The organism is Bacillus sp. RIT 809, assembly GCF_016892495.1.
Classification (GTDB): domain Bacteria; phylum Bacillota; class Bacilli; order Bacillales; family Bacillaceae_G; genus Bacillus_A; species Bacillus_A cereus_U.
This window is the reverse complement of sequence record NZ_JAFEMR010000001.1, coordinates 173,015-230,685: the sequence shown is the minus strand read 5'-3', so window position 1 is coordinate 230,685 and position 57,671 is coordinate 173,015. Positions and strand designations below refer to the sequence as shown.

The following is a 57,671-nucleotide window of genomic DNA, read 5'->3' as shown; positions in this document are numbered from 1 at the left end:
GCCGCGTTGTAATATATATTAAGGAATAATATATTTCTATTTTAGTAATAAAATAATAAAAATACAGAAATTCTTTTAAAAAAATATTAAATTTTATCGTTTTATTTTGTATAATGAGTGAGAATGATAAGGTGAAATATTAAGATATTTTTATACATAGTAAGGAGAGAACCGAAAAGAATGGCACATAAAATTTTAGTTGTAGATGATGCGATGTTCATGCGAACAATGATTAAAAACTTGTTAAAAAGTAATTCTGAATTTGAAGTTATCGGTGAAGCAGAGAATGGGGTAGAAGCGATTCAAAAGTATAAAGAGCTTCAACCTGATATTGTAACACTAGATATTACGATGCCTGAAATGGACGGACTTGAAGCATTAAAAGAAATTATGAAAATTGATTCGAGTGCAAAGGTTGTCATTTGTTCCGCAATGGGACAACAAGGTATGGTGTTAGATGCGATTAAGGGCGGGGCAAAAGACTTTATTGTAAAGCCATTCCAAGCGGATCGTGTTATTGAAGCTTTAACAAAAGTAGCAAACAGCTAATATAAGGGGTGCCACAAGAAATCAAAACAATGATAGTAGATAGATATGTGGCCCCCTTTTTTCTTGTTTTAAAACACTAAATTGTTATACATAAATGAAATGTTTGTTAGACAGGTAGGGGATTAAAGTGCAAACAGATCTATTAAATATATTTTTTGAAGAAGCAGAAGAACATTTACAGTCGCTAAATGAAAATGTGCTAAATTTAGAACGGAATCCTGCCGATATGGGTGTTGTAGGAGAAATATTCCGCTCAGCTCATACATTTAAAGGTATGTCTGCGAGTATGGAATTTACAGAAATGGCGGATTTAACGCATAAGATGGAAAGTGTTTTAGACGAAATCCGTCATGGAAATATGATGGTGAATGCTAATATTATTGATGTTATTTTTGAATGTATTGATAATTTAGAAAAGATGGTTGCAGATGTGCAGCAAGGCGGAATGGGTAATATAGATGTTGTATCAACGAAATTTAAATTAGAAGCATTATTGAACGGAAATGTAGAAGCTTCTATGGAAAATGCAGAGCAAAGTAGTATAAATAATGATGATACAGTTTCGCATGAAGTATATATAACTGTTGAACAACAAGCTATTTTAAAAGCAGTACGTGCCATTATGTGTATTGAAGCATTACAAAATTTAGGTAATATACAAAAAACGGTTCCAAGCATTGAAGAAATTGAAGCGGATGCTTTTGGATTTGAGTTTACAGTATATATGAATACCGATCATAGTGTTGAAGAATTGAAACGAGTAGTGCTTCATGTTTCTGAAATTGAGAAAGTAGAAGTGAAGCAAGGTAGTCATAAAGTACAAGAAGGCGTACAGGTGGAAGAAACGATTCAACAGGTTGAAACCAGACAGCTGGAGTCATCGTTAGAACTGCCAATTCAACCGGTGAGCAATACGTCAACTAAACGTACTACAAAAACGAAAAATGCTAAAGTGGAGAATCGTTCTATTCGTGTTCAGTTAGAAAAAATCGAAACATTAATGAATATGTTTGAAGAAAGTGTAATTGAGCGTGGACGAATTGATGAATTAGCAGAAACGATTCAAAATAAGGAGTTAATCGAGCATTTAAATCGATTAGGGGATATTTCAAAAGATATTCAAAATGTACTATTAAATATGCGTATGGTACCAATTGAAACAGTTTTCAATCGTTTCCCGCGTATGGTACGCATGTTAGCGAAAGATTTAGGGAAAAAAATCGATTTACAAATTACAGGTGAAGATACTGAAGTTGATAAAATAGTTATTGATGAAATTGGTGATCCACTCGTTCATTTAATTCGTAATGCGATTGATCATGGGATTGAGACTGTTGAAAAACGCCGTGATGCCGGCAAAAATGAAACAGGTACTATTAAATTAGAAGCGTTCCATAGCGGAAATCATGTCGTAATTCAAATTACTGATGATGGAAACGGTATTTATAAAGAGAAAGTATTAGAAAAAGCGATTAAAAATGGTGTTATAACAGAAACAGAGGCAAATAAATTAACGGATCGTGAAGTGTATGATCTTATTTTCCAACCAGGATTTAGTACAGCTGAAGTTGTGTCTGACCTTTCTGGACGTGGTGTTGGATTAGATGTTGTTAAACATACGATTCATAGTTTAGGTGGGCATTTAATTATTGATTCTGAGGAAGGAAAAGGAAGTACATTCAGAATTGAACTTCCGTTAACATTGTCTATTATTCAATCAATGCTTGTTCAAACAAACGATACGCGTTATGCGTTGCCTCTCGGTAATATAGTCGAAGCGATTCGAATTCAAAAGGAAGATATTCAATCGTTACAAGGAAAAGATGTTTTAAATTATCGCAATCAAATTATTGAAGTAAAACATTTAAACACTGTATTTGGTGAAAAAACAGTAGATGATGCGTTTGCATCATATGATAGTCAAATGGTTCCTGTATTAATTGTTCGTAATTCACATCGTAGCTATGGACTTATTGTCAACACAATTATCGGTCAAAGAGAAATAGTCTTAAAGTCATTAGGCGACTTCTTTGCAGAGAGCTCTAATTATTTCTCTGGTGCGACAATTCTCGGTGATGGACGAGTGGTCCTCATTTTAAACCCAGAAGGTTTATAATAGGAATGAAGGAAGCTCCCCACTTGTATACAATTGGGGAGCTTTTTGGTTAGAACTATTCATTGAGTGTGTAACAATAGTCGTTTGCAAATATTGTGGGAATAATACGTTTGATAAATATAACGAGTGTAATAGAAAGTTTATCCCGCTATTTGTGGGCAGTAAAACTCCCACCTCAAAATGCGGCTGGAACAAAGAAGTTAGGTGGGAGATTAACTGTCCGTAAACGCCCGATTGGTGCGGGCTGATTAAAGTTTCACTTTATATCGTTGAAAGAAAAACAGAAATGAGGAGGCAGGGAAAATGCCTGAGCAACACACAAAAGGGGATACGAGCACGATTGTGCTAGAAAAAGAAAATGAGCGTTTAACGCCTCAAGAATGCGATATTCTTGGCGAGATTGCAAATATATCATTTGGTTCAGCTTCGACTGTATTATCAACAATCTTAAATAGGCAAGTAAGTATTACTGCTCCTCATATTGAATTGGTGGATTTATATGATACAAGTAATGTTGAAATTCCGCATGTTGTATTAAATATCCATTTCACAAAAGGATTAGATATGGAAAATCTACTTGTCTTAAAGCAAGACGTCGCTTTATCTATTGCGGATTTAATGATGATGGGAACAGGGGTAGTTGAAGAAGGGAAAGAGCTTAGTGAATTAGAGCTAAGTGCAGTACAAGAAGCAATGAATCAAATGATGGGATTCGCAGCAACGTCTATGTCGGAATTCTTCCAGGATACAGTGGATATGTCCCCACCTACAATCAAAATTGTGAAACTTAAGGAAGAGATGGAGAAAATCTCTAGTATTAATGGAAGTAATGTAATTGTTAAAGTATCGTTTGAATTAAAAATAGATAATCTTATAGACTCTAAACTTGTACAAATTGTTTCAGTTGAACATGCGAAACAAATGATAAATAAATTATTACAATTATCTGGTGGTGTGGAAGAAGGAATAGAAGAGCAGACGGAAGTGGTGGAAACTGAGGTTGTAGAAGAACATGTTGAGAAAGAGCAGTTAACACAAGAAGAGAAAGATGTGCTTGGTGAAATTGCGAATATTTCAATTGGTTCGGCTTCAACCGTACTATCGACGCTTTTAAATCAGCCTGTTTCTATTAGTACACCAAATGTAGAGGCAATTAATGTTCGTCATTATGACGGAGTGCCAGTCCCATTTGTTATATTAAATGTCGATTTTGTTGAAGGATTAAAGAATGAGAACGTATTCGTATTTACGAAAGATGTTGCTTTAACAATGGTAGATTTAATGATGATGGGAACGGGTGAGATCGATCCGGATAAAGAACTAAGTGAATTAGAGTTAAGCGGTATTAAAGAAATCATGAACCAAATGATGGGGCATGCTGCAACAGCAATGTCAGAAATATTTAAAGAAAAAATGGATATGACACCACCAGATGTTAAATTTGTTTCGTTAAAAGAAGAAATGGAATATTTGGGAGAAGCGATGGAAGTGGACGAGCTCGTTCAAATTACGTTTAACATTGAAATTGGTGACCTTCTTCAGTCAAAGATGTATCAAATACTACCAATATCAGAAGCAAAAGAAATGGTTAGACGACTTCTTTATCCGATGATGGAAGAGCAAGAAGTAATAGTTGAAGAAGTTATTGAAGAGGAAGAAATTCCGGCACCAGTCATACAGCCGATTGAATATCAAGAAGTTAAACAGGTAGAGCCAGTGTATATGGATGCATCTATTCTACAAAATGTAGAAATGAATGTTAAATTTGTATTTGGAAGTACAGTGAGGACAATTCAAGATATTTTAAGTTTACAAGAAAATGAAGCGGTCGTACTGGATGAAGATATTGATGAACCAATTCAAATTTATGTGAACGATGTATTGGTTGCTTATGGAGAGCTTGTAAATGTAGATGGATTTTTCGGAGTAAAAGTGACGAAATCGCTATAGGAGTTTGAACAAATAGATGGAAAACGTAAAGTTTTTTCTAGTGAGTTTGCTATTTTTACATATATGTACTTTCTTCCCGTTGCAGGGGCAAGCGGAAGAAATAAGTGTACAAGAGCAAAATGTAAGTGAAGTGAATGAGCAAGAAGAGCAAAAAGAGCAAAATATAAAAGATCGGGAACAGTCGGAACGAACGGAAATACCCCCGGTTGAAGATGAAAAAAAAGTAGTAGAGAATGAGCAGGAGAAAGAACAACGAGAAGAAAGAAAGATAGAAACAGACCGAGGAATTATTACAGTTAATAAGCAGGAATTACAGGTTGGCGAAGAATTGCGAATTGCTGTAGAGCCAAATGAAAAAAACATTCAAAGTGTAAAAGGTGTATTGCAATTACAAAAAAATGGTGTGCAGTATAGACAGGAGAGAGTATTATCTTTCGAGTATGAAGAAGAAACGAAACGATGGGTCGCTAATTACAAAGTCGGAATGTATGATTTGCAAGGTAATTGGAACCTTCAGTTCGTTGAAAGCTATAAAGAAGATGAGAAGGAAGAAGTAATAGAGAATGAATTAAATGTTCCGCTCATTCGAATAAATAACGAAACACCGACTATAGATAAAGAATTGCCGAAGTTAGAGAAGGTTACTATTGATGAGGCGAAAGAGAACTTCATTGAACGGAAAAAGGGAGAATCCGTTCATATACGAGTAAAGACGGTAGATATAGAATCCGTTGTTAAAGAAGTGCGAGTTATATTAAAAGGAAAAGAAGAAGGTAACGATATTACTTTTTTATTAGACTATAATAAACACGACCTGGATTGGCAGAAAATAATTGAAATAACAGAAGCGTTACCTAGTGGTCCGCACCAACTTATTGTGGAAGTAACAGATGCAGCAGGTAACAAACTTGTGACAGAGAGTGAATATATCATTTCTATTATCGAACAAAAAGTGGAAGATAATGAAAAGATAGAAGAACATGAGAATCAAAATAAACTAGAAGATAAGAAAGAAGCTGAGAAGCAGGAAGATTCGAAAATAGCGACTCCGCTTCCGGAAGAAAAACTTCCAGTTGTTCAAATCCCAAAACAAGAAGAGACAGTAAACTATTTTATAAAAGAGCCGTTGAAAGAGAAAGAGGAAATCAATTACGTTATAAAAGAGTCAGCGACAGACAATAAGGAAGTAAATAATGTGAAGGCTCATAAAGAGAAAAAAAGCAAAAATGACAATCAAGTCGTTTCTAAAAAGAAAGAGAAAAAAGAAGAACAAGAGAAAAAAGAAGAAAAAAGTGAACAGGGAGTACAAGCCTCTAATGTGTTTGCTATTATGTCAGGATTATTTGTACTGTTTTTAGTTTTAAAGAGTAATAAAGAGTGGGGCTAATAATTTGATAGTAGTGGAGGCGCTTAAATGGAAATTAAACGTACTACAATTGAAAATAAGACGCTACACCCATTAAAACAGCCTGCAGCTATTTCAGAACATGAAATTCAGAAAGAACGAAAACAAAGTAACCTTGTGTTTACGGGGCAGTCCCAAATCATTTCGAAAAATAATGAAATAGGGATTATACTTGCGAGTTTAGGTGATGGAAAGATTGTAAAAGAAATGCTTTCTAAGGAAATGGATACAGTGTTGCAGTTGTTTTCAAAGCTACATATGTTGTCCGAGGAAGGAAAGCAATCGGAAAAAACCTATGAACAAATTGTTAGAAGTTTGCAGGGGCTTATTAAACAAGCGCATATAAAGGGAGTTCCGTTATTAGACGGAACGTATGATTTTGCTGAAGTGCAGCTTTCGTTTGGAAGAAAAGTGCATATTCCGTTACTTGATGTAAGTGCGCTCATTTCTAGAGTGGAACAAGATACATCAGAAGGAAATACGAATTTAATGAGCACAGTTATTACAGCTTACATGACAAAATTGTCTAACGAAACAATTTTAATTAGCGGTACGGATCGCATTTCTAAAGAACGTGATGCAAGTGTGTGGAGAGCACTTGCAGAAATGAATATGACGCAATTATCGCATGCGTTGAAACATACGATTCAAGAGCATAAATGGTCTGTTACAGCTCTATTTCTCTTTATATGGGTTATAGGTATTATATTGATTCGTATTATATAATAAAAAAAGGTCGTCATTTCAATTATGACGACCTTTTTCTATATTTTTTCGTAGAAGAATGTATCAAAACGCTGAAGGTTGTAGCGTTCGGGTGTTAAAATTTGTTCTGTGCTACCAACGAATAGTACGCCGCCTTTTCGTAAAGAACGACTAAATTTTTCATAGAGCTTTATTCTGGCTTCTTCTGTAAAGTAAATCATTACATTTCGACAAATGATTAAGTCGTAGTTCGTATCAAATGTCTGCATTAATAAATCATGTTGTTTGAATGTAACTTGCTGTTTAATATTTTGATGCAATATATATGTATCATCTTCTTTTGTGAAATGACGTTGTTTTAAATCATTAGGTAATTCTTTCAAAGAGCGCTCTGTATATTGACCACGCTTCGCAGTTTCTAAAACATGAAAATCAAGATCCGTTGCTTGAATGTCATACCGAAACGGAGCTAGATGCTTCGATAAGATTAAAGAAAGCGTATATGGTTCTTCACCGGCAGCACAAGCAGCACTCCAAATTTTTAATTTGCCGTTATTTTGTTCAAGTAGCTTTGGTAGAGCTTTTGTCTCTAGTGTTTGCCAGCGTTCTTTATTTCTGAAAAACTCTGAAACGTTAATCGTAATGTAGTCAATAAAACTTAAAAATAATGTTTGATCGGTGCGTAAACTGTTTAAAAATTTTATATAATTGTCAAAACCTTTTCTTGAAATGAAAGCATCGATTCTTCTGCGCATTCTATCTTGCTTATAGGAAGCGATATCCATATTAAATAGCTGTTTAAAACTCGTAATAAAATGATCATAATCTTGTTCAGTTTTCATATTTACAATAGGCACAATAACGATATTGTGCCTCCCCCTTTACATCATACGAATTTTTTGTTCAAAGCTTTTTTTCATCTGCTTTTCATGTAAGCCTGGTAAATCATAAATAACTGCGTCAACTCCTGCTTCTTTTGCAATGTCAATAGGAATGACAGACGTATGTTTATCCCCATTATAAAAACAGAGAACTAAATCAGTATCTTCGACAATTTGCTTTACAAAAAACATATAATCTGATCGATAAATGGAGTCGGAAGGATGATCAAAAGCAATATATTCAGCCCCGTGTTTTTTTAAATAATCAACGACTTCTTGAAATTCGTCTGTTAATACATGTAACGGTTGTAGCGTATAAAGGCATAAATTTTGAGCGAGTCTGTCGTTTTCAATGAAAAAACGAAGAACTTCATTTTCAATAGCTTTATAGCATAATATGTAAATTTTATGTTTGTGAGCATAGTCAATTAAAAATTTTTTTATTTCTTCTTGATCTAATGCTGTTAATTGATTTGAACCACAAAGAAAAATATTCATAGATTTGTGCCACCTCATGCTAAATTGTAACATATCTTCTATAAAAAATAACTGCAAAATATGAGTGTTCAGAGTATAATTATAAATAACTGGATTTTACGATTAAGTTTTGAAAGAAATAAAAAAATAAATAGGTGATATATATGCTGCGTTCTATCTCGCACAATCCGATTTTATCGCATATACCGCCTGCTACTCAAATGCCGAAAGAAGCAAATGTCAGGACAGGACTTGCATTTTCGGATAATTTGCATGCAGATCCGAAAAAAGATAAATTGTTAGAACAAATGGAAGCGTTAGTTGATAACATTGGGGAAATTAAAGAGAAAATTGAATTAGAGTTAACGCTTGATAATGTTATGGAATACAAAAATACTGTGAAATCATTTTTGAATTTTTACGTTGATAACTTACTGCAATATAAAGACGTTATGTCTCGTCATCCGCGTTATGGATATTCGCAGAAAATGACAATTGTAAAACAAGCTGAAGTGGGATTAAATGAAATGGAAGATGTTATGAATTTAATTAATACGAAAACAGGGCATTTAGAAATGTTAAATCAAATTGGAGAAATTCATGGTTTAATTGTAAATTTAGTCTTGTAAAAGGGAAGGAAGCTATATGTACATACAATTATATGAAAAGCTTGTTATCATTCAAAAAGCATATGAAAATATTCAAACGCTTGGAGAACAAATATATGAGAATTTAAAACATAAAAATGTAAATGCAGTTCAAAAGCTGCAAGTGGAACAATTGCAGTACATAGAAGGTGTAAAAGGATTATCTCGCTCTTTTGAGGAGATGGTTGTTCAGTTTTGTGAAGAAAAGAAAGTCGAACCATTGCGTATGCGTTCGCTATTTTCGTATTTTTCACCGGAAGAAATTGAAAAAATAGAAGAATTGCAAAAAAGTTTAAATGAATTAGAAGAAAATGTAAAAATGATTCTTTTGAAAAATCAATATTACTTAAACGTACTATTAAAAACTACAGAGAGTATTGTAGACTCCGTTTCTGAATACAATTTGGAGAAAAACAATAATTCGCAAATCTTTATGAATGAACTATTGTAAAGGAGAAGTGAAGCATTATGAGGTTATCTGATTATAATACACCGCTATCTGGTATGCTAGCGGCCCAAATGGGATTACAAACGACGAAACAAAACTTATCTAACATTCATACACCTGGCTATGTGCGTCAAGCCGTGAATTTAGGGTCTGTAGGAGCAAGTAATGGTCATACGCCAGGACAGAGAATTGGTTCGGGTGTACAAACATTAGGTGTTGACCGAATTACTGATGAAGTGAAAACGAAGCAATTTAATGATCAGTTGTCACAGTTCTCTTACTATGCATATATGAATTCTACTTTATCACGAGTAGAGTCTATGGTAGGAACTACAGGAAAGAATTCATTATCTAGTTTAATGGATGGTTTTTTTAATGCTTTTCGTGAAGTTGCGAAAAATCCAGAACAATCAAACTACTACGATACATTAGTTGCTGAAACTGGAAAGTTCACAAGTCAAATAAATCGTCTTGCGAAAAACTTAGATACAGCGGAAGTACAGACGAAAGAAGATATTGAAGCGCATGTCAATGAATTTAATCGTCTTGGTGCTAGTTTAGCAGAAGCGAATAAAAAAATTGGACAGGCAGGAACACAAGTACCTAATCAACTATTAGATGAACGTGATCGCATTATTACAGAGATGTCTAAATATGCCAATATAGAAGTGTCTTATGAATCTATGAATCCTAATATCACGAGTGTTAGAATGAATGGCGTTTTAACAGTAAATGGACAAGACACATATCCACTTCAATTAAATAAGGGGAGCGAACCGATGACTGTTGCGATTTATGGATCGGATATTCCTTTAACAGGTGGAGCCATTCAATCAGCAATAGATACGAAAGGAAAGATTGCTAGTTATAAGAAAAATATTGAAGACTTAATGAGTTCTGTGAAAAATCAAGTGAATACAGTGATGGGAAAAGATTTCTTCGTTGGAGATCATGCGAAAGATATTCAGTTAAATCCTGAATTCGCAAAAGATGTTTCAAAAATGAAAATTTCTGCTGAAACAGCAAATAAACTGGCAGGAATTACAGATGGAGATTATAAAGAAGGTCTTTCTTATAAACAAGCGTTAGACCAATTCATAGTTGGTGTAGCTTCTGATAAAAGTGCAGTGAATGCTTATCAAAATATTCATAAAGACTTATTAGAAGGTATTCAGCAAGAAAAGATGAGTATAGAAGGCGTCAATATGGAAGAGGAAATGGTTAATTTAATGGCCTTCCAGAAATACTTCGTGGCAAACTCTAAGGCCATTACAACGATGAATGAAGTATTTGACAGTCTGTTTTCGATTATTAGATAACGCGAAGTAGAAACGAAGCCCCTTTTTTTATGTGTAGAGAGAGGGTCCTGCGTTAGATAGAGGCGGTCAGTGCCTATTAGTGGACCAAGCGATGTGAGACCAGAGATATCAAGTGGTTGTAGGATAAGTTAGGTTAGAGAACAGCCATGTCAAATAGAAACGAAGCCCCTTTTTTATGTGTAGAGAGAGGGTCCTGCATTAGATAGAGGCGGTCAGTGCCTATTAGTGGACTGAGCGATGTGAGACCAGAGATATGAAGTGGTTGTGGGATAGGTTAGGTTAGAGAACAGCCATGTCAAATAAAAACGAAACGTCTCTTTCTTTTATGTGTAGAGAGAGGATCCGGCATAGTGTGGAAGCGGATAGAGCCTTTTAGTGGACCAAGCCGTGTAAGACCAGAGATATGAAATGATTGGATGGTAGGGAAGAAAATAGCCGTACAGTTGTGGTTGCTTCCCCGCGCCAAGTCAAATATAGATAAAGGAGAAGATGAGGGATGAGAGTATCTACATTTCAAAATGCAAACTGGGCGAAGAATCAGATGATGGATTTGAATGTGCAACAGCAATACCACCGAAATCAAGTAACTTCTGGGAAGAAAAACCTTCTTATGAGTGAAGATCCACTTGCGGCAAGCAAATCATTTGCGATTCAGCATTCTTTAGCAAATATTGAACAAATGCAAAAAGATTTAGCGGATTCGAAAAATGTATTAACACAAACTGAAAATACTTTACAAGGTGTTTTTAAATCTTTAACAAGAGCGGATCAATTAACAGTGCAAGCGTTAAATGGAACAAATAGCGAAAAAGAATTGAAGGCAATCGGTGCAGAGATTGATCAAATTTTAAAACAAGTTGTATATTTAGCGAATACGAAAGAGCAAGGCCGTTATATTTTCGGTGGTGATAGTGCTGAGCAAGTTCCATTCACAGAAGATGGTACGTATCAAGGTGGAAAAAATGATGTGAACTGGCAACTAAATGATGGCTATGAATTAAAAGCATTTCGTAACGGAGAAGAATTATTATCACCGGTTATAAAAACGTTAAAACAGATGAGTGAAGCGCTGAATAACGGTGATCAAAAAGCTTTGCAACCACTATTAGGAGAAAATAAGAAAAACTTAGATAGCATCATTAACCGTACAACTGAAGTTGGTTCAACTATGAATACAATGGAGACGTTTAAAACGATTTTAAGCGAGCAAAATTTAGCACTTCAAGAAAACCGTAAAGAAATTGAAGATGTCGATTTGGCGGTAGCAATTTCTGACCTAGCATATATCAATGCAACGTATGAAGCGACGCTTAAAGCGGTTAGTACGATGAGTAAAACGAGTATTTTAGACTACATGTAAACAATAAGGAGTGAGACAACATGGCAGGAACATTAACAGGTATTGGCGGTAGACAACAGATCTGGAACCTCGGAAATAATATGATCGATACATCTAACTTTGTAGAATTAGAAATGCAAGCGTTAGATATGAGAAAAACACCGTATGCTAATGAAAAGAACCAACTTTCACAAGATAAACTATTATACACAAGTTTAAAATCAGAATTTAGTTCTTTCACACAAACATTTAAAAACTTAGCGGCTTTTAAAGGGAATGAGAAAAAAGTTACAACAACACAAGACGGTTATATTAATGTAAAAGCTGATGGTGGAGCGATTGCAGGAACTTTTAATATGACGATTACACAGCTCGCACAGCGTCATCAAATAGCTTCTAATTCTATTGATAATATAAATGAGAAGCTTCCAAGAAATGAAACAATAAAACTAGGCGATAAAGAACTAAAAGTAACAACTGATATGACATATAAAGATTTAATTAATAAAATTAATGATGGGGATTATGGGGTATCAGCATATACACTTGGTAATAAAATTTTTATGTCCTCTACGAAAGAAGGAGAGGCAAACGCTATTAAATTAGCAAGTACACCACCTAACGTACTTACTGAACTATTTTATTCAGAGGTGGAAATTAAAGGGACAGGCACAAATCAAGACAGTGAAACTAAGACGGAAATGAAATTAAATACTATTAATGAAGCGAAAAATGCTATATATAGTATTAACGGTATCGAGGACAAAAGTCCTACGAATACAATTGAAGCTCTTCCTGGCGTGAAAATTGAATTGTTAAAAGTAACGGAGCCAAAAGTAGAAGAAAAACCAGATGCAGGTACAACAACAGATTCAAAAGTAAAAGGTATTGATCTGAAGTTTACAGTAAGTGATTCAAATGTAACAGACGCATCAAATATTATTAAAAAAATGGTAGCTGATTATAATAAAGCTGTTTCTACAATAGATATTTTTGCTGGAAAAGGTGGAGCCTTCCAAGGTCAAGCTATTATGCAAAGTGTACGTCAAGCGATGAATAACATCGTAACATTTTCTCAAGACGGTAATTATTTGTTTTCATTTGGAATTCAATTAAAGCAAGACGGGACGATGGAAGTTAATGATGAAAAATTAACACAAGCGTTAAAAGACAAGCCGGATGCAGCGAAGCAATTTTTCTTTGGTTCTAACGGTTTAGGGAAGATGATGGAAGAACCACTTGATAAACTATTTGGTGATAAAGGTGTAGTCGGAGAACGTGTAAAAAACATCGATTCACGTGTAAGTGATTTAGATAAAAAGATTAAAGATATTGAAACACAAAATCTGCAAAAACAAGATGAGATTGTGAAGAAGTATCAAAAGCTAGAAAGTACATTAGCGGCGCTAGATAGCCAACTAAAAACAATTAAAGCAATGACAAAACAAAAAAGTGATGATTAATGAAAGTTAAGGACGTGATCGTATGCAAGCATGGCAACGCTATATGCAAAATGATATTATGACGAGTAATCCAATTAAAAATACAATTTTTATTTATGAAAGATGTATCGTTGAGTTTCGTAATTTAGAAGAGCTTTTAAATACTTTTAAACTACAAGAAGGAGATGCACTTCTTGAAAAATTAGAACGTATTTTTGAAGAGTTAAAGCTTCAATTAAATCCTGAGATTACTAAAGATTTATATGATAGTCTATTTGGTTTATACGATTGGATTAGCATTCAAATTCAGACGATGAAAGTAACGCGTGAAGCAAAAGACATGGATGCGATTGTACAAGTGTTACAAGATTTAATAGACGGTTACCGCGGAGCACTCGAAAATGAACAATGATATTTATCGAGCGTTTGTCGGCTGTTTTAATGAAATCGGTGAATTGCAAGTGTCAGATGAAGAATTTGCTGAGAAAAGTGCTATGTTAAATCGCTGGATGATGACCTTGGATGAAAAGACGCGAGCAGATGTTGCAGCGGAAGTGAGTCCATTAATAATAAAGGCAGCTCAACATATTCGAGATAAGCAAAAGATTTTGGAAGAAATGATTATGACAAATGATGGACGAATGAAAGCTAATTCGTTTTACGGTAAATATTAATTGTAAAGTATGGAAACGGGTTCTCCTTATTATAAGGGGAATCCATTCCGTTGTTTGAATAAAAGCGTTCCGCTGATTGAGGTTTCACTTTATGACTGTAATGAAAAAACAGAAATAATCTAAATAATAAAAAAATGAACTTTATTTTATTGTTCTTATATAGAAATGTTATATAGATTACTAAGTGAATACAGTTTTTTTATTCTTTTATATATTTTTGTATTTTTCTAAAGACAACAATGGGAAAATGGAATAAAATATGAAAGGGTACATAATAGATAACATTTTAATAAATACATATAAGGAAATGAATAATAAAGTGAAACTTCCATCAGTGGATGATCATGCCGTAAGCGAGCATGATGGAAAAAAGAAGGGTGTGGAATATGCCGGACTTAGTTAGTGATGTTAGTCATTATATGAATTATTTAGTAACGAAGCGAAATACTGTTTCTAGTAATATTGCAAATGCGAATACACCAGGGTTTAAAGCACAAGATGTAACATTTGCTGAACAAATGAATATGAATAATCCGCTATTCAAAAAAAATGCTGCGGATTTAAAGAGTAATTCAGACTTATATCAAACGAATGAAATGCACTTACCAACAGTAAATGCGAAAAATACATATGCAAAGATTCAAACGAAATCAATGCAAACGAATAAAGATGGAAATAGTGTGGACGTAACGACAGAAATGCTAGATTTAATGAAAACAAACCAATTATACGGTATCTCAATTAATGCGATTAATACGCAATACGCAATTAACCAAGCAGCACGTGGACGTTAAGAGTAGAAGGAGAGACAACGATGTTCCAAGCAATTAATGCAAGTGGCTCAGGACTAACTACAGCGAGAAAATGGATGGAAGTTACTTCTAACAATATCGTAAATGCAAATACGACGGGAGCGCCGGGCGCAGAGCCGTATCACCGCCGAAGTGTGGTGCTAGAATCAAACAATAGTTTTGCAAGTATGCTAGATGGAGCTCCTACTAACGGAGTGAAAATAAAAAGTATTGAAACGGATCGAAATGAAAATCTTGTGTATGATCCGACGCATCCACATGCAAATGAAGAAGGATATGTACGTTATCCGAACATTGATGTGACAGCTGAGATGACGAATGTAATGGTTGCTCAAAAAATGTATGAAGCAAATACGAGTGTATTAAATGCGAACAAAAAAATGCTCGATAAAGATTTAGAAATCGGCCGAGGATAAGAGGGAAGAGGGGAAATATGAAAATCCAACCAATGTTAAATACACAGCCATTTGGAGCAATTCAGCCAATTGGCGTACCGAAAACTTCAGAAACATCTGTAGTTGAAGGCAAAAAGTTTATTGATTTATTGGAAGATATGAATCAAACGCAAAATAATGCACAAACAGCAGTATATGATTTACTGACAAAAGGGGTAGGAGAAACGCATGATGTTTTAATTCAGCAGAAGAAAGCTGAATCACAAATGAAAACGGCTGCTCTTGTACGAGATAATCTTATTGAGAATTATAAGTCACTAATTAATATGCAAATTTAGGAAAATGGACGGGTGTGTTTAAATGGAAAAGATAAAAAATGTTTTCCAATCGTTGAAAACGTGGCATAAGTTAGTAATTGGTGCTGCGCTCTTAGCGATTGTAACAGGAGCACTTTTATACTTCACCTTGCCAGATAAATATGTTGTTGTATATCAAAATTTAAACGATACAGATAAGCAAGAGATTACAGCAGAATTATCGAAGCTAGGTGTTGATTACCAATTAGCAGCCGATGGTTCGATTCGAGTGCAAAAGAACGATGCTCCATGGGTTCGAAAAGAAATGAATGGAATGGGCTTACCGTTTAATTCAAAAAGCGGTGAGGAAATTTTATTAGAAAGCTCGCTCGGTTCAAGTGAGCAAGATAAGAAAATGAAGCAGATTGTCGGTACGAAAAAGCAATTGGAGCAAGATATTGTAAGAAACTTTGCGACAATTGAAACGGCGAATGTGCAAATTACATTACCTGAAAAAGAAACCATTTTTGATGAAGAAAAGGCAAAGGGAACAGCAGCAATTACTATTGGTGTGAAACGTGGACAACTATTAACAGCTGATCAAGTTGCAGGTATACAGCAAATGATTAGTGCGGCAGTTCCTGGGGTGAAAGCAGAAGAAGTAAGTGTTATTGATAGTAAAAAAGGTATTATCTCGAAAGGAGCAGATGAAGCACATTCTACTAGTTCCTCTTCTTATGAAAAAGAAGTTGAGATGCAACAACAAATTGAAGGTAAATTAAAGCAAGATATTGATGCGACGTTAATGACGATGTTTAAGCCAAATGAATATAAAGTGAATACGAAAGTGTCTGTAAATTATGATGAAGTTACACGTCAGTCAGAAAAATATGGGGATAAAGGTGTACTTCGCAGTAAACAAGAGCAAGAGGAAAGCTCTACTGCGCAAGAAGGAGCGGATACGAAGCCAAGTGCTGGTATTACAGCGAATGGTGAAGTGCCAAACTACGGTACGAACAATAATCAAAATGGTAAAATCGTCTACGATAATAAAAATGGTAACAAAGTTGAAAACTATGAGATAGATAAAACGGTTGAAACGATTAAGAAACATCCGGAATTAACAAAAACAAATGTTGTTGTATGGGTCGATAATGATACGTTAGTAAAACGAAGAATTGATATGACAACGTTTAAAGAAGCAATTGGTACAGCTGCTGGACTTCAAGCTGATCCGAATGGAAACTTTATAAATGGTCAAGTTAACGTTGTAACTGTTCAGTTTGATCAACCGAAAGTAGAGAAAGAGAAAGAGCCAGAAAAAATCGGCATTAACTGGTGGTTATTCGGTGGAATTACAGGTGGATTGTTAGCGCTTGGTGGCCTATTATGGTTCTTCTTAGCAAGACGTAAGAAAAAGAAAGAAGAAGAGGAATATGATGAATACTTAGCAGAAGAGGAAGTTGCTGCTAGTAGTGAAAGCATTATGGAAATTCCTGAAGAGAAAATAGTGCCAGAGCCAAAACTAGAACCAGTGCCAGTGAAACCGGCAGAACCTACATTAGATGACCAAGTGCAGGAAGCTACGAGAGAGCATGTAGAAGGTACTGCAAAAGTTGTTAAAAAATGGCTAAACGGATAGTAAGGGAGGAAAAACAATGTTAGATGAAATCTCCTCCAAAGAAAAAGCTGCCATCCTCATTCGTACATTAGACGAAGAGGTGGCAGCAAAAGTCATTGAATATATGACGGCTGAGGAAAAAGAAGTGTTACTTCGTGAAATTGCGAAGTTTCGTATATATAAACCAGAAACGTTAGAAAATGTACTAGGGGAGTTTCTGTATGAACTAAATGTAAAAGAATTGAATTTAGTGACTCCAGATAAAGAATACATTCGCCGTATATTTAAAAATATGCCAGAAGACGAGTTGGAAAAATTATTAGAAGACCTTTGGTACAACAAAGATAATCCGTTTGAATTCTTAAATTCACTAACAGATTTAGAGCCACTTCTTACAGTGCTTAATGATGAATCGCCACAAACAATAGCAATTATTGCTTCTTATATTAAGCCTCAACTAGCATCTCAATTAATTGAGAGATTACCAGATCATAAACGTGTAGAAACGGTAATGGGCATTGCGAAGCTAGAGCAAGTAGATGGTGAATTAATTAATCAAATTGGTGAGTTATTAAAAGCAAAATTAAATAATATGGCATTTAGTGCTATTAATAAAACAGATGGATTGAAAACGATTGTGAACATTTTAAATAACGTTTCACGAGGCGTTGAAAAAACAGTCTTTCAAAAGCTCGATGAAGTCGATTATGAGTTATCTGAGAAAATTAAAGAAAATATGTTTGTCTTTGAAGACTTACTCGGTCTTGAAGATCTTGCACTTCGCCGCGTATTAGAGGAAATTACAGATAACGGTGTTATTGCGAAAGCAATTAAAATTGCAAAAGAAGAAATTAAAGAGAAATTATTTACATGTATGTCTTCAAACCGTAAAGAGATGATTCTAGAAGAGTTAGATGGCTTAGGACCGCTTAAGATGACGGATGCTGAAAAAGCGCAGCAAACGATTACAGGTACAGTGAAAAAACTAGAAAAAGAAGGAAGAATTATCGTTCAAAGAGGTGAAGATGATGTCCTTATTTAAAAACAGAATTCCGAAGAATTCTGTTTCTTTTTCTGAAGAAACGTATGAATTACAATTCCCGAAACCAATATCAGTTCACGCCCAAGAAGAAATACAAGTAGATTATGCAGAACTTCTAGCACAGCAAGATGTATTACATATTGAAATGCATCAACTAAGGCAGCAGCAGCAAATGCTAGAGCAAGAGCGTCAGCGGTTGTTACAGGATAAAGAACAGTTTCAAATGCATATTCATGAACAAATGGAGCAGATGGAAGTAGCGCGTATACAGTTTCAAAAAGAGCAACAAGAAACGGCATATGAATGGACAGAGTTATTATGGAATCAATCTTTTCAATTAGCAGAAAAAATCGTGAATCAAGCGGTAGATTCACGATTATTAGACGTTTTGCCGATTTTAACAGGTATCGTGCAAACATTGCCTACTTCATTTGAAAAATTAACTATAACGGTTCATCCAGAAACATTTGAGCGTATACAAGAAGAGAAAGAAAATACGAAAGAGTATTGGTTACTACAATTAGTAGAATGGAAGTATGATTTTTCTTTACAGTTTGGCGAATTTGTTTTGGAAGAAGAGAAAGAGTTTTTTGAATTTAAATTTGCACCTATATTTGCGAAACTTCGTCATAAATGGGAAGAGGAAAAGTTGTTTGAGGAGCAAAAGGTATGAACAATAAGCTCATGAACGAACATAATAAATGGAATACGTTTATTGAAACGCCGTTTTATACGAAAGTTGGCAAAGTTCATAGTGTACAAGAGCAGTTTTTTGTAGCGAAAGGTCCGAAAGCGAAGATTGGAGATGTTTGTCTCGTTGGAGAACATAGCGTCTTATGTGAAGTTATTGCAATTGAAAAAGAAAACAATATGTTACTCCCATTTGAACAGACAGAAAAGGTGTGTTACGGAGATTCAGTTACATCAATTGCAGAAGATGTTGTTGTGCCCCGTGGTAATCATTTGCTTGGAAAAGTGTTAAGTGCAAATGGAGAAGTGTTAAACGAAGATGTTGAAAATATTCCAGTGCAAAAAATAAAATTAGATGCACCGCCGATTCATGCATTTGAGCGTGAAGAAATTACAGATGTATTTGAAACGGGAATTAAATCGATTGATTCTATGTTAACGATTGGGATCGGTCAAAAGATTGGTATTTTCGCTGGATCGGGTGTTGGGAAATCTACATTACTTGGAATGATTGCGAAAAACGCAAAAGCTGATATTAACGTTATTAGTTTAGTAGGTGAGCGTGGCCGGGAAGTAAAAGACTTTATTCGAAAAGAATTAGGCGAAGAAGGTATGAAAAAAAGCGTCGTTGTTGTAGCGACGTCAGATGAAAGTCACCTTATGCAACTGCGTGCGGCTAAGCTTGCAACGTCGATTGCCGAATATTTCCGTGATCAAGGTAATAATGTACTACTTATGATGGATTCTGTTACTCGTTTTGCTGATGCACGCCGCAGTGTTGATATTGCAGTAAAGGAATTACCGATCGGTGGTAAAACACTGTTAATGGAAAGTTATATGAAAAAGTTATTAGAGCGATCCGGAAAAACGCAAAAAGGCTCTATAACAGGTATTTATACGGTACTAGTTGATGGTGACGATTTAAATGGTCCCGTACCAGATTTAGCACGTGGTATTTTAGATGGACATATTGTATTAAAGCGTGAGCTTGCGACGCTTAGCCATTATCCTGCCATTTCCGTACTAGATTCGGTGAGTAGGATTATGGAAGAAATCGTATCGCAGAATCATTGGCAACTTGCCAATGAAATGAGAAAAATTTTATCTATTTATAAAGAGAATGAATTGTATTTTAAATTAGGAACAATTCAAGAAAATGAAGAAAATGCTTATATTTTTGAATGTAAAAATAAAGTGGAAGCTATAAATAAGTTTTTAAAACAAGGTCGAACGGATAGCTTTCATTTTGAAGATATTGTCCAAGCGATGTACCATATTGTATAAGACCTCGCCCTTTGAGGTCTTATTTTTTTGATTTTAATATTTCACAGATTTTTTTGTAAAAAAACTATATAATAGAAAAAGGGAACGTTATAATAGGAAGGGGCTATGAAAACAGGTGGATAAGCAGCAGTACGACACGATAAAATTGCAGATTAATCAAGAGAAAGAACAAATCTTGAAAGAAGTGTACGAACTAACAGCTGAAAAAAGAAAAATAGAACAAAAAAAAGAATATGATCTGTATGTTGTGAAATCACGTAGTAAAGTCGTACAAACTGGGCAACGTATTATGGCTGGTATGCTGTCTTCACATACATTTTCACCTGAAAGAATAGAAGAATGGAATCGGAAAATTAAAAAAACAGAAGGTTTTATTCAAAAAAATGAAAGCCTTTTAGAGAAAATAAAAGAAAAAGAACGTGTCATTGATGAAATGTATCAAGAAGATTGTAAGAAGCTTGTGAAAGTAAAAGAAAAGTTAGAAGAAAAAATGCTTCTTGATTTAAAAATGTGTATGAACGGATGAGGTGGATGTAGTGATACAATTTGTATTACCGGTGCAGCAAAGTTTACCTCCGCAAAAAGATAAAGGGCTAGAAGTGCAATCAAAAAATGAAAATTCTTCATTCGATAATACAATGAGAATTGAAAATAAAAAACAGCCGAAAACGGAGAAACCGAAACGAGAAGAAGCACCAGAAGAAGAGAAGAAAGAATATCTTCTCGCAAAAAAAACGGTAACGAAAGAAGAGCCGATTGTAAAGAAAGAAGAAAAAAAAGAGACAGAACAATTATTACTAGCTGTATCTGAGCAAATGATTGCAATTGAGCAATTACGTGTGCAGCCAGAATTGTTATATCAATACATACAAAAAATACAAGAATTATATAAAGAATACGGAAATATTAAACTGAACGAATTGCCTGCAGCTGAATTACAACAATTACAAGAACTCCTTTCGAACATGAATATTAAAAATGTCATATGTTTAGAAGATACAATGCAAATGGCGTTAGACAAGGTGACAATGCCAGAGCAGACGTTGCAAGTATTAAAAGTCGTAGAATCAGAAACTTGTAATATTGCAAAGAAACAAGAGGAGTCTAAGGAAGTAGAACTCCCGAAAGCAGAGAGCGATGATGTGAAGGTAGAGTTACCAAAAGTCGATCAGTTAAATGATTCCAGTTCAGCCGGAGCTGAGTTATTAAATAAAGCAACGGGTACTGACCAAATAGGAAAACAAAATAGTGGAGCTGAGAAGGTTACATTGCCTGACTTAGGCAAGAAAATGGAAGCACAAGTAGAAGCTCTGCAAAAGTTTGTAGTGAAACAAGAACGTGTTTTATTCCAGCTAAATCCAGAGAAACTTGGTACATTAACTGTATTTATGAAAAAGCATGGAGATCAAATTGAGGTTCATGTAGAAATGGAAAAACACGATGCGAAAAAACGTGTTGAAATGATTTTTGACGATTTGAAGCTAAAGTTAAAAGAAAAAGAAATTAATATTCAAATTAGTTATTCAGAAAAAGATGAACATCGTAAAGAACAACGAGAACAAGAGCAAAGGCAAAAACAAAAATTAGCAAATACGAAACATGAGAAACAACAATCAAAAGAATTTGCGGGATTATTGGAGGAATAAAGCGTGCCAACAGTTGGATTAAATACAACGAGTACAAATCATATTCCGTTACAAGCAGGAGCGCAAAAAAGTAATGTACCTGTTAACGGTGTACAATCGCCAGTTCAACAAACAAATGGAGTTTCAGCAGGGGAGCAAAAAACTCCTGGGGTAATGGGAAAAGATGATTTCCTAAAATTGTTTTTATCGAGTTTCCAACATCAAGATCCATTTAATGCGATGGATATGAATCAAATGATGAACCAAACAGCGCAGTTATCTCTTATGGAACAAGTACAAAATATGACAAAAGCAGTTGACTCTTTAAGAACGACGATGCATTCGACAGCGCTTGATGGTGGAATGAAGTTTTTAGGAAAGTATGTAAGAGGTATTGACGGTGAAGGGAACAAAGTAACTGGTCAAGTAGAAACAGTTCGCCTTGCAGAAAATAACGAAGTACAGCTCGTTATTGATAATAAAGTAGTGTCTCTTCGTTTCGTGGAAAGAGTGTCTGATAAACCAATTGGAGAAACGAATCCAGAAGATGCAAAGAAAGACGATCAAAAAGTAGCTGAAGAAGTAAAAATAACAAATTCATAAGGGAGTGTCCATACGTTATGATTAAAGCGTTATATACAAGTATTACAGGAATGAATGCAACACAAAATGCATTAAGTGTTACTTCAAATAATATTGCCAATGCACAAACAGTTGGTTATAAAAAACAAAAAGCAATGTTTGATGATTTATTATACAACAATTCAATTGGTGCAAAAGGCGATGGTAAATACGCAGGAACGAACCCGAAAAGTATCGGTAACGGTGTGAAAATGAGCGGAACAGTTACGGACTATAGCGATGGTACAATTACGTTAACGGGTGGTAAAACACAAGCAGCGATGGAAGGTAATGGTTTCTTCGTAGTTGGTGATTCAAAAGGCGGCAACACGGAATTTACGCGTAAAGGTACATTTGGGATATCTTCAGATTACTATATTACGAATACAGAAGGCCAATACGTATTCGCATATCCTGCAAATGCAGCAACTGGTGAAGTTGATTTATCTGGTATTCCAGGACCGTTGCAAATTCCAATGGGATCAGCAATCGGTGGTATTCGAACGTCAAAAGGAGTAATCGGAGGGAATATTCCAACTGATGCAAAACAGATTACGCAAGAATTGCCTGTATATGATGATGCCGGTAATACATGGACAATGCGTGTAGAATTTAAACAAACGAGCGAACATAATTATACATATAAAGTACAGATGCGTAATGATTCGAAAAAAGAAACAGAGTTTCAGGATGTTCAAGGTGCAGGTGGTAATATGACATTTGATGCAGTAGGAAATCCAAATCAGCAAAATCCAGGAGCAGCTATTCCGTTTAATGGCGGAACAGTAAATTTAGATTTTAGTAAATTAACAAACCATCCGACAGAGAAAACATTATCAGTAACAAACGTAGATGGTAGAGCGGCGGCGACTGTTAAAGATTGCTTTATTGCTGACGGTGGATATGTGATGGTAAAATATTCTGATGGAAGTATGAAATCTGCTGGTCAATTAGCTGTTGCAATGTTCCCAAATGAGGGCGGTTTAATGAAAAACGGAAATGGTAACTATACAGCGACAAATACAACTGGTATTTTAGCAATGGGCGTATCTGGTCAAAACGGTGCAGGAAAAGTACGTGGTGGCGCACAAGAAGGTGCAAACGTAGATTTATCTGTAGAATTCGTTGATTTAATGTTATATCAACGCGGATTCCAAGGAAATGCGAAAGTAATTAAAATTTCAGATGAAGTATTAAATGAAGTTGTGAACTTAATTCGATAATAAATTGTAAAGAAAAATTGTAACGTAGTAGAAAGGGTTTTTTATTCGTATGACAAGACAAGAGCGAATTTTACAATTGCCTTTTTTCGAAAATAAACGTGAGCTTGCTGAGCAAGTGTTAAAAATAGAACGAGAAGAGCATGTATATTTACCAGATCAATTTGAAATCAAACAAGTGCCTCCATATTCGTTTGGTGAAAAACAAGCAGTCATTGGCCTTATACACGAGTTTTATTTCGTAAGTATTGGTAGTAATGGTGTTTGGCAGTATCAATTGTTTAAAGATGAGATGAAGTGCCGTGAGTTTTTCGTTATGTTGCCGGATATTACGGATCAGCAGCTTGCTTTTTGGTTCAATAACATTGAGTTGTTGAAAGGGGCTTAAAAGCTTTCTTTTGAGGTTTTGAGAGAGGGCCTATGAGCAGTGATTTGAAATAGATTTAGATTAATTTAAGATAGTTGTGCTATAGTGTACAATTAGACTAAGTTTATATAAAAGGAGAGGTGAGGAGGATGGCGCAGAATAAGTATCGCGTTACATTCATTTCGCCAAGTGAGGTTGAGCAACGTACTGTAATGACGGCGAGTAGTTTGCCTAATTTAATACGTCAAGTAGAGAGTATTATTGCAGATCCGAACGGTTATTTTGTAAATGATAAAAAGAATAATTGCTATTTTAAAGTGATTAAAGAAAATGTTACGTTTATTCAATATGAGTTACTATTTTCGGATAAGGAAATTCACATTGAAAAGTTAAAACATATAGCACCGGCGGTATTGAAACAAGTATTTAAAAAAATAAACGATCCGGAATTATATGCACTTGCACTCCTTGATGTTGATATAGCTACAAAGGAATATGTGCTAGGAGAAATGAACCCAGAGCTTAGAGTGAGAGTGGAAACAGAGCTTGCAAAAAAATGGGAAGCGATGCCGACAGAAATTGTAGGAGCGCAAGAAGTGTTACTAGAGGCACTTGCTTCGTTTATACAAGATTAAGCTTTACCGCTGTTTTTATTACTTTAAAACTATAAGGCTCAGTCAACTACCCCTATTTTCATATAGGTAGTTGACTTTTGGGGTTTATTAAAGCTTAATAATTAGATATACGGAATTAATGAAAGGGGAGCGACACTTTTATGTCACAAGCACAAAGTATTTTATTAGAAAGTGGAACAAACGAATTAGAAATCGTAACTTATACTGTTGGTGAAAATTTATTTAGCATCAATGTAATGAAAGTGCGTGAAATTATTAATCCATTCCCTGTTACAACTGTGCCGGAATCTCATCATGCAGTTGAAGGTGTTGTTCAAGTACGCGGTGAAATCTTACCTGTTATTAACTTAGCGACAGCTCTTAATTTAAAATCTATAAAGCCACTTGATCAAACGAAATTTATCATCTCGGAATTAAACCAAATGAAAGTTATTTTCCGTGTTGATGAAGTGCATCGTATTCAACGCATTTCTTGGGAACAAATTGATGAGCCAGCTTCATTATCTATGGGACTAGAAGAAACGACGTCTGGAATTGTAAAACTAGATGGGAAAATTATCTTATTGTTAGATTATGAAAAAATTGTTTGCGAAATTAGTAACAGTGGTTATGACAATAAAACACTTTCAGGATTAGAGCAAAAAACAGATCGTGCTGAAAAAGTTATTTATATTGCAGAAGATTCAGCGATGCTTCGCCAAATACTAGAAGAAACATTATCAACAGCTGGATATACGAAAATGAATTTCTTCAGCAATGGTGCAGAAGCGTTAGCGCAAATTGAAAAACTAGCAAAAGAGCAAGGTGAAAAAATGTTTGAACATATTCATCTGCTTATTACAGATATTGAAATGCCAAAAATGGATGGACATCATTTAACGAAAGTAATTAAAGACAGTGAAGTAATGAAGCAATTACCAGTTATTATTTTCTCTTCTTTAATTACGAATGAGTTGTTCCATAAAGGTGAGGCAGTTGGAGCGAATGCTCAAGTGAGTAAGCCTGATATTCAAGAGTTAATTGGTTTAGTTGATAAGTTAGTGCTTTAAAAGCTTCTTTTTAGCTGGAATAGAGGAACTAGCCAAGTATGGGAGCGGTCAGTACCTAATAGAGGTCCATGCGATGTGTAAGACCAGAGATATGGAGTGTTTTTAGGTAAGTCGAAGAAGTAGGCCTTCGAGTGAGGGTTTGAAGAACCGTTTTAAAACACGCTTTTTAGTGGGAATAGATGAACTAGCCAAGTGAGGAAGCGGTCAGTGCCTAATAGGTTAAGACCAGAGATATGGAGTGATTTTAGGTAAGTCGAAGAAGTAGGCTTTCGAGTGAGAGTTTGAAGAATCGGTTTAAAATACATTTTTTTAGCTGAAAGAGAGGAACTAGCCATGTATAGTACTGGTTAGTTCCTTTTTAGTATTCTATGCTTTGTACAGGCAGAGAAATCAAACGTTTCTGGAGTGTTTATGACTGTAAGTATTAATAGTCTCTTTCGTGTAGTTAGCTGTTTGTATTTAGGGGTTATTGATGGGTTTAATTAATAAGTAATAGGTTTTTTTCATTTGAAAATATAAGAGAATGTATCTCTAGATTGTGTTAGTAATATTTCGTGATAGCGCAAAATTTTTCGGTGAAATTACATTAAGAATACCATATAATATAATTAAACACATTTTATTGGTATAGCATCGTGTTAGATTTTTTTATTATTTTCTTAAAAAATCTTTTCTATTATTTACATACTTTTTATACTTTTTTGTATGTTAATTATTTGACAGATAATTTCGAAATGTTATAATATGGATATGTGGAAATTTCTATTTTCTTAAAAGACATGGGAGTCAGATGAGAATTGTGAAAGGATGAGGGGGAGTGACACATATTATGTATCACCACACAGCAATCAATGTATTAAGTCTTTTACAAAACATGTCAAATAATAAAACGAACGATATGAAATTAGAGGCGGAATTTAAAAAAATAGAGAAACAATTCCGAATAAAGTATGAAGAGCTTATCGATTTATATAATAGAATGGTATTATTTCAAATAGATATAGAAAAAAATGGCGGTATGCGAGTATATGAAAAATCAGAGATTACATGGTTGAAGTCTGAACTAGAACTATTGTATGAAGTATATCAATTTTGTCAGCGTCAGGGCTTAAACATCGCAAACATTTCAAAATATGTTAGTAAAAATGAACTGAATTTATTTCCGAAAACAGAAAGTCAATTACAGAACACGTATTATAAATTAAAAAAACAAGAAATCCCGTTTGAAAATATCGAAAAACAAAAACCGGGGCGAAAACGTAAATATGCACCTGTAAAAGAGACAATTGCTGAGATAAAACAAGAAAGCAAGCAGGAAGTAAATGAAGACGTTCGAAATGAAGAAGATGAAAAAAGCCTCGTAACAGTTATATCTGGCATCGTGGATAACTTTGAAACAATTAGTCAATGTAGTGAAAAGAAAGAACACGAATTGCATCAGTTCATGGCGGGGATTTATAAGCTTTCTAGCATGGCTGCAGGGCGCTCGAAAGAAGAGAAGAACGCTCGGGGTCTTGAAGGTGAAGTGCATTCATTACGTGCTGAAAATGAAAGGTTAAAACGAGAGAAGGAAGACCTTGTACATGATATTAAAGAAATGACTCATCATTTAATTCATTTCATTACGAGCTCTGATATCGATCAAATTCGTACGTTGCCTTTCTTCGTAAAAGGGTGCAAACAAGATTTACATAAGCTAGGATTATATAACGCTCAAGACGGAAAAATGAAAATTATGGTTGATAGTAACGGTCAGGTTATGACTGTATCATAATAAAAATGGGTACAAAATAAAAGGGAAATACATATACACTATGTATTTCCCTTTTATTTTGTATGAAAATGTTCAAAAAAAGAAATATGTATTTTGTAAAAACATTGGTAGTGAAACTGAAATTAATAATGTGTGATTAACGATAAATCAAATGTCGACGTGGCTTGGAAAAAGAGGCCATGTCATTCGTTTACGGTTTTGATACGGATGAAAAGCACAATCTAAACCTGTTTTTTTGTAGAAATTCTAAAAAATAGAGGACAGAAAATTGACTGTCTAAATGTTTTAGTCGTAAGTTTTAGCATTTAATTTGGCTTAATAGGAAATTCTATTGATAGCAAAGTCTTTACCTCATTTTTGTTTTAGAAAGGAGAGAAGTGGATGGATTCAATATGGCTAGAGTATGCTTGGGCATTATTAATTTTAATTGGATTAGAAGGATTGTTATCGGCGGACAATGCCCTTGTATTAGCAGTTATAGCCAAACATTTACCCGAAGAACAGAAGAAAAAAGCTATAAATTACGGAATCATTATGGCCTTTGTTTTTCGATTTGCAGCCCTATTTGCGATTTCATTTATTGCAAATGTTTGGCAAATACAAGCAATAGGAGCAGCCTATCTTCTTTATTTAGGACTGAAACATGTCATTCAGGCGCAATTTGGAAAAGACAATCAAAATATTCATGAGGACGATGAAAAGGAAGCGGCAGGTAAAAGTTACTGGTTCACAGTAGGTAAGATTGCATTAGCTGACCTTGCTTTCGCGATCGATTCAATATTAGCCGCAGTTGCTCTTGCCCTGGGGCTTCCGGATTCACCACTTGACGATTTCGGAGGTATGGATGGAGGACAGTTCATTGTTGTACTTCTTGGAGGAATTGCCGGACTTATTTTAATTAAATTTGCGGCAACTTGGTTTGTGGGGCTTCTTGAGAAACGGCCAGCATTGGAAACAACGGCATATGCGATTGTTGCTTGGGTTGGTGTCAAATTAGCTGTAATTACACTGGCTCATGAGGATATTGGTATTTTAGACCATGATTTTCCGCACAGTACAACTTGGACGTTGATCTTCTATGGAGTATTAGTTGCGATCGCACTAATTGGTTGGTTTGCACCGGGAAATAAGTCAGCCAAAAATAATCCCGAAAGGTAATAAAAAGGTCAGAGCATTATGTGCTTTGTCCTTTTTAATGATAATTATATTGTGTATTTTTCGATTTAACGCTATAATTACAGTGTTAAAGATGGAATCGTGATATGACCTGTTATGAATCTATCATTTTATTTATGAATAAATGGATTGGTATTTTAGCAAGATGTGCTAATAAACTACTCCACCATGATGATAACGTGCCAAAAATGTGGTGCGTATATTTTCGTGGTGGAGTTTTTTTTATTCTCAAAAAGGGGGAGTAACCATGAACGACAGCATGATTCATATTACAATTGACGGCAAAGAATATAGTGCTGAGCCTGGTTCAACGGTACTAGGCATCATTAATGAGAACGGAATTGAACATCCACAAATTTGTTATGTGCCGGAAGTGGATCCTATTCAAACGTGTGATACTTGTATTGTAGAAGTTAACGGAAAGCTTGTGCGATCCTGTTCTACAGTAGTGACGAGCGGTATGAATATTGAGTTGTCCTCTACTAGTGCGAAGGCAGCACAACATGAGGCGATGGACCGCTTATTGGAAAATCATTTACTTTACTGTACGGTTTGTGACAACAATAACGGGAATTGTAAACTGCATAATACGGCAGAATTAATGGAAATTGAGCATCAAAAATATCCTTATGAGCCAAAAGTTGATGTAAGTGAAGTTGATATGTCTCATCCATTTTATCGCTATGATCCGAATCAATGTATCGCGTGCGGTCAATGTGTAGAGGTATGTCAAAACTTACAAGTAAATGAAACGTTATCTATTGATTGGGAGGCAGAGCGCCCACGTGTTATTTGGGACGAAGGAGTAGATATTAACGATTCTTCATGTGTAAGCTGCGGTCAATGTGTAACAATTTGTCCTTGTAATGCATTAATGGAGAAATCGATGCTTGGTGAAGCTGGATTTATGACTGGGCTGAAGCCGGATATTCTTGAGCCTATGGTCGATCTTATTAAAGAGGTTGAACCTGGATATAGCGGTATTTTCGCTGTGTCAGAAGTAGAAGCTGCGATGCGCGACACTCGTACGAAGAAGACGAAAACAGTTTGTACGTTTTGTGGTGTAGGTTGTTCATTTGAAGTATGGACGAAAGGGCGCGAAATTTTAAAGGTACAACCAACTTCTGAGGCGCCAGTTAATGCAATTTCTACTTGTGTAAAAGGAAAATTTGGTTGGGATTTCGTTAATTCTGAAAAACGACTTACGAAACCTTTAATTCGTAAAAATGGAATGTTCGTTGAATCAACTTGGGAAGAAGCGCTTCATGTAGTGGCGAATAAATTGGGCTCTATTAAAGAAGAGTACGGTAAAGGCTCTATCGGCTTTATTTCATCTTCTAAAATCACGAATGAAGATAATTATGTTATTCAAAAATTAGCGCGTCAAGTGTTCGAAACGAATAACATTGATAACTGCTCACGTTATTGCCAATCACCAGCGACGGATGGATTGTTCCGTACAATTGGTATGGGCGGAGATGCAGGGACGATTAAAGATATCGCGCAATCGGGTCTTGTTATTATCGTCGGTTGTAATCCAACAGAAGGTCACCCAGTATTAGCGACTCGTGTGAAACGTGCGCATAAACTTCACGGTCAAAAACTAATTGTTGCAGATCTTCGTAAAACTGAAATGGCAGAGCGTTCAGATATCTTTATTAGTCCAAAACAAGGAACAGACCAAGTATGGTTAATGGCTGTTACGAAATATATGATTGATCAAGGTTGGCACGATCAGCAGTTCATCGACGAGAATGTAAACTTCTTTGAAGATTTCAAAGATAGTCTTGCGGAATATACGCTTGAATATGCAGAAGAGATTACAGGCATTTCAAAAGAAACGCTCGTTAAAATGGCAGAAATGATTCGTGATGCAGATGGTACGTGTATTCTTTGGGGAATGGGCGTAACGCAAAATACTGGTGGTTCAGATACTTCCGCTGCAATTTCAAATTTACTACTTGCAACAGGAAATTATCGCCGTCCAGGTGCTGGTGCATACCCGCTTCGAGGTCATAATAACGTACAAGGTGCTTGTGATATGGGAACACTTCCAGGCTGGCTTCCAGGATATCAGCACGTTACTGACGATGTAGAACGTGCGAAATTTGAAATAGCTTACGGAGTGAAAATTGATAACAAACCAGGTCTTAATAACATTGAAATGCTTCACGCAATTGATGAAGGGAAAATGAAAGCTATGTATCTTGTTGGAGAAGATATGGCCCTTGTAGACTCTAACGCAAATCATGTACATGAAGTGTTATCAAGTCTTGAGTTCTTTGTCGTTCAAGATGTGTTCCTTTCTAAAACAGCTCAATACGCTGATGTAGTATTACCAGCAGCGCCATCTCTTGAGAAAGAAGGTACTTTTACAAATACAGAACGTCGTGTACAAAGATTATATCAAGTGCTTCCGGCGCTAGAAGATGCGAAACCAGACTGGTGGATCGTGCAGGCAATTGCTAATAAGTTAGGCGCAAACTGGAATTATAATCATCCAAGTGAAATCTTTGCTGAAATGGCAAGCTTATCACCACTGTTCGCACACGCAAACTATGAAGTGCTTGAAGGGTGGAACAGTTTCCACTGGGGAAGTTTTGATGGAACGAATACGCCGCTTCTATTTAAAGATGGATTTAACTTCCCGGACAAAAAAGCTCGTTTTGCGATAGCTGATTGGGTACGTCCTGCTGAATTCCCAGCAGAATACGATCTTCACATTAATAACGGTCGTATGCTTGAACATTTCCATGAAGGGAACATGACGAATAAATCAACTGGTATTCAATCGAAAGTACCAGGTGTTTTCGTCGAAGTTTCTCCAGAATTGGCAAGGGAACGTGGAGTGAAAACTGGTTCGTTAGTACGCCTTGTTTCCCCATTTGGAGCACTTAAATTACGTGCACTTGTAACGAATCGTGTAAAAGCGAATGAACTGTATTTACCGATGAACTCGACGGATAAAGATTCGGCAATTAATTTCTTAACAGGTCCTGCTGTTGACTTACGTACAAACACGCCTGCATATAAACAAACGAAAGTACGTATGGAAGTGTTACAAGTAGAAGGTGAAAATCCGATGCCAAAAACGAATCCACGTAATAAAAAGCGTCATCCTCAAAACGGCATTGAGGTAAATCGCAAGTGGGCTCGTCTAGGATACGTACATTTAACGGATAACTAGGGAGGAGAAAAGAATATGGCAGCACCTATTCAAGCAATCCAGAAGCAGGAGCTAACTGAGGAAGAACTCAAACAACAAAAACTCGAAGATTTAAAAGAACTTCTAGCTAATAATGAAGAAGCTTTAAATCAAATGTTTAATATAGTAGGTGAACTGAATGACATTGGGATGCTGGAAGCGGCAAATTCTATGCTGAAAGCGAAAGAACCAATCGCAAAAATCGTTCTAGGCCAAGTCACTCGTGAACCTGTTACAAATTTAATTAATAATATGATGGGCGCTGCAGGAGCTTTAACAGAACTTGATCCGGAACTTACGAAAAAGCTTGTAGGTAGTGTATTAACAGGTATGGATGAAGGTAATCAGCATCTGCAAAGTAATAAAAAAGTAGGAATATTAGACCTTATGAAAGTACTGAAGGATCCAGATATTAATCGTGCTATCGGATTTGGTCTTCATTTCTTAAAAGGTATGGGTAAAGGGTTAAAAGAAGAATAGATAAGAAACAATAATAGTAATTCATCTTTACACTTATTTGAAATCATGTGTAAAGATGAATCTTTTCGTCTCAATTTAAGTGAATAGTTTAGATGAAAGGGTCACTTTGGTAGAATAGTTATGATGAAAGAATATGCGAAAAGTTAGTGTTGATGAACAGGGGAGGAATGAGAGTATGTCAAAGATGGTACACGAATTTAATGATATGATCCGAAAGCTTCGAAAGGATTTATTCGGAAAAGGGCCGGAGCGAATTCATACTGTATTTGCTGAAAATATGGCGATTGCTACACTTTATGGGAATTTGACACCTACTGAGAAATTTATTTCGGGAACGATGGATGGTGCGGAAATGGTTCATATGGCTCGAACGAAAATGATTCAAGAAGTGTATGCTGTTAATTCTCGTGAGCATTTAGAAGAACTTGTTGGTGCGAAGTTAGTTCATCTATTTTCTGATATGAAAGTGGATGAAGATATTGCAGTTTCGGTGTTTGTCTTTGATAAAAATATAACGTGAGAGAAGGATACTCATCGTGAAATCGATTCAGGTGGAACGGGGAATTTTTAAATATGAGCAAGGGGAATTCAAGCATATAGAGGATAGCATTGTAACAGAGTTTCCTGTAACGGTTAAAATTAACGGCCAGGAATTTGTTACAATGGTTAGTACTCCAGAGTATATTGAAGACATGGTAATTGGCTTTTTAGCCTCTGAAGGCATTATCCGAAAGTATGAAGATATTGATGAAATATGGGTGCAAGAAAAAGAAGGCTATGTACATGTAAAAACGACGAAAATCAATCCTTATTATCGTGACATGCAAAACAAACGTTATATTACTTCGTGCTGTGGAATGAGTAGGCAAGGGTTTGTTTTCGCAAACGATGCGCTGACTGCGAAAAAAATGAATGATATTCGCGTAAAAATCTCTGCCGAGGATTGTTTTCGGTTAATGAATGATATGCAGCAATCTGCGTCTACGTTTCAACATACAGGTGGCGTTCATAATGCAGCTTTATGTGATGTGAGTGGAATTGTTTTAAGCCGCATGGATATAGGAAGACATAACGCTTTAGATAAAATTTACGGCTATTGTTTAAAAAATAACATTTCGATTGGTGATAAAATTATTGTTTTTAGCGGACGTATCTCTTCTGAAATTCTATTAAAAGTTGCGAAAATTGGCTGTGAAGTAATATTGTCAAAATCAGCTCCAACTGAGTTAGCATTAGAGCTAGCGGAGCAGTTAGGGATTACTACAATAGGATTCATTCGTAATAAATCTTTAAATGTATATACGCATCCAAAGCGGATTATAAATATAAAATAAGTAGAAACGAGGCAATAATCATGAAATCTGTTACATTAGACAAATTAGATCGTCCTTTAAAGGATTTACGTATTTCTGTTACTGATCGCTGTAATTTTCGCTGTCGATATTGTATGCCAGAAGAAATATTTGGTCGTGATTATGCTTTTTTGTCTAATGATAAAATTTTATCTTTTGATGAAATTGAAAGGATTACACGTATTTTCGTTTCTTTAGGTGTAAGAAAGTTACGCATTACTGGGGGAGAGCCTTTACTTCGAAAAGACTTGCCTGAACTCATACAGCGGTTAAACGAAATTGACGGAGTAGAGGATATTGGTTTAACGACAAATGGATCATTACTTAAAAAATTTGCTCCTGATTTATATAAGGCGGGTTTATCTCGTGTAACAGTTAGTTTAGATTCTTTAAATGAAGAGCGATTCTCTTATTTAAATGGGAATAGAAGTAAAGTGAAAACGGTTCTTGCAGGAATACAGGCTGCAGCGGAAGCCGGAATGAAAATTAAAATGAACATGGTTGTTCAAAAAGGGAAAAATGAACAAGACATCGTTCAGATGGCAGAGTATTTTAAAGAGAATAAGCATATCCTCCGGTTCATTGAATATATGGATGTCGGTAATTTTAACGGCTGGGAATTAAGCGAAGTAGTTTCTAAGCAAGAAATAGTAGAGATGATTCATAAAGTTATACCGCTTGAACGTATTGAAGCGAACTATCCTGGTGAAGTTGCGACACGTTATCGCTATATCGGTAGTGATGAAGAAATAGGAATTATTTCATCTGTAACAGATTCGTTCTGTTCATCATGTACAAGAGCGCGTATTTCAGCAGAAGGGAAATTGTATACATGTTTGTTTGCTTCTAAAGGAAACGATCTTAAGGAATTACTTCGTTCTGGATATACAGATGAAGCGATTACTAATATTATTCGTGACATTTGGAATAATCGTTCAGACCGTTATTCAGATGAACGGTTAAGCAATACGAATAACAAAACAATGCCGAAAATTGAAATGTCGCATATCGGTGGTTGAGAAACTACTATGAATGTAGAGTCTCTTTGTTAACGTAAATAATGGAAGGTGTGCAAGTTTTGCAGATTTTCTATGATTATAGTAAAAATGATGATTGATATTTCTGTAAGAGATATGCAGAGAAATTAAGCAGCATTCAAAAATCCTTACGATGTTAAGGGTTTTTGGTGCTGCTTTTTTAGATGAAAAAAATGGAGGAATTAGTTATGGCATTTCATAAACCGGAACAAATTGCGGCGCTTGTGATTGAATCCGGTGTTCAAAAGGTAAGGCAACCGCTATCCGCAATGCTTATTCTTGGTTTTTTAGGAGGAGCATTCATTTCGTTAGGATTTTTACTTAATATTCGTGTTCTAGGTAATGTACCGGAGCAATGGGGGAGTTTAGTCAATTTTATAGGAGGAGCAGTTTTTCCTATCGGACTGATGCTCGTTGTGTTAGCGGGAGGAGAATTAATTACGGGAAATATGATGTCGATGTCCATGGCACTTTATGCACGTAAAATCTCATTGAAACATGTGTTAAACAATTGGGCTTGGATTACTTTAACTAATTTCGTAGGTGCGCTTTTCGTCGCGTATTGTTTCGGGCATCTTGGCGGGCTTACAGAGGGAGCGTATTTAAATAAGACGATAGCGATAGCTCAAGATAAGTTACATGAATCTTTCGGGAGAACGTTAATTTTAGCAATTGGTTGTAACTGGCTCGTTTGCCTGGCGATTTGGTTAGCTTACGGAACAAACGATTTGATCGGAAAGATTGTTGGAATTTGGATTCCGATTATGGCATTTGTCGTAATTGGATTTCAGCAAGTAGTAGCGAATATGTTCGTCATTTCAGCCGTTATTTTTGCGGGACACCTTACGTGGATGGACCTTGCGAAAAACTTCGTACCTGTCTTTATTGGAAATGTAATTGGTGGAGCTGGCTTTGTTGGGTTCGCTTACTTTTCTTGTTATCAGAAACAAAGTGTTATCGAGAAAGATGTGTTGAAAAAATAATCGAATAGGAAGCAAATTTTTCACATGAAAGGAAGGCTATCTCATGATAGAGCGATATTCACGTCAACAGCTGTTCAACCCTATTGGGAGTGAAGGACAAGAGAAAATTAGAAATAAGCATGTGTTGATAGTCGGGGCAGGTGCATTAGGAAGTGCAAGTGCTGAAAGCTTCGTACGTGCAGGTATCGGGAAATTAACGATTATTGATCGTGATTACGTAGAATGGAGTAATTTACAGCGGCAACAACTTTATGCTGAACAAGATGCGATAGAAAAGTTACCAAAAGTAATAGCGGCACAGAATCGTCTCAAACAAATTAATTCAGAAGTACAAATTCAAGCTCTTGTAATGGATGCAAGAGTAGATAATATGGAAGCTTTATTGGACGGTGTCGATGTCATTATTGATGCAACAGATAATTTTGATATTCGATTTGTAATCAATGACCTGTCACAAAAACACAATATTCCTTGGATTTACGGTTCTTGTGTCGGATCGTATGGCATGAGCTATACAATTATTCCGAAGAAAACACCATGTTTACATTGTGTGTTGAAAAGTGTTCCTGTTACAGGAGCGACATGTGACACAGTTGGAATCATTAGTCCAGCTGTTCAAATCGTCGCTGCGTATCAAGTAGCAGAAGCATTCAAAATTTTAGTAGAAGATTACACAGCAATTAGGAAAACATTTTTAATGTTTGATATATGGAGTAATCAACATCATTCTATCAAACTAGGAAAAATCAAAACGGAAGACTGCCCTTCGTGCGGAACAAATAGAACTTATCCTTATTTATCATGCGAAAATCAAACGAAGACAGCTGTTTTATGCGGAAGAAATACAGTTCAAATTAGACCGGCGCATAATAGTCATTACAACTTTGATGATTTAGAAAAAGTACTAAAAAAACACGGGAAAGTTGATCGGAATCCGTATTTGCTCTCTTGCCAATTAGAAGAGTATCGTATCGTCATTTTTCAAGATGGTCGTGTATTTATTCACGGAACGAATGAAATTCAAAAAGCGAAACAAATATACTATCGGTTATTAGGGTAATAGAAAGGGATTGGTAATGATGGAAAGAAGAGTGCCGATTACAGTTGAAGAGGCTGTCCGTAAAGTAATGGGATTTGCTAATTGTGGTGTAAAAGAACTAGTACCACTTGAATTAGCATACGGACGTACGTTAGCAGACAATCTAGTAGCGGATCACGATGTGCCTTCTTTCGACCGCTCACCATATGATGGATTTGCTATTAGGGCAGAAGATACTTCGCGGGCAAGTCGTGAGAATCCAATTGTATTTGAAGTAATCGGTGAAATTGGAGCAGGTTCCGTATTTCCTACAGAAGTAGGAGCCTTTCAAGCTGTTCGAATTATGACAGGGGCACAAATTCCGAAAGGATGTAACGCGGTCGTCATGCTAGAACTGGCTCGTCATCGTCAATATGAGAATATCGGAAAAAGCTATATGGAAGTGAAACGATCATTTAAAGAAGGGGACAATATTTCCTTTCAAGGTGAAGATGCGCGTAAAGGAACTGTTCTCGCAAAAAGGGGTTGTTACATTAATCCAGGCATTTCAGCACTTCTTGCTACATTCGGTTATAGCGAAGTGCCAGTAGCGAAAAAGCCTATCATTGGACTATTAGCGACTGGGAGTGAGCTTCTCGATGTAAATGAAGAACTACAACCTGGGAAAATTCGAAATAGTAATACGTATATGATATCGTCTCAAATTCGAAGAGCTGGTGGAAGAGTAAAATATTTCGGGAAGTTTAGTGACGATTTGAATACGTGCTACGAAGCAGTGAAGAAAGCGTTAAGTGAAGTGGATATGTTAATTACAACTGGTGGTGTTTCAGTCGGAGATTACGATTATTTGCCAGCCATATATGAAAAGTTAGGTGCATCAGTTCTCTTCAATAAAGTTGCAATGCGGCCAGGAAGTGTCACGACCGTAGCGCAATTAAAAGGAAAATTATTATTCGGATTATCAGGTAATCCTTCTGCTTGTTACGTAGGCTTTGAATTATTCGTAAAACCTAGCATTCGTACGTATATGTTTAGTGAAACACCACATGTGAAACGAGAAAAAGCAATGCTCGGAGAAGATTTTCTGAAACCGAATCCATTTACAAGATTTGTACGAGCAAAGCTTCAGTATAACGAAGGCCAACTATTAGCTTATCCATCAGGATTTGATAAATCTAGTTCCGTTTCTTCATTAGCAGAATCAAACATTTTTATCGTATTACTAGGTGGTACGAGAGGATATAAGCAAGGGATGTTTGTAGACGTTCTTTTATTAGAAGATAACGAAGGTAGTGAATGGCCTTGGACATTCCGTAAAGTGGGGAGAGGTTTTGATGGGACAAGCACGATTTGAAATTGTAGATACTCCGATTGTAGTGGAAGAAGTAACGGATAAAGTAGCAAGAAGAGAAGCAGGAGCCATTACAACTTTTATTGGAACGGTTAGAGAATTAACGAAAGGAAAACGAACGTTACATCTTGAGTATGAAGCATATAAACCGATGGCAGTAAAAAAGCTTACTGAAATTGGAGAAGAAATTAAGAAACAGTGGCCGGATGCAAAAATAGCAATCACACACCGAGTAGGACGATTAGAAATAATGGATATTGCCGTTGTTATTGCAGTATCGTCTCCGCATCGTAAAGTGGTGTATGAAGCGAATGAATACGCAATTGAACGTATAAAGAGAATCGTCCCAATTTGGAAAAAAGAATTTTGGGAAGATGGAACGGAGTGGATTGGAGATCAACTTGAAAATACTCCATATCCAGAAGGAAAACCAAAGAAAGAAGAATGAGAGAATGATTACAATTTTACTGTTCGCAAATTTACGAGAAGAAGTCGGTTCAGAGAGATTAGCAATAATAGAAAAAAGAGAGATAAATGTTCAGCAATTGAAAAAATGGCTGAAAGATCACTATCAATTACAGACGCTGGATAAAGTTATGGTGGCAATTAATGAAGAATTTGTAACGGACGAAGATACTGTAAAAGCCGGAGATACCGTTGCGTTTATCCCGCCTGTAAGTGGAGGTTAATTTTTTCTATTTGAGTATCAAAATTTTCATACGTTAAGGAGAATCATTATGAGTGAATTTTCGCACTGGAATGAAGAGGGAAGAGCTAAAATGGTTGATATTTCTCAAAAGGATATTTCAACACGTACAGCTGTTGCGCAAAGTACAATTTCTTTATCAAATGAACTATTTGAAGCAATTCAAAACGGAGGATTGAAAAAAGGAGACCCGCTTCAAGTAGCACAAGTGGCTGGCATAATCGGTGCTAAAAAAACAGCGGATATTATTCCGATGTGTCACCCGATATTAATCCAAGGAACAGACTTTACGTTTCATTATGAAAAGACAAGTGATGGGTATGAGTTAACGATACGAGCAACTGTAAAATGCAGCGGAAAAACAGGAGTAGAAATGGAAGCATTAACTGCCGTATCGATTGCCGCCCTTACTTTTTACGATATGTGTAAAGCAGTTGATAAAACGATGGTCATGAAAGAAACATATTTAGTTCAAAAAACGGGTGGGAAAAGCGGAGACTTTTTTCATCAAGTAAAATAATTACAATGGAAGGAATGTGTATGATGATTACTCACGAACAAATTATGAACGCTTTAAGCCATGTAGAAGATCCAGAGTTACACAAAAGTATTGTGGAATTAAACATGGTAAGAAATATACAAATTGATGGTACGGAAGTTGGGCTAGAAGTAGTTTTAACAATTCAAGGTTGTCCGTTGAAAGCAAAAATTCAAAACGACATTGAAGACTCTCTTCGAAATATTGGAGCATCGAAAGTTTCTTTAACATTCGGATCGATGACACCGGAAGAAAGAGCAGCATTAACAGCGTCTTTAAAGAAAGAGGCTAGAACAGAAACAGGCATGCCTAGTATGCTTCGGCCTGATTCAGGTGTACGATTTATTACTGTAACGAGCGGGAAAGGGGGAGTCGGAAAATCAACTGTGACGATTAACCTTGCTACTGCGTTAGCACGTATGGGCAAAAAGGTTGGAATTTTAGATGCAGATATATACGGGTTCAGTATCCCTGCAATGATGGAAACGAATGAAAAGCCAACAATGATCGATCAAACAGCAATTCCAGTCGTTAGTCACGGTGTTAAAATTATGTCGATGGGATTCTTTACAGAAGGGAATAACCCAGTTATGTGGCGCGGACCGATGTTAAACAAATGGATTCAAAACTTTCTTGCGAACACGCACTGGGGAGAATTAGACTATCTTCTTCTTGATTTACCACCTGGAACAGGAGACGTTGCGATAGATGTGGCTGCAATGATTCCACAAGCGAAGGAAATTATCGTTACAACTCCTCATAACGTAGCTTCATTTGTCGCGTCTAGAGTAGGAGTCATGGCAAAACATACGAAACACGATATTTTAGGTATCGTTGAAAATATGGCGTATTACGAAGAAAAAGATGGCTCAAGAAACTATCTCTTCGGAAAAGGCGGCGGTGAAATGTTAGCGGAACAATTGCAAACGGAAGTGATAGCGCAAATACCGTTTGCGAAGCGAGAAGAGAATAATGGCTCATGTGTCTATGATGAAGACTCACTCGTTGGGGAGATGTTTGCGTCTTTAGCGGAGGATATTATTTATAACGAATAGGTTGGTATAAAAGGGAGATACATAGCGTATATGTATCTCCCTTTTATTTTTATATGGAGTTCTTTCAATAGTTTTAAAGGTTATATTAAAAACTGCAATAACTTCGAAACTATTTGTGGAATTTGATTTGCTTGTGAAGCTGTATCAAATGCAACTAAATGCTCCATCGTAACATTCATCCCATATAACGACTGCCTAGCATTCATACTTAAACATTCGTACCAATACGCATAATGGACCTTCCTTATATAATTATAATTTATGAGATAATAGATGGCTGTGAAGAGAAAAAGGTCTTATGCTCATTTCCTATTTGTGTTTTAACATGGGTTGGGGCAGGAATAGGCACTGACCGCTTCTACGCATAGCTGATGCTCTTTTTCACCTAAAAAAAGAAAGGTTTTACAAATAATTCATTTATATAGAAAAAACAAACCTCTCCGCAAGCAGAGAGGTTTGTTCATGAAGCTAACTCAAATGGCTTATTGTAATAATTTAGAAACCATTTGTGGAGTTTGGTTTGCTTGAGAAAGCATGCTAATACCAGCTTCGTTCAAGATTTTGAACTTAGTCATTTCAGACATTTCTTTCGCCATGTCAGCGTCTTCGATTTGAGAAGCAGCTGAAGCCATAGCAGAAGACTGGCTCTTAAGGTTGTTTACGTTAAAATCTAAGCGGTTTAATGTAGCACCTAGAGTTGCACGGTTGTCAGCGATTGTTTTAAGGGCTTCGTCAATCTTAGCAACTGCTACTAATGACTTCTCTTCTGTAGCAGCTGTTTTAGCATTCTCATAAGCTTCAACTAAATCTTTTGAACCTTTATTAGCCGTTTCATTTAACTTGGCTTGAGCAGTTTCAAAATCAGACTTAAGTTTAACATCATTTGGATTTGCATTGTAAGCTGCTTTTGCTGAAATATATTCTTTTGCAGTAGGATCAAGAGCGCCTTTAGCTGCTTCATAATCGCCTACTAATTTAGCAGCATTAACATCGTTATCAGAATTACCTTTAGCTTTAGTATATTCAATGTCTCTAGTTGTAACAACAGCTTGTTTAGTATCTACAACAGTTTGTTTAGCATCAAGAGCAGTTTGTTTAGTGTTATATGCATCAATTAATCCTTTTGCAGTAGCATCAGCTTCCATAGTATTTTTAGCAGTATCAAGAGCAGTTTTTAGTCCGTTATTTGTAGGATCTGCATCAAGAGCTTTTTTGGCATCAAGGTAAGCTTTAGCTTTAGTATCTAATTCAGCAGTGTTTTTAGCAGAGTCAAGTTCACCTTTAGCAGTATCACGCTCTGTAGTAGCTTTATTAAGTTCTTCAGTAGCTAAGTCTTTAGCATCTAAAGCTGAAATTGTAGCTTTAGCAAGTGCATTTTCAGTTGAACCAACTGTTAAGTCTTTAATACCTAATGCTTCTAAAGTAGCTGATTTTAAGTCAATTGAAATTTGTTTTGATTGGTCTGCAGAGTCAAGAGTTTGAATATTGATAGATTTGTTAGATCCATCTAAAAGACTTTTATCGTTAAATTGTGTGTTACCAGCAATATAATCGATTTGTTTTTGTAATTCACCAAACTCTTTTTGTAATGCAGCTTGGTTATCTTTTGTATTTGTGTTGTTCGCAGATTGGTTAGCAATATCACGCATACGAAGTAAGATATTAGAAACTGAGTTCATTGCTGAATCAGCTGTACGGATTAATGCCATACCATCTTGTGTGTTATTAGCTGCAACACCTAATCCACTTTCACGTGCACGCATACGAGTTGCGATTGCAAGACCTGCTGCATCGTCAGAAGCGTTGTTGATACGTTTACCGCTTGATAAACGGTCCATAGCGTTACTCATTTTAGCTTGGTTTTGACGCATGTATTCTTGCGTACGCATGCTATTAATGTTTGTATTAATTCTCATAATAAGAACCCCCATTTTTTTATATTGACTTTTCTGTTAATTACAAAACGGTAATATACAAAAAAAACAATTTCGAATTTATTGTAATCCTTGCTATAACGGGTGTCAACTTAAAATTTGAATTAATAAATATAAAAAAATAACAGTTTAACAATGTAGTCATTTTTTTATTGCAAAGGATTATTGCAAACTTTTTTAAAAAACTCTAATATTAGATTATCTTTGTTTATCGAAAAGGTGATATTATGGTAGTTGGAAATATAGTAAAAGAAGTTCTTGCATATAAAAAAGGACAAATTCAGCAAAAGTTAAGTAGTCCGCAGGCGTTCGTTAGTAGTCGTTTTCAAGATCAATTGCAGAGTGAACCTGCGAAGGAGACGAAGGTTACTCCGCAAACGGCAAAAGTAGAAGATATGAGTCAGCCGGTACAATCTACGAAAATAGAAACGGTTGTTAATAAACCGGTAGAGCCTATAAAAGTAGAGGAAACGAGTAAGCTTGAGGAGACGGAGAAAGCTGAAACGAAGAAAGTGGATGAAGTGCAAGTCGCGCAAAAAGAGTTTGAGCGACGTTTCCCAGAAACGAAAAATGAGACTGCTGATACGTGGGGATTAACGAATAAGTATAATATTCAGAAAATACGTTCTTCAAATGAAGGTAAGTATGAGGATATTATTGATCGCGCTAGTCGTACATATGGAATTCCGAAAACATTAATTCAAAAAATGATTGAAGTAGAGTCTAATTTTAATCCGAAAACGGTGTCACATGCAGGGGCGATGGGGCTTATGCAACTTATGCCAGCGAATGTGAAAGAGATGGGTATAAAAAATCCATTTTCACCAGCTGAAAGTATTGAAGGCGGCGTGAAAGAATTAAGTGGTTATTTAAAGAAAAATAACGGTGATTTAGTATTAGCGCTTGCTTCTTATAATGCTGGTCCTGGTAATGTGAGAAAGTACGGAGGCGTACCGCCATTTAAAGAAACGCAAGGATATATTAAAAAAATATTAAATATCGACGTTTCGAAATAAGAAATTTCATTTATATATATAGAGAATATGGAATTTTCGTGAACATGATATGGGAGTTGGCTAGATTGAAATTACAAGATGATATTCCGTTAACAATTTATTTTGAAATCGGAAATACAAAAAAGAAAATTGAAGATCTGCTTCATATTACGAAAGGTACATTGTATCGTCTTGAAAATTCAACGAAAAATACGGTGCGTCTTATGCTTGAGAATGAAGAGATTGGAACCGGAAAGATTTTGACGAAGAATGGAAAAATGTACGTTGAAATCGTTGAATTGAAAAGGTAGGGAAGGGGATTTTCATGAGTGGCGATAAATTAAGCCAAGAGCAAATTGATGCCCTGCTGAAGGCGGTAAATGAAGGCGAGGAAATGCCAGCTTTCGCACAAGAAGCAGGGAAGCAAGATAAATTTCAAGAGTATGATTTTAATAGACCGGAGAAGTTTGGTGTTGAGCATTTACGTAGTTTGCAAGCAATTGCGTCGACTTTTGGCAAACAGACGTCACAGACGTTGTCAGCTCGTATGCGTATTCCGATTGAACTAGAGCCTTCGACCGTTGAACAAGTTCCGTTTACGAGTGAGTATGTGGAGAAAATGCCGAAAGATTACTATTTATATTGCGTTATTGATCTGGGCCTTCCAGAGCTTGGAGAAATCGTAATTGAAATTGATTTAGCGTTCGTTATTTATATTCATGAATGCTGGCTTGGCGGAGATAGTAAGCGTAACTTTACGATGCGTAGACCGTTAACTGCGTTTGAGTTTTTAACGCTTGATAATATATTTGCTCTTCTTTGTAAAAATTTACAACAATCATTTGAAAGCGTTGTTGCGATTGAACCGAAGTTTGTAACGACGGAGACAGATCCGAATGCGCTGAAGATTACGACAGCGAGCGATATTATTTCACTATTAAATGTAAATATGAAAACAGATTTTTGGAATACGACAGTTCGTATCGGTATTCCGTTCTTATCTGTTGAAGAAATTATGGATAAGTTGACGTCTGAAAATATTGTCGAACATTCTTCGGATAAGCGTAAAAAGTATACGTCTGAAGTAGAAGTGAAAGTAAATCAAGTGTACAAGCCTGTTCACGTTGCGATTGGTGAGCAAAAGATGACAATGGGCGAGATTGAGCAAATTGAAGAAGGCGACATTATTCCGCTTCATACGAAAGTAACAGACCAACTACGTGGTTATGTAGATGGAAAACATAAATTTAATTGTTTTATCGGGAAAGATGGAACGCGTAAGGCGCTCCTATTTAAAAGTTTTATAGAGTAGGAGGATTTATATGAAGCATGAAGTATCTCCTGTGTCATTAATGGGATTGGAAGAATTTGCCGGGAAGCGAAATGAAGCGGGGAAGGCACATATTGATACCGTTTCAGATATTTCAATTGAACTTGGAGTAAAGCTTGGGAAGTCATCTATTATGCTTGGTGATGTGAAGCAATTAAAAGTTGGCGATGTTCTTGAAGTAGAGAAAAATTTAGGACATAAAGTAGATGTATATTTAAGTGATATGAAAGTCGGTATTGGTGAAGCGATAGTAATGGATGAGAAATTTGGCATTATTATTTCTGAAATTGAAGCTGATAAGAAACATGCAGCGCTTATGAAGGCGCAAAATCAAATGCAGGATAAAGAGTAGAGGAGGAGTCATATGTCGTATATGACGACCTTATTTCAAGTCGTTTTACTGTTTGGTGCGCTCGGCTATGGTGCATATTATATGACGAAAAAGACGCGCAAACAGCAGTTTTTTAAGCAAGGTGAAAACGGACACATTCAAGTGAAAGACGGCGTGTATTTAAATCATCAAACGAGCGCCTTTTTGTTTGAAGTGGACGGAAAGCAAGTGTTCACTGTTATTAGTAATAACGGTGTACAATCTGTGCAGTTAACAGGGACAGGAAATCAGTTTCAACAAGCGCTAGAAGACGCGGTGAAGAGTGAAACGAAAAAAGTAGAGGATCCATCATGAGAATAAAGAAACAGTTATCGTTATTTGCCGTTATTTTCGCATTTTCTATTATTTTTTCATTTGTTTTTGTAAATCCAGCGTATGCAGCCCCGAACGGCTTTATTAATTTCGAAAATGGAAAAGAGTTTACGAGTAATTCAAGTGTACAACTATTCGCGCTCGTTACCCTTCTATCATTATCTTCTTCTATCGTTCTTTTATTTACGCATTTTACTTATTTTATGATTGTTCTTGGGATTACTCGTCAAGGGCTTGGAGTTATGAATTTACCACCGAACCAAGTGCTTGTTGGACTCGCATTATTTTTATCGCTGTTTACAATGCAGCCAGTGCTTGGTCAATTAAAGAGTGATGTGTGGGACCCGATGACGAAAGAAAAAATAACAGTAAGTCAAGCTGCGGAGACGACAGCTCCGATTATGAAAGATTATATGTCGAAGCATACGTATAAGCATGATTTGAAAATGATGCTGAAAGTGCGCGGAGAAGAGTTGCCGAAAGATTTAAAGGATCTTTCACTGTTTACGCTTGTGCCATCCTTTACGTTAACGCAAATTCAAAAAGGTTTACTTACAGGGATGTTCATTTATTTAGCGTTTGTCTTTATTGATTTAATTATTAGTACACTTTTAATGTACCTTGGGATGATGATGGTACCGCCGATGATTTTAAGTTTACCATTTAAAATACTCGTTTTCGTATATTTAGGTGGATATACAAAAATCGTCGATATTATGTTTAAGACGGTCGCCTGAAGCGTTTGATGCTATGTGATAGGAGTCATATAAATGAATACGTCACCAATTATAGATATTTTCCAAACCTTTTTTTATAAAGGGGTTATGATTTTAATGCCGATTGCCGTTGTAAGTATGATTGTCGTTATTATTATCGCGGTTATTATGGCGATGATGCAAATTCAAGAGCAAACGCTGACGTTTTTACCGAAAATGGCGAGTATTGTGCTCGTTATTATCATTTTAGGTCCGTGGATGTTTCAAGAGTTAACAATGCTTATTTTAGATTTATTTGATAAAATCCCATCGCTATTGCGTTCGTACTAAGATAGGTGAACTGAAATGAATATGGAATTATGGGCGGCGACGTTTTTTGCGTTTTGCCGCATTACTTCATTTTTATATTTTTTACCGTTTTTTTCAGGGCGATCAATTCCAGCAATGGCGAAGGTTACATTTGGACTTGCTCTTTCGATTGCAGTGGCCGATCAAGTGGATGTCTCTCACATAAAGACAGTTTGGGATGTAGCAGCTTATGCAGGAACGCAAATTGTAATTGGATTATCACTTTCAAAAATTGTAGAGATGCTGTGGAACATTCCGAAAATGGCAGGACATATTTTAGACTTTGATATCGGTTTATCACAGGCAAGTTTATTTGATGTAAATGCAGGATCACAATCTACTTTACTATCAACAATTTTTGATATATTTTTTCTTATTATTTTTATTTCACTGGGCGGCATTAACTATTTCGTTGCCACGATTTTAAAGTCGTTTCAATATACAGAGGCGATTTCAAAATTGTTGACGACTAGTTTTTTAGATAGTCTACTTGCAACGTTATTATTTGCAATTACATCAGCGGTTGAAATTGCTTTGCCACTTATGGGCAGTCTATTCATTATTAATTTCGTCCTTATTTTAATCGCAAAAAATGCACCGCAATTAAACGTTTTTATGAATGCGTACGTAATTAAAATAACGTGTGGTATTTTGTTTATTGCGATGAGTGTACCGATGCTCGGTTATGTGTTTAAAAATATGACAGACGTATTACTGGAAGAGTATACGAAACTATTTAACTTTTTCTTAACGAAGTAGGGGGACGCGCATGGCAAAGGATAATAAAACAGAAAAGGCCACCCCACAGAAGCGTAAAAAATCGCGTGAAGAAGGGAATATCGCCCGGAGTAAAGATTTAAATAATTTATTTTCCATTCTTGTATTAGCAGTTGTCGTTTACTTTTTCGGAGATTGGCTCGGTTATGAGATCGCGAATTCCGTAGCGGTACTGTTTGATCAAATTGGAAAAAATACAGATTCGACTGAGTATTTTTATTTAATGGGCATATTACTTCTGAAAGTATCGGCTCCTATATTAATACTTGTATATGCTTTTCATTTGTTCAATTATATGATTCAAGTTGGTTTCTTATTTTCTTCTAAAGTACTTAAGCCGAAAGCATCACGTATTAATCCGAAAAACTATTTTACGAGATTGTTTAGTCGTAAAAGTTTAGTAGATATTTTGAAATCACTGTTTTATATGGGATTAATCGGTTACGTTTCGTACGTTCTCTTTAAAAAGAATTTAGAGAAGATTGTTAGTATGATTGGATTTAACTGGACAGCGTCACTTACTGAAATTATTAGCCAAATTAAATTTATCTTTTTAGCCATTTTAATTATTTTAATCATTCTTTCTATTATTGATTTCATTTATCAAAAATGGGAGTACGAACAAGATATTAAGATGAAAAAAGAAGAAGTGAAACAAGAGCATAAAGATAATGAAGGGGACCCGCAAGTAAAGGGGAAACGAAAAAACTTTATGCATGCTATCTTGCAAGGGACAATTGCGAAGAAGATGGATGGTGCAACGTTTATTGTGAACAACCCGACGCACATTTCGGTTGTGCTTCGTTACAATAAACAAGTTGATGCAGCGCCTATTGTCGTTGCAAAAGGGGAAGATGAGCTCGCATTATATATACGAACACTTGCCCGTGAACAAGAAATACCAATGGTGGAAAACCGTCCGCTCGCTCGTTCTTTATATTATCAAGTCGAGGAAGATGAGACGATTCCAGAAGATTTATATGTAGCTGTAATTGAAGTTATGCGCTATTTACTTCAAACGAACGAACTTGAAGTATAATAGCGCGTTTGGAGGGGATCTCTTTGTTTAAGATGGATTCTGCAAGAACCTATTTTTCTATCTTTTTAGCAGCGTCATTCGTTGTGGCGCTCTTAATTCCACTTCCACCATTTATACTTGATATCGTTATCGTTTTTCTACTAAGTATGTCAGTGCTTATTTATATGCGAGCTACAAGTATTAACGAGTGGGATGAATTAAAGTCATTTCCGACGATGTTGTTATTAATCGGGATTTTCCGCGTATCGATTAACGTTTCGACGACGCGAGCGATTTTAACAGACGGAAATGCGGGTCATGTTATTGAAGAGTTTGGCCAGTTCGTAATTGGCGGGAACTTATTAATTGGTATCGTTATTTTTATAGTTTTAATCATATTCCAGTTTATCGTTGCAAACGGTGCGTCTCGTACAGCTGAAGTAGCAGCTCGCTTTACACTTGATTCTTTACCAGGGAAACAAATGTCTATCGATGCTGACTTGAATCAGCGTCTTATTACAGAAAAAGATGCACAGGCGAAACGAAAAAAATTAAATATGGAAACAGAGTTTTACGGAGCGATGGATGGTGCTGGAAAGTTCATTAAAGGGGACGTTATTTTCGGGATTGTCATTTTATTTGTAAACATTATTTTCGGTTTAATTGTTGGTATGATGCAGCAAGGAATGAGCTTTGCAGATGCGGCTATTCACTATACACAGTTAACTGTCGGTGACGGAATTGTAAACCAAATCGGTTCGTTAATGCTTGCGATTTCAACAGGGATTATCGTAACGCGAGTATTTGACGGTTCATCTGATACAGTAACTGAAGGAATCTTTAAAGAGTTATTAGCGCATGAAGTTGTTGTATATGCACTCGGTGGTTTATTTATCGCAATGGGTGTTTTTACACCGTTACCATTTCTACCATTTGCTCTCGTTGGAGGCACGATTGTTTTCTTAGGAGTTCGTAATAAAAAGCGAATAAAGAAAGAAAAAGAAGACGAGCTTCAAAAAGAATTAGAGATGATTCAAGGCGATGAAGAGCAACTGCAACAAGTGGAAGATTCATTCGGAGTCTTTACGGATAAATATCCAATTATTGTAGAGCTCGGATTAGATTTAGCGGCACTTGTAAAGCAGAAGATTAACGGGGAAACAGCTCGAGATAAAGTTGTTCTTATGAGGAAGTCAATTATTACCGACCTTGGTATTAACGTTCCTGGAATTAACTTTAAAGATAATACGAGCTTTAGACCACGCGGACGTTACATTATTCGTATTAAAGGTGCAAAGGCGGCTGAAGGTGTTTTAAAATCAGGTTATTTATTAGCACTGAAAACACCAAACGTAATGGCTGATTTAGATGCAGAACCAGCGAAAGATCCAATTTTCGGCGAAGATGGATATTGGATTTTGGAGCATATGGTACAAGATGCACAAATGAAAGGCTATCAAGTGTTAGAGCCACTCAGCATATTAATTACGCATTTAGATGTTGTCGTTAGACGTAACCTTCATGAGTTAATTCAGCGTCAACATGTGAAAGACTTGATTAACTCGCTTGAAACTGATAATGGCGTTTTATTAGAAGAAATTAAGAAGAAAGAAATCGATTTATCACTCGTTCAAAATGTTATTAAACAACTGCTGAAAGAAGGAATTTCAATTCGTGATTTACCAACGATTATTGAAGGTATTATTGACGGGAAAGAAATTTATCAAAACCATGTGGATGGTGTCACTGCATTTGTACGTGAATGTATTTCAAAAGTTATTTGTGAGAGTGCGAAAAATCCGGACGGGAAAATTTATGCAGCGCTTTTCGCTGATTCAATCGAGTTAGATGCGGATGTTGTTAATAATTCATATCAAGGTTATTTATTAAACTGGGATTTAGATTTAGAAACGCGAGTAGTAGAGCAAGTACAGCGCGTTTTCAAACAAGCTCGTTTAATGGGAAGAGAGCCAGTATTATTAACGCGCAGAAAAGATTTCAGGTTTGCGATTGTGAGACTTCTTGAACGTTATCAAATAGAAGCTAAAGTATTATGTATTAGTGAACTAGCACCAGAAATTGTTGTAGATCAAATTGCTTATATTGAATAGTAGGGGGTGAAGTAATGGAAAGTACAGAAAAAAAAGAAGCGTTAATGCGAATAAAAGCAGCTTCGAAAAATGAATTGTATCGAAAGTTATTTGACCAATATGGTACAGATTATTACTACGTTGTCGATGAAAGTGTAAAACGAAACATCCCGTTTTTTTGGAAGAAGAATTATGAAATGTTAGTCGCTTTTCCTGAAGATAAACAGGAAGAAAGTAACGAAGGCATAGCTCAGTTTCATGACCAATTAATGGATGTTATAAATGAACCTTCAGAAGAAATTGTGAAGGCAAATGGAATTCAATCGGTACTGCACAATTTAGAAAACGTAACGACTTCTATGCCGTACGCAGCGATGCAAACAGGAAATAGTGAAGAATGGGCAAGAAAAAAAGAGAAACTATTACAACTGTTTGAAAAAGGGATTGTCGTTGTGAAACGTACGGAAGAGGCGAAAGTAACGAAAAAACAGCCTGCTGTGAAACAAGCTATTCCTGTCAAGAAAGAAGAGGTAGTTGTTAAAAAAGAAAAGCAGGAATCTGTGCCATTTATTATTCAAAAAGTAATTCGGATGTTAGAACAAAACGATGTGGAACAATATTTCATTCATGCATATGCTGAAAAATTAAAAGTGAAGTTTGAGAATGCAACGATGATTACAGAAGAGGAAGTCATCGGATACATATTGGAAGATATGAGATCTCATTTCAATACTGAAAACGTATTTGAAAAAGAAGTACAAACGATTGCATTAATCGGTCCAACTGGCGTTGGAAAAACGACGACACTTGCGAAAATGGCATGGCAGTTTCACGCTAAGAACAAAACAGTTGGTTTTATTACGACGGACCACTCACGCATTGGAACAGTGCAGCAATTACAAGATTACGTAAAAACAATTGGGTCAGAAGTAATTGCTGTGCGAGATGAAGCAGCAATGACAAGGGCGCTCACTTATTTTAAAGAAGAAGCGTGCGTCGATTATATATTAATAGATACAGCCGGGAAGAATTATCGTACGTCAGAAACGGTTGAAGAAATGATTGAAACGATGGGACAAGTAGAGCCAGATTATATTTGTTTAACGTTATCAGCTTCTATGAAAAGTAAAGACATGATTGAAATCATTACGAACTTTAAAGAGATTCATATTGATGGTATCGTGTTTACGAAATTTGATGAAACAGCGAGCAGTGGTGAATTGTTGAAAATTCCAGCTGTATCATCAGCTCCAATTGTATTAATGACAGATGGACAAGACGTGAAGCAACATATACATATCGCTACAGCTGAACATTTAGCAAAACAAATGTTACAAACATCGTAAGAAGAGAGGTGAAGAATAAGGCGCCTGCCTTATTCAAACGAGTATGAACGGTCTTTATATAGGTTCTATGGGTATGATGAATTACATGCAGCGTTTAAATGTACACTCTAATAACGTCGCAAATGCCCAAACGACAGGGTTTAAAGCAGAAAACATGACTTCTAAAGTATTTGATGTGCAAGACACATATCGCCGCGGAGACGGATCGGCGACAAATATCGGTTCGGTCGATTACGCTGTCGTACCAGCTGCGACGCATGTGAACTTAGTACAAGGAAATGTACAAATGACAAATAGTGCTACAGATTTCTTTTTAGACGACGGTGCGGCTGGCACATCATCATTTTTCGTTACATCTAAAAATGATGAAACGTTGTTAACGAGAGATGGGAACTTTACAGTAAATAGTGATCGTTATTTACAAACAGCATCTGGTGCTTTCGTAATGGGTGAGAATAATGAACGTATTCGTATTCCCGAAGGAGCAAAGGTAGCTGTACAAGCAGACGGTACATTATACGATGAAGTAACACAAAATAATATTGGCCGCTTGCAAACAAAAACAGTAGATGCAGAAACGAATGCTCGTCTCGTGCAACGTGAAAACAAAAGCTTTACACTAGCAGAAGGTAACATCGCTGATTTACCGAATGGAACAGGGATTGTGAAAAATCATATGCTAGAAAATTCAAATGTTGATATGACGAAAGAGATGGCAGATTTAATGACGAATCAAAAAATGATTCAAGCATCGCAGCGCATCATGACTTCGTTTGATAAAATTTATGAAAAAGAAGCGAATGAAATATTGAGATAAAAGACTCCTTTTAGTAGGAGTCTTTTTTATTCTTGCTTTTATTTTAGTTACATCATAAAATGATAATGATTATCAATATCATTTTATCTTTAATAAGAATAGAAGCTGCGATGGTCGTATCACTTGTTTAACTAGGTGAATTAAAAACTAAGGGGAAGGTGTGTACATATGTCTACAAAAAAACAGCTTTGCATTGGGTTATGTTTGATTTCTAGAAAGAAAGAAGAAGAGAATAAGTTTGATTCAGGAATCGATGAACAAGTAGAGTTAGCACAACTGGCAGAGAAGGCTAAGTTAGATTTTGTTTTTAAAGCGGATTATTTAGTGGCACATCCAGATTTAATTGCACGTAATAAGGGGAATGTAATTTTAGATCCAACATTACTTTTTACTGCTATTGCGTATGCGACAGAAAAAATTGGAGTCGTTACGACCGCTTCAACCTCATTTTATCCACCATATATACTAGCGAGGCAACTACAATCTTTAAATTGGATTAGTAACGGCCGAGTAGGATGGAACATTGTCACATCAATTGATGGTGCTGAAAACTTTGGTGAGGCAGGGATGCCACCATCTGAGGAACGATACGCGAAAGCGGCAGAATGTACAGAGTTAGTCAGAAAACTTTGGAGGAGTCATCCTTATGAAGTTTTGAAAGAAGACAACGCAGATGTAATTAGAGAGATGGTACAGCCAATTGAGCATCGTGGTGAGCATTTTGAGGTGAAAGGTCCACTTAATGTTCCGCAACATATTTCTGGGGAAATGCCTTTATTTCAAGCGGGTGCTTCAGAGTCTGGCCGGAATTTCGCTGCTTCTGTTGCGGATGCAATTTTCGCCGCGATGCCAGATGTAGAATCAGGAATCGAACTTCGTCAAGATTTAAGAAGAAGAGCAGAAAAGCATGGCCGAAAGCAAGATGATATACGTGTATTGCCTGGTTTATATTTCTTTATTGGTGATTCATATGAAGAAGCACTAGAAATGCACAGGCAAGCTCATCAACACCTTACAAAAGAGAAGAGGTACGCTTTACTCGAAATGGTTCTCGGGTTAGACGTTAGAGGGCTTCCATTAGAAAGTAAGGTTACTGAACATATGCTACCAAGTAGGAATCAAACTGTACGTAGTAAAACACATGCCGAATTATTACGAAATTTCATCATTAAAAATGAACCAACTGTTGAGCAAATACTAGAACGACCAGAAGTTGTTGGATCTGCTCATTGGGTCGCTATTGGCACACCACAAGATGTTTTCAAGCAAATTATGGAAAGATTTGAAGCAGGGGCACTAGATGGATTCATTGCAATTCCAGGTGGACCTCCTAAATCATTGGATTTATTCTTTAGTGAAGTGATTCCTTTATTCGTGAGAGCAGGTGTATTTAGAGAAGAGTATACAGGTTCAACTTTACGTGAGCATTTGGAGGATAATATATCAAATTCTTTGCAGTTAAAATAATAGGAACATTATGTACAAAAAGCCTTTTAAAAGGAGGCTTTTTTATTTGTGTTTTAAAATTCGGAATCATCAGTTGACTATAAGGGACTTCTTTTCTATATTAGTAGTTATAACAATAACTACTAATATAGAAAATGGGATTAGAGCTATATAGATTGTGATGGATGAAATAATAAAGGAATTGGGTTCTCCCAGTATGAATGTAAAGCTTATATAGGTTTATTAAAACATTACCTAGCAACTGGTTATGAAGTGAGTAAACAAACAGGCGTACCTCGTTCCATGATTTACGAGGTGCTCGGCAAGTTGATGGATAAAGGCGCAGTGCATTTAGTTCCTTCTAAACCAGTAAAATATGTACCTGTAGCAGCAACTGAATTAATGGATCGAATGCGAAAAGATTTTGAAAGATCCTTTGAATTGTTAGACCGAAAATTAAATTATTTAGAACAGGAGCGACAAATGGATGTAATTATAAATCTAGTTCATGTCGTAACAGGAAAACGTAGTATGGAAGAAATGGGGGGAGAGAAAGGTGAATAAAGCTCAAGCACATATGACATTACAGAGCGATGATACATTTCAACAAGGTGTAAAGGATTGTTTACCAACTGTATTTGGATATTTGAGCATTGGTATAGCGGCTGGTGTAATTGCGAAAACAGCTGGTTTCTCCATCATTGAAATTGCTTTTATGTCCACTTTAATTTACGCAGGTTCTGCTCAATTTATATTAGCAGGTATGTATGCTGCCGGTGCTCCTGCTTCGGCAATCATTTTTACCGTATTTTTTGTTAATCTACGGCACCTTTTAATGAGCGCTGCGCTTGCGCCCTACTTCACGAAAATTCCTCTATTTAAAAACTTAATAATTGGTTCGCAAATTACAGATGAAACTTTCGGCGTTGCAGTGCAGCAAGCAGCGCAAAAAGGTTATTTAGGTGAAAAGTGGATGCTAGGATTAAACGTAACAGCATATTTAAATTGGATTATCGCTACAATTATTGGCGGACTCTTTGGTGAATGGATACCAGATCCTCATACGTACGGGATGGATTATGCCTTACCAGCAATGTTTATTGGATTATTTGTTCTCCAGCTTATAAGTAGTAAACCGAAACTAGCAATTCATCTTACTGTTGCGATTGTGGCTATTGTTATTGCATACGTTTCACACTTGTTTATGCCAGATAGCATAGCAGTTATTATCGCAACGCTGTTAGCTGCGACGATTGGAGTGGTGATTGAGAAATGGAAATGAGATTAGACGTATTATTACTTTTACTAGCAGCAGGAGCAGTTACACTTGTGCCTCGTATATTACCTCTTCTCGTATTTAGCAAACTGCAAATTCCAGATTGGGGCTTAAAATGGTTAAATTACATACCGATTGCGATATTAGCAGCACTTTTAGCGCAAGTATTATTTATGCATGAGACAGTGCAGTGGGATTATATCATAGCGGCAATTCCAACATTTTTCGTAGCGATATATACTCGTAGTTTATTAGGAACAGTATTAACAGGAGTCATTGTAATTATTTTGTTACGTTTATTTTTCTAAAAAGGATTCAGCTCATATAATAGCGAAAGGTGTAATAACATGAAATATATAGGGGTGGTGTTATGATACTTTTAACGATAGGCGCTATTTTATTAACGGTATTCATTTTCTTTATTATCGTTTTTATTACGTTTATGATGGTTGTTGATAAGGCGACACCTCAAATTTATTACACACCTTGTGAATCAGTGACAGTGAAATCTAAAGATAAAAATAGAAGGAAGAAAAGTTGATGTTGGGCTGTTCTTTCTTCTATTTTTCTTGCTTTATAATGTTCTATAAAACGTTATAGAACATGCTAATGTAAAAGGGAAGTCATGTTGAGGAATTGTTCGTTTCATAAATATATCTTAAAAAGGAATTCAATTTAATATCAAATTTGTGTATAAATGTTCTATACACAAGGGTAAAGCCTTTTGATATACCATACCCTAAAATGACACCCATACAGTTAAAAATCACATCGTTTATATCGACATATCGAAAAGTGAATCCGGCATAAAGTGCTGATAAAAGTTGTAGATTTTCTAACAAGAACCCTAAGACAATTCCTGATAAAACAACTTGTTTGAAATTCGTCTTTTTTATGTAAGGAAAACCAAAGCCAAAAGGAATTGTTAGTAGTATATTAAGTAATGATGTTGTTATAGCGAAATGCTCCGCGTTGAATGGTATAAAATTAGCATCTCTCCAAACATTTTGTCCAATTTCTTTTTTCATATTTTCATCTATAATAATTGGGAATTGGGTATAATTAAGCACTACACAAAGGTACAAATAAAATATTGAAAAAAATAGTAAATACATGTTCCTCTTTTTTAGGTGTAACTTAAAAAAGAGGAGTAAAAATAACCATATAATAAATGCTCCAATAAGAATAAAACCATCAAAGTCAATTAGCATGTTTAAAATCCCTCATATTTTCATAGTTTAGTAGCAATATTTTAATTAGATATTTTTCCGTTCCCTTTTACATTCTGTCCATCGTCATTTGTTTTCCAAATAAATAAGTAGTATTCATTTGAATTTGTATCAACATTGTATGCACCAGAGAAAGATTTATTTATGCCGCCATTAACTGTTCCATAACTAGGGTTCGAACCCCATGCAGATCTGTACAGAGTATATTTTACATCGTAAGGTCCCATCGCTCCTCCATCAGTAGAATATACATATGCGCTGCCATTGATATATACACTTCCTTTAGACAGTGTGTGGAACTGTTTGTTTTTACTACCATCCACCACTCGATAGTCCATTTTAAAACTGTAACTACTAGATGCTGCTAATGTTGGTATAGCGAAACATGTCATTAAAGTTAAAGCTGTAATAATAGAAAAAATTTTTGTTTTCATGTTTTCCTCCCTGTTATTTTATTATTGAGGGGCCTTCTCAATAAAGATAATAATCCATTTAACTCTATGTATAAATAATAAGATGTAAAGATTTGTAATTTTTACAATGGTTTTACAATCATTAAGAAAATGCCATATAGTTTCAATTTGTTTAAGATAAGATAGTTCAATTGTTAAAAAATGATTAATGAATTGATTAAAATTGGTATGATTATATGGGGATCATGAATATACGACTTCAAAAGTATATTGAGGAGAATGAAGCAGCTGAACAATTCTTTAGTACTATGAATTTCTAAGTTGAAAAGACTGTGGAATGATTTCAAGAAGAGAGTGTAAAATAGATGAGATATAATAATTACATAAAAATTAAGGAGAAATTAAAAGACCCGAACTTGGTATTATACCAAGTTCAGGTCAAAGCTGTTAATGAAATAAAGTGATTAGGTTTTTACTACCATTTCACAGTCACATTCCCGAAAGAACTAACAACAATAATCCAAATAGAAAACTAATAAAGTGAAACTTTAATCAGTCGGGGTGGTGTTCATCCCCCACTGATTATTAGTTGAACCAATCGGGCGTTTACGGGCAGTTAATCTCTCACCTAACTTCTTTGCTTCAGCCGAATTTTGAGGTGGGAGTCTTACTGCCCGTTAATGCGGGATAAAAGAAAGAAAACCGATAGAGATGGAAAAAATACGATTGTTCTTCCATTCGCGTGCGAAAACGATAAAGCCTAAAACGCAAAGGAAAAACCAAATAGGTAGAAACATAAATCGACTAACTTTCTCAGGTAGTAATGAATAAAAATTTGTTAAATATAATATCCAATTCGCAAAAAATAGAGCACATACGATGAATGATTGTAAGTAGGGTCGTGTTAAAAAAGTTCCTTTTTTAATTG

65 protein-coding genes and 2 pseudogenes (2 of these 67 running past the window's edge) are annotated in these 57,671 nt (G+C 35.8%); 60 read left to right on the top strand and 7 right to left on the bottom strand.

Translation table 11 applies throughout. From position 1 onward, the window contains the following. The 7 genes from JTF23_RS01130 to JTF23_RS01100 all read left to right on the top strand — a co-directional run. On the top strand, positions 1-29 hold the 3' portion of the coding sequence (locus tag JTF23_RS01130; protein WP_204207923.1) for an OmpA family protein. It extends 649 nt beyond the left edge of the window; 29 of the gene's 678 nt are visible here — the last part of the coding sequence; its start codon lies off the left edge, out of view; it ends in the stop codon at positions 27-29. 151 nt (positions 30-180) lie between these two features. Continuing rightward, positions 181-549, top strand: coding sequence for a response regulator (locus JTF23_RS01125; protein WP_000940577.1), 369 nt, complete (start codon positions 181-183; stop codon positions 547-549). Positions 550-676: 127 nt separating this feature from the next. Further along, entirely contained in the window at positions 677-2,665 is a 1,989-nt protein-coding gene (locus JTF23_RS01120; protein WP_078180506.1) for a chemotaxis protein CheA, read from the top strand. A gap of 110 nt (positions 2,666-2,775) precedes the next feature. After that, complete coding sequence (locus JTF23_RS01115; RefSeq protein WP_204207996.1) at positions 2,776-2,913, top strand: hypothetical protein; 138 nt, start codon at positions 2,776-2,778, stop codon at positions 2,911-2,913. A gap of 55 nt (positions 2,914-2,968) precedes the next feature. Then, entirely contained in the window at positions 2,969-4,615 is a 1,647-nt protein-coding gene (locus JTF23_RS01110; RefSeq protein ID WP_204207922.1) for a flagellar motor switch protein, read from the top strand. Positions 4,616-4,631: 16 nt separating this feature from the next. Continuing rightward, positions 4,632-6,002, top strand: coding sequence for a transglycosylase (locus tag JTF23_RS01105; RefSeq protein ID WP_204207921.1), 1,371 nt, complete (start codon positions 4,632-4,634; stop codon positions 6,000-6,002). A gap of 27 nt (positions 6,003-6,029) precedes the next feature. After that, complete coding sequence (locus tag JTF23_RS01100) at positions 6,030-6,746, top strand: hypothetical protein (protein WP_204207920.1); 717 nt, start codon at positions 6,030-6,032, stop codon at positions 6,744-6,746. Positions 6,747-6,784: 38 nt separating this feature from the next. Here JTF23_RS01100 and JTF23_RS01095 read toward each other — a convergent pair whose 3' ends face one another. Continuing rightward, positions 6,785-7,567, bottom strand: coding sequence for a CheR family methyltransferase (locus tag JTF23_RS01095; RefSeq protein ID WP_078173224.1), 783 nt, complete (start codon positions 7,565-7,567; stop codon positions 6,785-6,787). 39 nt (positions 7,568-7,606) lie between these two features. Further along, positions 7,607-8,104 carry a flagellar motor switch protein FliG gene (locus JTF23_RS01090; RefSeq protein ID WP_204207919.1) on the bottom strand — a complete coding sequence of 166 codons (498 nt, stop codon included), beginning with the start codon at positions 8,102-8,104 and terminating at the stop codon, positions 7,607-7,609. Between the two features lie 143 nt (positions 8,105-8,247). Here JTF23_RS01090 and JTF23_RS01085 point away from each other — a divergent pair, with 143 nt between their 5' ends. The 36 genes and pseudogenes from JTF23_RS01085 (at position 8,248) to JTF23_RS00910 (ending at position 40,305) form a co-directional block, all read left to right on the top strand. Then, positions 8,248-8,712: a YaaR family protein gene (locus tag JTF23_RS01085; protein WP_002149161.1), complete on the top strand. Its 465-nt coding sequence runs from the start codon at positions 8,248-8,250 to the stop codon at positions 8,710-8,712. A gap of 16 nt (positions 8,713-8,728) precedes the next feature. Further along, complete coding sequence (gene flgN, locus JTF23_RS01080; RefSeq protein WP_016104385.1) at positions 8,729-9,181, top strand: flagellar export chaperone FlgN; 453 nt, start codon at positions 8,729-8,731, stop codon at positions 9,179-9,181. A gap of 17 nt (positions 9,182-9,198) precedes the next feature. Next, the gene (gene flgK, locus JTF23_RS01075; protein WP_204207918.1) at positions 9,199-10,497 is read left to right on the top strand and encodes a flagellar hook-associated protein FlgK; all 1,299 of its coding nucleotides are present in this window, start codon (positions 9,199-9,201) and stop codon (positions 10,495-10,497) included. A gap of 496 nt (positions 10,498-10,993) precedes the next feature. Next, entirely contained in the window at positions 10,994-11,857 is an 864-nt protein-coding gene (locus JTF23_RS01070; protein ID WP_002149158.1) for a flagellar hook-associated protein 3, read from the top strand. A 20-nt stretch (positions 11,858-11,877) separates the two neighbouring features. Next, positions 11,878-13,299, top strand: a complete 1,422-nt coding sequence (locus tag JTF23_RS01065) for a flagellar hook-associated protein 2 (protein ID WP_204207917.1) — start codon at positions 11,878-11,880, stop codon at positions 13,297-13,299. 22 nt (positions 13,300-13,321) lie between these two features. Further along, positions 13,322-13,690: a flagellar export chaperone FliS gene (locus JTF23_RS01060; protein ID WP_002012050.1), complete on the top strand. Its 369-nt coding sequence runs from the start codon at positions 13,322-13,324 to the stop codon at positions 13,688-13,690. Beyond that, positions 13,680-13,952: a hypothetical protein gene (locus tag JTF23_RS01055; protein ID WP_002201054.1), complete on the top strand. Its 273-nt coding sequence runs from the start codon at positions 13,680-13,682 to the stop codon at positions 13,950-13,952. The genes JTF23_RS01060 and JTF23_RS01055 overlap by 11 nt, the downstream gene beginning before the upstream one ends. A gap of 386 nt (positions 13,953-14,338) precedes the next feature. Next, a complete protein-coding gene (flgB, locus tag JTF23_RS01050) occupies positions 14,339-14,746 on the top strand; it encodes a flagellar basal body rod protein FlgB (protein WP_088078217.1) in 408 nt (135 codons plus the stop codon). Positions 14,747-14,766: 20 nt separating this feature from the next. Next, a complete protein-coding gene (flgC, locus tag JTF23_RS01045) occupies positions 14,767-15,180 on the top strand; it encodes a flagellar basal body rod protein FlgC (protein ID WP_002030933.1) in 414 nt (137 codons plus the stop codon). 17 nt (positions 15,181-15,197) lie between these two features. Continuing rightward, on the top strand, positions 15,198-15,497 hold the full coding sequence (fliE, locus tag JTF23_RS01040) for a flagellar hook-basal body complex protein FliE (protein ID WP_033714758.1): 300 nt from the start codon (positions 15,198-15,200) through the stop codon (positions 15,495-15,497). Between the two features lie 22 nt (positions 15,498-15,519). Beyond that, a complete protein-coding gene (gene fliF, locus JTF23_RS01035; protein WP_204207916.1) occupies positions 15,520-17,097 on the top strand; it encodes a flagellar basal-body MS-ring/collar protein FliF in 1,578 nt (525 codons plus the stop codon). Between the two features lie 16 nt (positions 17,098-17,113). Continuing rightward, positions 17,114-18,118, top strand: coding sequence for a flagellar motor switch protein FliG (locus JTF23_RS01030; protein WP_078180524.1), 1,005 nt, complete (start codon positions 17,114-17,116; stop codon positions 18,116-18,118). Next, complete coding sequence (locus tag JTF23_RS01025; RefSeq protein WP_204207915.1) at positions 18,105-18,791, top strand: FliH/SctL family protein; 687 nt, start codon at positions 18,105-18,107, stop codon at positions 18,789-18,791. The genes JTF23_RS01030 and JTF23_RS01025 overlap by 14 nt, the downstream gene beginning before the upstream one ends. Continuing rightward, positions 18,788-20,092, top strand: a complete 1,305-nt coding sequence (gene fliI / locus JTF23_RS01020; protein WP_204207914.1) for a flagellar protein export ATPase FliI — start codon at positions 18,788-18,790, stop codon at positions 20,090-20,092. The genes JTF23_RS01025 and fliI overlap by 4 nt, the downstream gene beginning before the upstream one ends. Before the next feature lie 115 nt (positions 20,093-20,207). Further along, positions 20,208-20,618: a cytoplasmic protein gene (locus JTF23_RS01015; RefSeq protein WP_088078220.1), complete on the top strand. Its 411-nt coding sequence runs from the start codon at positions 20,208-20,210 to the stop codon at positions 20,616-20,618. 10 nt (positions 20,619-20,628) lie between these two features. Continuing rightward, positions 20,629-21,738 carry a flagellar hook-length control protein FliK gene (locus JTF23_RS01010; protein ID WP_131231700.1) on the top strand — a complete coding sequence of 370 codons (1,110 nt, stop codon included), beginning with the start codon at positions 20,629-20,631 and terminating at the stop codon, positions 21,736-21,738. 3 nt (positions 21,739-21,741) lie between these two features. Then, on the top strand, positions 21,742-22,320 hold the full coding sequence (locus JTF23_RS01005) for a flagellar hook assembly protein FlgD (protein WP_016104397.1): 579 nt from the start codon (positions 21,742-21,744) through the stop codon (positions 22,318-22,320). Between the two features lie 17 nt (positions 22,321-22,337). After that, complete coding sequence (locus tag JTF23_RS01000) at positions 22,338-23,561, top strand: flagellar hook protein FlgE (protein WP_078173056.1); 1,224 nt, start codon at positions 22,338-22,340, stop codon at positions 23,559-23,561. A 49-nt stretch (positions 23,562-23,610) separates the two neighbouring features. Beyond that, positions 23,611-23,946 carry a DUF3964 family protein gene (locus JTF23_RS00995; RefSeq protein ID WP_016104399.1) on the top strand — a complete coding sequence of 112 codons (336 nt, stop codon included), beginning with the start codon at positions 23,611-23,613 and terminating at the stop codon, positions 23,944-23,946. A 128-nt stretch (positions 23,947-24,074) separates the two neighbouring features. Continuing rightward, positions 24,075-24,560 carry a LysR family transcriptional regulator gene (locus JTF23_RS00990; protein ID WP_070139051.1) on the top strand — a complete coding sequence of 162 codons (486 nt, stop codon included), beginning with the start codon at positions 24,075-24,077 and terminating at the stop codon, positions 24,558-24,560. A gap of 140 nt (positions 24,561-24,700) precedes the next feature. Beyond that, positions 24,701-25,609, top strand: coding sequence for a chemotaxis protein (locus JTF23_RS00985; RefSeq protein ID WP_204207913.1), 909 nt, complete (start codon positions 24,701-24,703; stop codon positions 25,607-25,609). Between the two features lie 829 nt (positions 25,610-26,438). Beyond that, positions 26,439-27,383: a DNA-binding domain-containing protein gene (locus tag JTF23_RS00980; RefSeq protein ID WP_204207993.1), complete on the top strand. Its 945-nt coding sequence runs from the start codon at positions 26,439-26,441 to the stop codon at positions 27,381-27,383. A gap of 381 nt (positions 27,384-27,764) precedes the next feature. Continuing rightward, entirely contained in the window at positions 27,765-28,541 is a 777-nt protein-coding gene (locus tag JTF23_RS00975; protein ID WP_204207912.1) for a TerC family protein, read from the top strand. Positions 28,542-28,645: 104 nt separating this feature from the next. After that, positions 28,646-28,838: pseudogene (locus tag JTF23_RS00970) on the top strand (hypothetical protein). Further along, entirely contained in the window at positions 28,807-31,746 is a 2,940-nt protein-coding gene (gene fdhF / locus JTF23_RS00965; RefSeq protein ID WP_204207911.1) for a formate dehydrogenase subunit alpha, read from the top strand. The pseudogene JTF23_RS00970 and the gene fdhF overlap by 32 nt, the downstream one beginning before the upstream one ends. Before the next feature lie 15 nt (positions 31,747-31,761). Then, positions 31,762-32,244, top strand: coding sequence for a helical membrane plugin domain-containing protein (locus JTF23_RS00960; RefSeq protein ID WP_204207910.1), 483 nt, complete (start codon positions 31,762-31,764; stop codon positions 32,242-32,244). A 175-nt stretch (positions 32,245-32,419) separates the two neighbouring features. After that, positions 32,420-32,764 carry a Na-translocating system protein MpsC family protein gene (locus JTF23_RS00955; protein WP_002168730.1) on the top strand — a complete coding sequence of 115 codons (345 nt, stop codon included), beginning with the start codon at positions 32,420-32,422 and terminating at the stop codon, positions 32,762-32,764. Positions 32,765-32,780: 16 nt separating this feature from the next. After that, positions 32,781-33,578 (top strand): formate dehydrogenase accessory sulfurtransferase FdhD, encoded by a 798-nt coding sequence (gene fdhD, locus JTF23_RS00950; protein ID WP_204207909.1) that lies wholly within the window; start codon positions 32,781-32,783, stop codon positions 33,576-33,578. A 20-nt stretch (positions 33,579-33,598) separates the two neighbouring features. Next, a complete protein-coding gene (moaA, locus tag JTF23_RS00945; RefSeq protein ID WP_204207908.1) occupies positions 33,599-34,615 on the top strand; it encodes a GTP 3',8-cyclase MoaA in 1,017 nt (338 codons plus the stop codon). 206 nt (positions 34,616-34,821) lie between these two features. After that, a complete protein-coding gene (locus tag JTF23_RS00940) occupies positions 34,822-35,616 on the top strand; it encodes a formate channel (protein WP_063217900.1) in 795 nt (264 codons plus the stop codon). 43 nt (positions 35,617-35,659) lie between these two features. Further along, positions 35,660-36,676 carry a molybdopterin-synthase adenylyltransferase MoeB gene (locus JTF23_RS00935; RefSeq protein ID WP_204207907.1) on the top strand — a complete coding sequence of 339 codons (1,017 nt, stop codon included), beginning with the start codon at positions 35,660-35,662 and terminating at the stop codon, positions 36,674-36,676. A 19-nt stretch (positions 36,677-36,695) separates the two neighbouring features. Continuing rightward, complete coding sequence (locus JTF23_RS00930; protein ID WP_204207992.1) at positions 36,696-38,009, top strand: molybdopterin molybdotransferase MoeA; 1,314 nt, start codon at positions 36,696-36,698, stop codon at positions 38,007-38,009. Continuing rightward, positions 37,990-38,454 carry a molybdenum cofactor biosynthesis protein MoaE gene (locus tag JTF23_RS00925; RefSeq protein ID WP_204207906.1) on the top strand — a complete coding sequence of 155 codons (465 nt, stop codon included), beginning with the start codon at positions 37,990-37,992 and terminating at the stop codon, positions 38,452-38,454. Before JTF23_RS00930 ends, JTF23_RS00925 begins: the two co-directional genes overlap by 20 nt. Before the next feature lie 4 nt (positions 38,455-38,458). Further along, positions 38,459-38,695 (top strand): molybdopterin converting factor subunit 1, encoded by a 237-nt coding sequence (gene moaD, locus JTF23_RS00920; protein WP_033714184.1) that lies wholly within the window; start codon positions 38,459-38,461, stop codon positions 38,693-38,695. A 48-nt stretch (positions 38,696-38,743) separates the two neighbouring features. Further along, positions 38,744-39,232, top strand: a complete 489-nt coding sequence (gene moaC, locus JTF23_RS00915) for a cyclic pyranopterin monophosphate synthase MoaC (protein ID WP_002202527.1) — start codon at positions 38,744-38,746, stop codon at positions 39,230-39,232. Positions 39,233-39,252: 20 nt separating this feature from the next. Then, positions 39,253-40,305 (top strand): P-loop NTPase, encoded by a 1,053-nt coding sequence (locus JTF23_RS00910; RefSeq protein ID WP_204207905.1) that lies wholly within the window; start codon positions 39,253-39,255, stop codon positions 40,303-40,305. Between the two features lie 80 nt (positions 40,306-40,385). Here JTF23_RS00910 and JTF23_RS28080 read toward each other — a convergent pair whose 3' ends face one another. Continuing rightward, positions 40,386-40,511: a hypothetical protein gene (locus JTF23_RS28080; protein ID WP_286674615.1), complete on the bottom strand. Its 126-nt coding sequence runs from the start codon at positions 40,509-40,511 to the stop codon at positions 40,386-40,388. 276 nt (positions 40,512-40,787) lie between these two features. Continuing rightward, a complete protein-coding gene (locus JTF23_RS00905; RefSeq protein WP_078173072.1) occupies positions 40,788-42,221 on the bottom strand; it encodes a flagellin N-terminal helical domain-containing protein in 1,434 nt (477 codons plus the stop codon). 245 nt (positions 42,222-42,466) lie between these two features. Between JTF23_RS00905 and JTF23_RS00900 the strand changes: the two genes are divergently transcribed. The 17 genes and pseudogenes from JTF23_RS00900 (at position 42,467) to JTF23_RS00820 (ending at position 55,642) form a co-directional block, all read left to right on the top strand. Further along, on the top strand, positions 42,467-43,255 hold the full coding sequence (locus tag JTF23_RS00900) for a lytic transglycosylase domain-containing protein (RefSeq protein WP_078173073.1): 789 nt from the start codon (positions 42,467-42,469) through the stop codon (positions 43,253-43,255). A gap of 65 nt (positions 43,256-43,320) precedes the next feature. Beyond that, positions 43,321-43,545 carry a flagellar motor switch protein FliN gene (locus JTF23_RS00895; protein WP_000775712.1) on the top strand — a complete coding sequence of 75 codons (225 nt, stop codon included), beginning with the start codon at positions 43,321-43,323 and terminating at the stop codon, positions 43,543-43,545. A gap of 14 nt (positions 43,546-43,559) precedes the next feature. Then, positions 43,560-44,546 carry a flagellar motor switch protein FliM gene (gene fliM, locus JTF23_RS00890; protein WP_070146385.1) on the top strand — a complete coding sequence of 329 codons (987 nt, stop codon included), beginning with the start codon at positions 43,560-43,562 and terminating at the stop codon, positions 44,544-44,546. A gap of 10 nt (positions 44,547-44,556) precedes the next feature. Further along, entirely contained in the window at positions 44,557-44,916 is a 360-nt protein-coding gene (locus tag JTF23_RS00885; RefSeq protein ID WP_002202516.1) for a flagellar motor switch protein FliN, read from the top strand. Positions 44,917-44,928: 12 nt separating this feature from the next. Continuing rightward, positions 44,929-45,249 carry a hypothetical protein gene (locus JTF23_RS00880; protein WP_000121176.1) on the top strand — a complete coding sequence of 107 codons (321 nt, stop codon included), beginning with the start codon at positions 44,929-44,931 and terminating at the stop codon, positions 45,247-45,249. Continuing rightward, on the top strand, positions 45,246-46,004 hold the full coding sequence (locus tag JTF23_RS00875; protein ID WP_002126633.1) for a flagellar type III secretion system pore protein FliP: 759 nt from the start codon (positions 45,246-45,248) through the stop codon (positions 46,002-46,004). Before JTF23_RS00880 ends, JTF23_RS00875 begins: the two co-directional genes overlap by 4 nt. Before the next feature lie 33 nt (positions 46,005-46,037). Next, positions 46,038-46,313 (top strand): flagellar biosynthetic protein FliQ, encoded by a 276-nt coding sequence (locus JTF23_RS00870; RefSeq protein WP_002011993.1) that lies wholly within the window; start codon positions 46,038-46,040, stop codon positions 46,311-46,313. A 15-nt stretch (positions 46,314-46,328) separates the two neighbouring features. Further along, positions 46,329-47,090: a flagellar biosynthetic protein FliR gene (locus tag JTF23_RS00865; protein WP_204207904.1), complete on the top strand. Its 762-nt coding sequence runs from the start codon at positions 46,329-46,331 to the stop codon at positions 47,088-47,090. Positions 47,091-47,100: 10 nt separating this feature from the next. Further along, positions 47,101-48,147 carry a flagellar type III secretion system protein FlhB gene (flhB, locus tag JTF23_RS00860; RefSeq protein ID WP_204207903.1) on the top strand — a complete coding sequence of 349 codons (1,047 nt, stop codon included), beginning with the start codon at positions 47,101-47,103 and terminating at the stop codon, positions 48,145-48,147. Positions 48,148-48,170: 23 nt separating this feature from the next. After that, the gene (gene flhA, locus JTF23_RS00855; RefSeq protein ID WP_002189082.1) at positions 48,171-50,237 is read left to right on the top strand and encodes a flagellar biosynthesis protein FlhA; all 2,067 of its coding nucleotides are present in this window, start codon (positions 48,171-48,173) and stop codon (positions 50,235-50,237) included. 14 nt (positions 50,238-50,251) lie between these two features. After that, positions 50,252-51,562 carry a flagellar biosynthesis GTPase FlhF gene (gene flhF, locus JTF23_RS00850; protein ID WP_204207902.1) on the top strand — a complete coding sequence of 437 codons (1,311 nt, stop codon included), beginning with the start codon at positions 50,252-50,254 and terminating at the stop codon, positions 51,560-51,562. A 43-nt stretch (positions 51,563-51,605) separates the two neighbouring features. Further along, complete coding sequence (locus JTF23_RS00845; protein WP_204207901.1) at positions 51,606-52,379, top strand: flagellar basal-body rod protein FlgG; 774 nt, start codon at positions 51,606-51,608, stop codon at positions 52,377-52,379. 168 nt (positions 52,380-52,547) lie between these two features. Continuing rightward, positions 52,548-53,846, top strand: a complete 1,299-nt coding sequence (locus JTF23_RS00840; protein ID WP_204207900.1) for an NtaA/DmoA family FMN-dependent monooxygenase — start codon at positions 52,548-52,550, stop codon at positions 53,844-53,846. 180 nt (positions 53,847-54,026) lie between these two features. Beyond that, positions 54,027-54,368: pseudogene (locus JTF23_RS00835) on the top strand (TrmB family transcriptional regulator); the annotation flags it as partial. Between the two features lie 34 nt (positions 54,369-54,402). Further along, positions 54,403-55,107 (top strand): AzlC family ABC transporter permease, encoded by a 705-nt coding sequence (locus JTF23_RS00830; protein ID WP_206771738.1) that lies wholly within the window; start codon positions 54,403-54,405, stop codon positions 55,105-55,107. Beyond that, on the top strand, positions 55,098-55,409 hold the full coding sequence (locus JTF23_RS00825; protein WP_070141625.1) for an AzlD domain-containing protein: 312 nt from the start codon (positions 55,098-55,100) through the stop codon (positions 55,407-55,409). Before JTF23_RS00830 ends, JTF23_RS00825 begins: the two co-directional genes overlap by 10 nt. Positions 55,410-55,471: 62 nt before the next feature. Continuing rightward, entirely contained in the window at positions 55,472-55,642 is a 171-nt protein-coding gene (locus JTF23_RS00820; RefSeq protein ID WP_131231718.1) for a DUF3951 domain-containing protein, read from the top strand. A gap of 82 nt (positions 55,643-55,724) precedes the next feature. Here JTF23_RS00820 and JTF23_RS00815 read toward each other — a convergent pair whose 3' ends face one another. From JTF23_RS00815 to JTF23_RS00805, 3 genes are all read right to left on the bottom strand, one after another. Further along, on the bottom strand, positions 55,725-56,312 hold the full coding sequence (locus tag JTF23_RS00815) for a VanZ family protein (protein ID WP_016104428.1): 588 nt from the start codon (positions 56,310-56,312) through the stop codon (positions 55,725-55,727). 41 nt (positions 56,313-56,353) lie between these two features. Further along, positions 56,354-56,764 (bottom strand): hypothetical protein, encoded by a 411-nt coding sequence (locus JTF23_RS00810; RefSeq protein WP_204207899.1) that lies wholly within the window; start codon positions 56,762-56,764, stop codon positions 56,354-56,356. Positions 56,765-57,420: 656 nt separating this feature from the next. Next, on the bottom strand, positions 57,421-57,671 hold the 3' portion of the coding sequence (locus JTF23_RS00805) for a hypothetical protein (RefSeq protein WP_131231719.1). Its footprint extends 73 nt past the window's final position; 251 of the gene's 324 nt are visible here — the last part of the coding sequence; its start codon lies off the right edge, out of view — the gene reads right to left on this strand; it ends in the stop codon at positions 57,421-57,423.

What these genes read in the sequence shown, in the direction of transcription:
- JTF23_RS01125 (WP_000940577.1), top strand. Translation starts at nt 181, where the DNA reads ATGGCACATAAAATTTTAGTTGTAGATGATGCGATGTTCATGCGAACA.
- JTF23_RS01110 (WP_204207922.1), top strand. Translation starts at nt 2,969, where the DNA reads ATGCCTGAGCAACACACAAAAGGGGATACGAGCACGATTGTGCTAGAA.
- JTF23_RS01105 (WP_204207921.1), top strand. Translation starts at nt 4,632, where the DNA reads ATGGAAAACGTAAAGTTTTTTCTAGTGAGTTTGCTATTTTTACATATA.
- JTF23_RS01100 (WP_204207920.1), top strand. Translation starts at nt 6,030, where the DNA reads ATGGAAATTAAACGTACTACAATTGAAAATAAGACGCTACACCCATTA.
- JTF23_RS01095 (WP_078173224.1), bottom strand. Translation starts at nt 7,567, where the DNA reads ATGAAAACTGAACAAGATTATGATCATTTTATTACGAGTTTTAAACAG.
- JTF23_RS01090 (WP_204207919.1), bottom strand. Translation starts at nt 8,104, where the DNA reads ATGAATATTTTTCTTTGTGGTTCAAATCAATTAACAGCATTAGATCAA.
- JTF23_RS01085 (WP_002149161.1), top strand. Translation starts at nt 8,248, where the DNA reads ATGCTGCGTTCTATCTCGCACAATCCGATTTTATCGCATATACCGCCT.
- flgN (WP_016104385.1), top strand. Translation starts at nt 8,729, where the DNA reads ATGTACATACAATTATATGAAAAGCTTGTTATCATTCAAAAAGCATAT.
- flgK (WP_204207918.1), top strand. Translation starts at nt 9,199, where the DNA reads ATGAGGTTATCTGATTATAATACACCGCTATCTGGTATGCTAGCGGCC.
- JTF23_RS01070 (WP_002149158.1), top strand. Translation starts at nt 10,994, where the DNA reads ATGAGAGTATCTACATTTCAAAATGCAAACTGGGCGAAGAATCAGATG.
- JTF23_RS01065 (WP_204207917.1), top strand. Translation starts at nt 11,878, where the DNA reads ATGGCAGGAACATTAACAGGTATTGGCGGTAGACAACAGATCTGGAAC.
- JTF23_RS01060 (WP_002012050.1), top strand. Translation starts at nt 13,322, where the DNA reads ATGCAAGCATGGCAACGCTATATGCAAAATGATATTATGACGAGTAAT.
- JTF23_RS01055 (WP_002201054.1), top strand. Translation starts at nt 13,680, where the DNA reads ATGAACAATGATATTTATCGAGCGTTTGTCGGCTGTTTTAATGAAATC.
- flgB (WP_088078217.1), top strand. Translation starts at nt 14,339, where the DNA reads ATGCCGGACTTAGTTAGTGATGTTAGTCATTATATGAATTATTTAGTA.
- flgC (WP_002030933.1), top strand. Translation starts at nt 14,767, where the DNA reads ATGTTCCAAGCAATTAATGCAAGTGGCTCAGGACTAACTACAGCGAGA.
- fliE (WP_033714758.1), top strand. Translation starts at nt 15,198, where the DNA reads ATGAAAATCCAACCAATGTTAAATACACAGCCATTTGGAGCAATTCAG.
- fliF (WP_204207916.1), top strand. Translation starts at nt 15,520, where the DNA reads ATGGAAAAGATAAAAAATGTTTTCCAATCGTTGAAAACGTGGCATAAG.
- JTF23_RS01030 (WP_078180524.1), top strand. Translation starts at nt 17,114, where the DNA reads ATGTTAGATGAAATCTCCTCCAAAGAAAAAGCTGCCATCCTCATTCGT.
- JTF23_RS01025 (WP_204207915.1), top strand. Translation starts at nt 18,105, where the DNA reads ATGTCCTTATTTAAAAACAGAATTCCGAAGAATTCTGTTTCTTTTTCT.
- fliI (WP_204207914.1), top strand. Translation starts at nt 18,788, where the DNA reads ATGAACAATAAGCTCATGAACGAACATAATAAATGGAATACGTTTATT.
- JTF23_RS01000 (WP_078173056.1), top strand. Translation starts at nt 22,338, where the DNA reads ATGATTAAAGCGTTATATACAAGTATTACAGGAATGAATGCAACACAA.
- JTF23_RS00995 (WP_016104399.1), top strand. Translation starts at nt 23,611, where the DNA reads ATGACAAGACAAGAGCGAATTTTACAATTGCCTTTTTTCGAAAATAAA.
- JTF23_RS00990 (WP_070139051.1), top strand. Translation starts at nt 24,075, where the DNA reads ATGGCGCAGAATAAGTATCGCGTTACATTCATTTCGCCAAGTGAGGTT.
- JTF23_RS00985 (WP_204207913.1), top strand. Translation starts at nt 24,701, where the DNA reads ATGTCACAAGCACAAAGTATTTTATTAGAAAGTGGAACAAACGAATTA.
- JTF23_RS00980 (WP_204207993.1), top strand. Translation starts at nt 26,439, where the DNA reads ATGTATCACCACACAGCAATCAATGTATTAAGTCTTTTACAAAACATG.
- JTF23_RS00975 (WP_204207912.1), top strand. Translation starts at nt 27,765, where the DNA reads ATGGATTCAATATGGCTAGAGTATGCTTGGGCATTATTAATTTTAATT.
- fdhF (WP_204207911.1), top strand. Translation starts at nt 28,807, where the DNA reads ATGAACGACAGCATGATTCATATTACAATTGACGGCAAAGAATATAGT.
- JTF23_RS00960 (WP_204207910.1), top strand. Translation starts at nt 31,762, where the DNA reads ATGGCAGCACCTATTCAAGCAATCCAGAAGCAGGAGCTAACTGAGGAA.
- JTF23_RS00955 (WP_002168730.1), top strand. Translation starts at nt 32,420, where the DNA reads ATGTCAAAGATGGTACACGAATTTAATGATATGATCCGAAAGCTTCGA.
- moaA (WP_204207908.1), top strand. Translation starts at nt 33,599, where the DNA reads ATGAAATCTGTTACATTAGACAAATTAGATCGTCCTTTAAAGGATTTA.
- JTF23_RS00940 (WP_063217900.1), top strand. Translation starts at nt 34,822, where the DNA reads ATGGCATTTCATAAACCGGAACAAATTGCGGCGCTTGTGATTGAATCC.
- JTF23_RS00935 (WP_204207907.1), top strand. Translation starts at nt 35,660, where the DNA reads ATGATAGAGCGATATTCACGTCAACAGCTGTTCAACCCTATTGGGAGT.
- JTF23_RS00930 (WP_204207992.1), top strand. Translation starts at nt 36,696, where the DNA reads ATGGAAAGAAGAGTGCCGATTACAGTTGAAGAGGCTGTCCGTAAAGTA.
- JTF23_RS00925 (WP_204207906.1), top strand. Translation starts at nt 37,990, where the DNA reads ATGGGACAAGCACGATTTGAAATTGTAGATACTCCGATTGTAGTGGAA.
- moaD (WP_033714184.1), top strand. Translation starts at nt 38,459, where the DNA reads ATGATTACAATTTTACTGTTCGCAAATTTACGAGAAGAAGTCGGTTCA.
- moaC (WP_002202527.1), top strand. Translation starts at nt 38,744, where the DNA reads ATGAGTGAATTTTCGCACTGGAATGAAGAGGGAAGAGCTAAAATGGTT.
- JTF23_RS00910 (WP_204207905.1), top strand. Translation starts at nt 39,253, where the DNA reads ATGATGATTACTCACGAACAAATTATGAACGCTTTAAGCCATGTAGAA.
- JTF23_RS28080 (WP_286674615.1), bottom strand. Translation starts at nt 40,511, where the DNA reads ATGAATGCTAGGCAGTCGTTATATGGGATGAATGTTACGATGGAGCAT.
- JTF23_RS00905 (WP_078173072.1), bottom strand. Translation starts at nt 42,221, where the DNA reads ATGAGAATTAATACAAACATTAATAGCATGCGTACGCAAGAATACATG.
- JTF23_RS00900 (WP_078173073.1), top strand. Translation starts at nt 42,467, where the DNA reads ATGGTAGTTGGAAATATAGTAAAAGAAGTTCTTGCATATAAAAAAGGA.
- fliM (WP_070146385.1), top strand. Translation starts at nt 43,560, where the DNA reads ATGAGTGGCGATAAATTAAGCCAAGAGCAAATTGATGCCCTGCTGAAG.
- JTF23_RS00885 (WP_002202516.1), top strand. Translation starts at nt 44,557, where the DNA reads ATGAAGCATGAAGTATCTCCTGTGTCATTAATGGGATTGGAAGAATTT.
- JTF23_RS00880 (WP_000121176.1), top strand. Translation starts at nt 44,929, where the DNA reads ATGTCGTATATGACGACCTTATTTCAAGTCGTTTTACTGTTTGGTGCG.
- JTF23_RS00875 (WP_002126633.1), top strand. Translation starts at nt 45,246, where the DNA reads ATGAGAATAAAGAAACAGTTATCGTTATTTGCCGTTATTTTCGCATTT.
- JTF23_RS00870 (WP_002011993.1), top strand. Translation starts at nt 46,038, where the DNA reads ATGAATACGTCACCAATTATAGATATTTTCCAAACCTTTTTTTATAAA.
- JTF23_RS00865 (WP_204207904.1), top strand. Translation starts at nt 46,329, where the DNA reads ATGAATATGGAATTATGGGCGGCGACGTTTTTTGCGTTTTGCCGCATT.
- flhB (WP_204207903.1), top strand. Translation starts at nt 47,101, where the DNA reads ATGGCAAAGGATAATAAAACAGAAAAGGCCACCCCACAGAAGCGTAAA.
- flhF (WP_204207902.1), top strand. Translation starts at nt 50,252, where the DNA reads ATGGAAAGTACAGAAAAAAAAGAAGCGTTAATGCGAATAAAAGCAGCT.
- JTF23_RS00845 (WP_204207901.1), top strand. Translation starts at nt 51,606, where the DNA reads ATGAACGGTCTTTATATAGGTTCTATGGGTATGATGAATTACATGCAG.
- JTF23_RS00840 (WP_204207900.1), top strand. Translation starts at nt 52,548, where the DNA reads ATGTCTACAAAAAAACAGCTTTGCATTGGGTTATGTTTGATTTCTAGA.
- JTF23_RS00830 (WP_206771738.1), top strand. Translation starts at nt 54,403, where the DNA reads ATGACATTACAGAGCGATGATACATTTCAACAAGGTGTAAAGGATTGT.
- JTF23_RS00825 (WP_070141625.1), top strand. Translation starts at nt 55,098, where the DNA reads ATGGAAATGAGATTAGACGTATTATTACTTTTACTAGCAGCAGGAGCA.
- JTF23_RS00820 (WP_131231718.1), top strand. Translation starts at nt 55,472, where the DNA reads ATGATACTTTTAACGATAGGCGCTATTTTATTAACGGTATTCATTTTC.
- JTF23_RS00815 (WP_016104428.1), bottom strand. Translation starts at nt 56,312, where the DNA reads ATGCTAATTGACTTTGATGGTTTTATTCTTATTGGAGCATTTATTATA.
- JTF23_RS00810 (WP_204207899.1), bottom strand. Translation starts at nt 56,764, where the DNA reads ATGAAAACAAAAATTTTTTCTATTATTACAGCTTTAACTTTAATGACA.